The organism is Sphingobacterium kitahiroshimense, assembly GCF_025961315.1.
GTDB classification, from domain to species: domain Bacteria; phylum Bacteroidota; class Bacteroidia; order Sphingobacteriales; family Sphingobacteriaceae; genus Sphingobacterium; species Sphingobacterium anhuiense.
This window is the reverse complement of record NZ_JAOQNK010000001.1, coordinates 3,229,608-3,287,278: the sequence shown is the minus strand read 5'-3', so window position 1 is coordinate 3,287,278 and position 57,671 is coordinate 3,229,608. Positions and strand designations below refer to the sequence as shown.

62 protein-coding genes and 1 riboswitch (2 of these 63 cut by a window edge) are annotated in these 57,671 nt (G+C 35.8%); of the genes, 45 read left to right on the top strand and 17 right to left on the bottom strand.

Translation table 11 applies throughout. The annotated features are described in order from the left end of the window. The 5 genes in view from M2265_RS14615 to M2265_RS14595 are tightly spaced (at most 16 nt apart) and all read right to left on the bottom strand, a layout consistent with a single transcriptional unit that may run on beyond the window. Positions 1-617: the 5' end (the start) of a flotillin family protein gene (locus M2265_RS14615; protein ID WP_132771564.1), read on the bottom strand. The gene continues 1,501 nt to the left of window position 1, outside the view; only the first 617 of its 2,118 coding nucleotides appear in the window; its start codon is at positions 615-617; the stop codon falls past the left edge of the window. Positions 618-626: 9 nt separating this feature from the next. Further along, complete coding sequence (locus M2265_RS14610) at positions 627-1,331, bottom strand: OB-fold-containig protein (RefSeq protein WP_132771563.1); 705 nt, start codon at positions 1,329-1,331, stop codon at positions 627-629. A gap of 16 nt (positions 1,332-1,347) precedes the next feature. Continuing rightward, positions 1,348-1,542 (bottom strand): DUF4177 domain-containing protein, encoded by a 195-nt coding sequence (locus M2265_RS14605; protein WP_206368603.1) that lies wholly within the window; start codon positions 1,540-1,542, stop codon positions 1,348-1,350. Then, on the bottom strand, positions 1,526-2,233 hold the full coding sequence (locus M2265_RS14600) for a PspA/IM30 family protein (RefSeq protein WP_021192377.1): 708 nt from the start codon (positions 2,231-2,233) through the stop codon (positions 1,526-1,528). Before M2265_RS14600 ends, M2265_RS14605 begins: the two co-directional genes overlap by 17 nt. A 5-nt stretch (positions 2,234-2,238) precedes the next feature. Beyond that, positions 2,239-2,628 (bottom strand): YbjN domain-containing protein, encoded by a 390-nt coding sequence (locus tag M2265_RS14595; protein ID WP_021192378.1) that lies wholly within the window; start codon positions 2,626-2,628, stop codon positions 2,239-2,241. A gap of 93 nt (positions 2,629-2,721) precedes the next feature. On the opposite strand from M2265_RS14595, the gene M2265_RS14590 reads away from it, so the two are divergent. Continuing rightward, entirely contained in the window at positions 2,722-3,381 is a 660-nt protein-coding gene (locus M2265_RS14590; protein WP_132771562.1) for a helix-turn-helix domain-containing protein, read from the top strand. 78 nt (positions 3,382-3,459) lie between these two features. Here the strand turns inward: M2265_RS14590 and M2265_RS14585 are convergent, their stop codons facing one another. Continuing rightward, positions 3,460-3,639: a hypothetical protein gene (locus tag M2265_RS14585; protein WP_084825378.1), complete on the bottom strand. Its 180-nt coding sequence runs from the start codon at positions 3,637-3,639 to the stop codon at positions 3,460-3,462. Between the two features lie 65 nt (positions 3,640-3,704). Beyond that, positions 3,705-4,103 (bottom strand): single-stranded DNA-binding protein, encoded by a 399-nt coding sequence (locus M2265_RS14580; protein ID WP_132771561.1) that lies wholly within the window; start codon positions 4,101-4,103, stop codon positions 3,705-3,707. A gap of 175 nt (positions 4,104-4,278) precedes the next feature. Between M2265_RS14580 and M2265_RS14575 the strand changes: the two genes are divergently transcribed. Both M2265_RS14575 and M2265_RS14570 read left to right on the top strand, forming a co-directional pair. Further along, the gene (locus M2265_RS14575; RefSeq protein ID WP_021192382.1) at positions 4,279-4,650 is read left to right on the top strand and encodes a hypothetical protein; all 372 of its coding nucleotides are present in this window, start codon (positions 4,279-4,281) and stop codon (positions 4,648-4,650) included. A 346-nt stretch (positions 4,651-4,996) separates the two neighbouring features. Continuing rightward, a complete protein-coding gene (locus M2265_RS14570; protein ID WP_264599356.1) occupies positions 4,997-5,473 on the top strand; it encodes a hypothetical protein in 477 nt (158 codons plus the stop codon). Between the two features lie 249 nt (positions 5,474-5,722). Here M2265_RS14570 and M2265_RS14565 read toward each other — a convergent pair whose 3' ends face one another. The 5 genes from M2265_RS14565 to M2265_RS14545 all read right to left on the bottom strand — a co-directional run bounded on the left by M2265_RS14565 (position 5,723) and on the right by M2265_RS14545 (position 12,452). Then, on the bottom strand, positions 5,723-6,250 hold the full coding sequence (locus M2265_RS14565; RefSeq protein ID WP_021192384.1) for a DUF4833 domain-containing protein: 528 nt from the start codon (positions 6,248-6,250) through the stop codon (positions 5,723-5,725). A gap of 142 nt (positions 6,251-6,392) precedes the next feature. Further along, positions 6,393-8,705: a 5-methyltetrahydropteroyltriglutamate--homocysteine S-methyltransferase gene (gene metE / locus M2265_RS14560; RefSeq protein WP_132771560.1), complete on the bottom strand. Its 2,313-nt coding sequence runs from the start codon at positions 8,703-8,705 to the stop codon at positions 6,393-6,395. Between the two features lie 155 nt (positions 8,706-8,860). Then, a riboswitch (SAM riboswitch) is annotated at positions 8,861-8,965 on the bottom strand. A gap of 75 nt (positions 8,966-9,040) precedes the next feature. Continuing rightward, positions 9,041-9,844: a phosphatase PAP2 family protein gene (locus tag M2265_RS14555; RefSeq protein WP_243655457.1), complete on the bottom strand. Its 804-nt coding sequence runs from the start codon at positions 9,842-9,844 to the stop codon at positions 9,041-9,043. Between the two features lie 26 nt (positions 9,845-9,870). Further along, positions 9,871-10,560 carry a response regulator transcription factor gene (locus tag M2265_RS14550; protein WP_021192386.1) on the bottom strand — a complete coding sequence of 230 codons (690 nt, stop codon included), beginning with the start codon at positions 10,558-10,560 and terminating at the stop codon, positions 9,871-9,873. 59 nt (positions 10,561-10,619) lie between these two features. After that, on the bottom strand, positions 10,620-12,452 hold the full coding sequence (locus M2265_RS14545; RefSeq protein WP_132771559.1) for a sensor histidine kinase: 1,833 nt from the start codon (positions 12,450-12,452) through the stop codon (positions 10,620-10,622). A 123-nt stretch (positions 12,453-12,575) separates the two neighbouring features. On the opposite strand from M2265_RS14545, the gene M2265_RS14540 reads away from it, so the two are divergent. Beyond that, complete coding sequence (locus M2265_RS14540) at positions 12,576-13,067, top strand: hypothetical protein (RefSeq protein ID WP_132771558.1); 492 nt, start codon at positions 12,576-12,578, stop codon at positions 13,065-13,067. Positions 13,068-13,495: 428 nt separating this feature from the next. Here M2265_RS14540 and M2265_RS14535 read toward each other — a convergent pair whose 3' ends face one another. The 4 genes from M2265_RS14535 to M2265_RS14520 all read right to left on the bottom strand — a co-directional run bounded on the left by M2265_RS14535 (position 13,496) and on the right by M2265_RS14520 (position 18,581). Beyond that, the gene (locus tag M2265_RS14535) at positions 13,496-14,131 is read right to left on the bottom strand and encodes a TetR/AcrR family transcriptional regulator (protein ID WP_132771557.1); all 636 of its coding nucleotides are present in this window, start codon (positions 14,129-14,131) and stop codon (positions 13,496-13,498) included. A 98-nt stretch (positions 14,132-14,229) separates the two neighbouring features. Then, positions 14,230-15,510 carry an aminotransferase class I/II-fold pyridoxal phosphate-dependent enzyme gene (locus tag M2265_RS14530; protein ID WP_132771556.1) on the bottom strand — a complete coding sequence of 427 codons (1,281 nt, stop codon included), beginning with the start codon at positions 15,508-15,510 and terminating at the stop codon, positions 14,230-14,232. 1,016 nt (positions 15,511-16,526) lie between these two features. Then, a complete protein-coding gene (pyk, locus tag M2265_RS14525) occupies positions 16,527-17,954 on the bottom strand; it encodes a pyruvate kinase (protein ID WP_132771555.1) in 1,428 nt (475 codons plus the stop codon). A 132-nt stretch (positions 17,955-18,086) separates the two neighbouring features. Further along, on the bottom strand, positions 18,087-18,581 hold the full coding sequence (locus tag M2265_RS14520) for an IPExxxVDY family protein (protein ID WP_132771554.1): 495 nt from the start codon (positions 18,579-18,581) through the stop codon (positions 18,087-18,089). Between the two features lie 271 nt (positions 18,582-18,852). Between M2265_RS14520 and M2265_RS14515 the strand changes: the two genes are divergently transcribed. The 11 genes from M2265_RS14515 to M2265_RS14465 all read left to right on the top strand — a co-directional run bounded on the left by M2265_RS14515 (position 18,853) and on the right by M2265_RS14465 (position 32,755). Beyond that, on the top strand, positions 18,853-19,089 hold the full coding sequence (locus tag M2265_RS14515) for an acyl carrier protein (RefSeq protein WP_021192392.1): 237 nt from the start codon (positions 18,853-18,855) through the stop codon (positions 19,087-19,089). 27 nt (positions 19,090-19,116) lie between these two features. Then, positions 19,117-20,370, top strand: a complete 1,254-nt coding sequence (gene fabF / locus M2265_RS14510) for a beta-ketoacyl-ACP synthase II (protein ID WP_021192393.1) — start codon at positions 19,117-19,119, stop codon at positions 20,368-20,370. Positions 20,371-20,447: 77 nt separating this feature from the next. Further along, positions 20,448-21,188, top strand: coding sequence for a ribonuclease III (gene rnc, locus M2265_RS14505; protein ID WP_132771553.1), 741 nt, complete (start codon positions 20,448-20,450; stop codon positions 21,186-21,188). A gap of 52 nt (positions 21,189-21,240) precedes the next feature. Beyond that, positions 21,241-22,623 (top strand): histidine--tRNA ligase, encoded by a 1,383-nt coding sequence (gene hisS, locus M2265_RS14500; protein WP_132771552.1) that lies wholly within the window; start codon positions 21,241-21,243, stop codon positions 22,621-22,623. A 240-nt stretch (positions 22,624-22,863) separates the two neighbouring features. Then, entirely contained in the window at positions 22,864-23,859 is a 996-nt protein-coding gene (pdhA, locus tag M2265_RS14495) for a pyruvate dehydrogenase (acetyl-transferring) E1 component subunit alpha (protein ID WP_045753966.1), read from the top strand. Positions 23,860-23,892: 33 nt separating this feature from the next. Beyond that, on the top strand, positions 23,893-25,527 hold the full coding sequence (locus tag M2265_RS14490; RefSeq protein WP_132771551.1) for a pyruvate dehydrogenase complex dihydrolipoamide acetyltransferase: 1,635 nt from the start codon (positions 23,893-23,895) through the stop codon (positions 25,525-25,527). A gap of 135 nt (positions 25,528-25,662) precedes the next feature. Continuing rightward, on the top strand, positions 25,663-26,853 hold the full coding sequence (locus tag M2265_RS14485; RefSeq protein ID WP_132771550.1) for a serine hydrolase domain-containing protein: 1,191 nt from the start codon (positions 25,663-25,665) through the stop codon (positions 26,851-26,853). A gap of 14 nt (positions 26,854-26,867) precedes the next feature. Continuing rightward, entirely contained in the window at positions 26,868-27,227 is a 360-nt protein-coding gene (locus M2265_RS14480; RefSeq protein ID WP_132771549.1) for a CoA-binding protein, read from the top strand. Positions 27,228-27,415: 188 nt separating this feature from the next. Continuing rightward, a complete protein-coding gene (locus M2265_RS14475) occupies positions 27,416-29,566 on the top strand; it encodes a glycosyl hydrolase family 95 catalytic domain-containing protein (protein ID WP_132771548.1) in 2,151 nt (716 codons plus the stop codon). A 37-nt stretch (positions 29,567-29,603) separates the two neighbouring features. After that, a complete protein-coding gene (locus M2265_RS14470) occupies positions 29,604-31,490 on the top strand; it encodes a heparinase II/III family protein (RefSeq protein WP_165905947.1) in 1,887 nt (628 codons plus the stop codon). Positions 31,491-31,507: 17 nt separating this feature from the next. After that, positions 31,508-32,755 carry a glycoside hydrolase family 88 protein gene (locus M2265_RS14465; RefSeq protein ID WP_132771799.1) on the top strand — a complete coding sequence of 416 codons (1,248 nt, stop codon included), beginning with the start codon at positions 31,508-31,510 and terminating at the stop codon, positions 32,753-32,755. A gap of 112 nt (positions 32,756-32,867) precedes the next feature. Here the strand turns inward: M2265_RS14465 and M2265_RS14460 are convergent, their stop codons facing one another. Then, complete coding sequence (locus M2265_RS14460; protein ID WP_165905946.1) at positions 32,868-36,719, bottom strand: hybrid sensor histidine kinase/response regulator transcription factor; 3,852 nt, start codon at positions 36,717-36,719, stop codon at positions 32,868-32,870. A gap of 171 nt (positions 36,720-36,890) precedes the next feature. Between M2265_RS14460 and M2265_RS14455 the strand changes: the two genes are divergently transcribed. The 30 genes from M2265_RS14455 to rpsK all read left to right on the top strand — a co-directional run. Beyond that, positions 36,891-40,163, top strand: coding sequence for a SusC/RagA family TonB-linked outer membrane protein (locus M2265_RS14455; RefSeq protein ID WP_132771545.1), 3,273 nt, complete (start codon positions 36,891-36,893; stop codon positions 40,161-40,163). A gap of 11 nt (positions 40,164-40,174) precedes the next feature. Further along, positions 40,175-42,025 (top strand): RagB/SusD family nutrient uptake outer membrane protein, encoded by a 1,851-nt coding sequence (locus M2265_RS14450; RefSeq protein WP_132771544.1) that lies wholly within the window; start codon positions 40,175-40,177, stop codon positions 42,023-42,025. Positions 42,026-42,185: 160 nt separating this feature from the next. Then, entirely contained in the window at positions 42,186-43,454 is a 1,269-nt protein-coding gene (locus M2265_RS14445; protein WP_132771543.1) for a DUF2264 domain-containing protein, read from the top strand. A 24-nt stretch (positions 43,455-43,478) separates the two neighbouring features. After that, positions 43,479-44,753 carry a glycoside hydrolase family 88 protein gene (locus M2265_RS14440; protein WP_132771542.1) on the top strand — a complete coding sequence of 425 codons (1,275 nt, stop codon included), beginning with the start codon at positions 43,479-43,481 and terminating at the stop codon, positions 44,751-44,753. 374 nt (positions 44,754-45,127) lie between these two features. Further along, entirely contained in the window at positions 45,128-45,745 is a 618-nt protein-coding gene (rplC, locus tag M2265_RS14435) for a 50S ribosomal protein L3 (protein ID WP_132771541.1), read from the top strand. Positions 45,746-45,748: 3 nt separating this feature from the next. Next, complete coding sequence (gene rplD / locus M2265_RS14430) at positions 45,749-46,378, top strand: 50S ribosomal protein L4 (protein WP_021189656.1); 630 nt, start codon at positions 45,749-45,751, stop codon at positions 46,376-46,378. Between the two features lies 1 nt (position 46,379). Next, entirely contained in the window at positions 46,380-46,670 is a 291-nt protein-coding gene (rplW, locus tag M2265_RS14425; protein WP_021189655.1) for a 50S ribosomal protein L23, read from the top strand. Between the two features lie 6 nt (positions 46,671-46,676). Next, a complete protein-coding gene (rplB, locus tag M2265_RS14420; protein ID WP_021189654.1) occupies positions 46,677-47,504 on the top strand; it encodes a 50S ribosomal protein L2 in 828 nt (275 codons plus the stop codon). Beyond that, entirely contained in the window at positions 47,504-47,770 is a 267-nt protein-coding gene (rpsS, locus tag M2265_RS14415; protein ID WP_021189653.1) for a 30S ribosomal protein S19, read from the top strand. The genes rplB and rpsS overlap by 1 nt, the downstream gene beginning before the upstream one ends. Before the next feature lie 6 nt (positions 47,771-47,776). Then, on the top strand, positions 47,777-48,211 hold the full coding sequence (gene rplV / locus M2265_RS14410) for a 50S ribosomal protein L22 (protein ID WP_021189652.1): 435 nt from the start codon (positions 47,777-47,779) through the stop codon (positions 48,209-48,211). An 11-nt stretch (positions 48,212-48,222) separates the two neighbouring features. Next, the gene (gene rpsC, locus M2265_RS14405) at positions 48,223-49,014 is read left to right on the top strand and encodes a 30S ribosomal protein S3 (RefSeq protein WP_021189651.1); all 792 of its coding nucleotides are present in this window, start codon (positions 48,223-48,225) and stop codon (positions 49,012-49,014) included. A gap of 57 nt (positions 49,015-49,071) precedes the next feature. Then, positions 49,072-49,494, top strand: coding sequence for a 50S ribosomal protein L16 (rplP, locus tag M2265_RS14400; protein ID WP_021189650.1), 423 nt, complete (start codon positions 49,072-49,074; stop codon positions 49,492-49,494). Positions 49,495-49,586: 92 nt separating this feature from the next. Further along, entirely contained in the window at positions 49,587-49,805 is a 219-nt protein-coding gene (gene rpmC, locus M2265_RS14395) for a 50S ribosomal protein L29 (RefSeq protein WP_021189649.1), read from the top strand. A gap of 12 nt (positions 49,806-49,817) precedes the next feature. Then, positions 49,818-50,072 (top strand): 30S ribosomal protein S17, encoded by a 255-nt coding sequence (gene rpsQ / locus M2265_RS14390; RefSeq protein WP_021189648.1) that lies wholly within the window; start codon positions 49,818-49,820, stop codon positions 50,070-50,072. A gap of 1 nt (position 50,073) precedes the next feature. Continuing rightward, complete coding sequence (gene rplN, locus M2265_RS14385) at positions 50,074-50,442, top strand: 50S ribosomal protein L14 (RefSeq protein WP_021189647.1); 369 nt, start codon at positions 50,074-50,076, stop codon at positions 50,440-50,442. Positions 50,443-50,444: 2 nt separating this feature from the next. Beyond that, a complete protein-coding gene (gene rplX / locus M2265_RS14380; RefSeq protein WP_132771540.1) occupies positions 50,445-50,792 on the top strand; it encodes a 50S ribosomal protein L24 in 348 nt (115 codons plus the stop codon). After that, on the top strand, positions 50,792-51,361 hold the full coding sequence (gene rplE, locus M2265_RS14375; RefSeq protein ID WP_132771539.1) for a 50S ribosomal protein L5: 570 nt from the start codon (positions 50,792-50,794) through the stop codon (positions 51,359-51,361). The genes rplX and rplE overlap by 1 nt, the downstream gene beginning before the upstream one ends. Beyond that, positions 51,354-51,623 (top strand): 30S ribosomal protein S14, encoded by a 270-nt coding sequence (gene rpsN, locus M2265_RS14370; protein WP_021190937.1) that lies wholly within the window; start codon positions 51,354-51,356, stop codon positions 51,621-51,623. The genes rplE and rpsN overlap by 8 nt, the downstream gene beginning before the upstream one ends. 134 nt (positions 51,624-51,757) lie before the next feature. Further along, on the top strand, positions 51,758-52,159 hold the full coding sequence (rpsH, locus tag M2265_RS14365; protein ID WP_232789439.1) for a 30S ribosomal protein S8: 402 nt from the start codon (positions 51,758-51,760) through the stop codon (positions 52,157-52,159). A gap of 20 nt (positions 52,160-52,179) precedes the next feature. Continuing rightward, entirely contained in the window at positions 52,180-52,734 is a 555-nt protein-coding gene (rplF, locus tag M2265_RS14360; protein ID WP_021190939.1) for a 50S ribosomal protein L6, read from the top strand. Continuing rightward, the gene (gene rplR, locus M2265_RS14355; RefSeq protein ID WP_183916730.1) at positions 52,731-53,093 is read left to right on the top strand and encodes a 50S ribosomal protein L18; all 363 of its coding nucleotides are present in this window, start codon (positions 52,731-52,733) and stop codon (positions 53,091-53,093) included. Before rplF ends, rplR begins: the two co-directional genes overlap by 4 nt. An 11-nt stretch (positions 53,094-53,104) precedes the next feature. Then, the gene (gene rpsE, locus M2265_RS14350) at positions 53,105-53,623 is read left to right on the top strand and encodes a 30S ribosomal protein S5 (protein ID WP_132771537.1); all 519 of its coding nucleotides are present in this window, start codon (positions 53,105-53,107) and stop codon (positions 53,621-53,623) included. A gap of 5 nt (positions 53,624-53,628) precedes the next feature. Further along, complete coding sequence (gene rpmD, locus M2265_RS14345) at positions 53,629-53,808, top strand: 50S ribosomal protein L30 (protein ID WP_021190941.1); 180 nt, start codon at positions 53,629-53,631, stop codon at positions 53,806-53,808. A gap of 114 nt (positions 53,809-53,922) precedes the next feature. Continuing rightward, a complete protein-coding gene (gene rplO, locus M2265_RS14340) occupies positions 53,923-54,369 on the top strand; it encodes a 50S ribosomal protein L15 (protein ID WP_132771536.1) in 447 nt (148 codons plus the stop codon). 3 nt (positions 54,370-54,372) lie between these two features. Next, positions 54,373-55,710: a preprotein translocase subunit SecY gene (gene secY, locus M2265_RS14335; protein ID WP_038695510.1), complete on the top strand. Its 1,338-nt coding sequence runs from the start codon at positions 54,373-54,375 to the stop codon at positions 55,708-55,710. A 9-nt stretch (positions 55,711-55,719) separates the two neighbouring features. Continuing rightward, the gene (gene map / locus M2265_RS14330; protein WP_132771535.1) at positions 55,720-56,502 is read left to right on the top strand and encodes a type I methionyl aminopeptidase; all 783 of its coding nucleotides are present in this window, start codon (positions 55,720-55,722) and stop codon (positions 56,500-56,502) included. Between the two features lie 74 nt (positions 56,503-56,576). After that, positions 56,577-56,795, top strand: a complete 219-nt coding sequence (infA, locus tag M2265_RS14325; protein ID WP_002997456.1) for a translation initiation factor IF-1 — start codon at positions 56,577-56,579, stop codon at positions 56,793-56,795. A gap of 45 nt (positions 56,796-56,840) precedes the next feature. Next, positions 56,841-56,957 (top strand): 50S ribosomal protein L36, encoded by a 117-nt coding sequence (rpmJ, locus tag M2265_RS14320; protein WP_038702005.1) that lies wholly within the window; start codon positions 56,841-56,843, stop codon positions 56,955-56,957. A 27-nt stretch (positions 56,958-56,984) separates the two neighbouring features. After that, complete coding sequence (rpsM, locus tag M2265_RS14315; protein ID WP_132771534.1) at positions 56,985-57,362, top strand: 30S ribosomal protein S13; 378 nt, start codon at positions 56,985-56,987, stop codon at positions 57,360-57,362. 10 nt (positions 57,363-57,372) lie between these two features. After that, positions 57,373-57,671: the 5' portion of a 30S ribosomal protein S11 gene (rpsK, locus tag M2265_RS14310; protein WP_021190946.1), read on the top strand. The gene runs 91 nt beyond the window's last position; 299 of the gene's 390 nt are visible here — the first part of the coding sequence; its start codon is at positions 57,373-57,375; the stop codon falls past the right edge of the window.

Genomic DNA, 57,671 nt, shown 5'->3' with positions numbered 1-57,671 from the left:
TCTAAAATATTATCTGGACTTAAAAATTTCAATTCTGTTTGTTCTAAATAATCGATTGCACAGTCGTCTAATATATAGCCATTCAAATCTGTCCCAATAATATTTAGAATTTCATTTCTAAATTCCCGTCGAGCTTCGTACAATTCAATAAAGTCGAATTTTTTTCCTACAGTTTTTAGTGCTTCTGAAAATTTGGATTCAAAAATACTTTTTAACGTATCTGGATCACTCGCGCGCTCACATCCTAAATTTTGTGCTACACTGATTACATCATCAACAGACTTATTAACACGCACAAAAAATGCGACCTTAATATCAGCACGAATATTGTCCTTACATATTAATCCATCGTGCTGCATTCTGGATATTTCAATCTTTTTTACTGAAATATCCATTATCTCCATTTTGTGAAAAACTGGAATGACATACATCCCTTTGTTGAAAGCAACATTTGTCCCGCCAATCCCAGTTCTTACTATTGCTTTTCCTTGTGGAATTTTTTTGTAGAAAGCACTTAATACAATGAAAAATGCAAAAATTAGTAAAACTATAATTCCTACAATCAAGAGGATGAGACCTGTTATCCCATCTATAAATAAAAGAGTTTGTAACTGCATGGTTAATAATTAAATATTGTGAATGGTTATTTCTTTGGTTACGTAATATATTTTTTTGTCTTTTGATTCATCAACAATAATGACTTCATCTCCATATTCTATTTTTTCTCCATTTAGACTTTCTACATAAAGCCGTATAGGATCTCTTTCGATCAAAAATTCTGCTGATCCCAGTTTTTTTCCTTCTATTGTTGCTTTCATTTTTCCTATTCTCCCAAGGAAATCAATCGGTTCTTCCCCATGATATCCAATGTTTTTAAAAAGTTTTACAAGAGGTTTAGTGAAAAAATGCATTAATATAAAAGTGATGAAAAATATAGGAATTAAAATAAAAAGGGATTTCAGTCCCCAGGTGGCGGTATTTAAAAGTAATGAAGAAATGATCGTGATGATCCATCCAATAAATTTGAAAAGTGTAACGATGATCATAATAGGAACTTTGCCAACATTAATGAAATCCATTGCTTTTGCGAAAAATGATGGCTCTATATGTGTATCGGCGTCCGAATGGTGATGTAAATCTTGTGAACTGTCTACGTCTGTTACATCAGCAGTAGAGTGGAGGTGACCATCCAGGTCCACATCGCCATCAAAGAGATGTAATCCATCCCCCGCAAAGGACATAATTATCCAATATAACAGCGAAATTCCTGTCAGTACAGTCATGATACCGTTGGATACTGGATTGAAAAGGAGGTTGAATAATTCGCTCATAATGGGTTCGGTTTTGTTATAATTCTCTTTTGAATGTATAGTGAAATGACCAAGAACTTCCGCCGATCTCTAAATCTTGCATCGATACAAGTTCCCAGCCCTGAGCACCTAATTCGTTAAGTATTTCATCTATTCGATCTTCATCAAGTTTTGTCCCCCAAAAACCTTTAGGTTCGATTTTAATTGTTTTGTATTCAAATTTTCTCATCATTATTAAGTTTTAATTTTAAAGCTTCTAGTTCGGCATTGATGGAGTCCTTATTTGAAATTGTTTCATTGATTTCATCAATGATCGATTTATTCCCATGTGCAATTTCGCCATATGCTTTTGCTAACGCTTCATCTTCCTCTACTTTAACTTTCATTCGTTCCAGCATAGATATGGTACTATTTGAATCAATATTCGCCAATTGCTTATTGACCATCTTAGCGGCGTTAGACACTTTTACACGAGCTTTTAATGTGGTTAATTCGCTTTCCCATTTCGTAATGTTGAATTTGAGTACATCTACATTCTTATGTAATTCATCTGCTGACTGAAGATGAATTATACTTTGTTTTTCTAATTCTATCGCCTCTGCTATAAATTGCTTTTTTAATAAGAGAGCCTCTTTTGCTAAGTTTTCAGCTTTATCAACTTGAAGTTCTCCATTCTGTGCTTTCTTTAATAAGAGAATAGCTTTTCCTTCAAACAGGTTTGCTTCTTCTTGTTTTTTCTCAAAATTGCTTTTGGTACGAATTGCTAATGCTTTTACTTTAGCATATGCCTCAAGGGCTTGTTCTAAATCTTCTTTCATTTCCCGGATACCTTGTTCCGTCATTTTGATTGGATCTTCCATTTTTTCAACGACAGCGTGTATTTCCGCTTGACCAATCCTGAAAATTCTTTTAAAAATATTCATAATTACTATAATTTAGAGAAGTTAATTAGTTGATTGTAATACTCACTGATTAATAAGCTTAAAGAATTGATGGCTGCATCAAATTCATTTTGGTCAATATTGCTGATTTGTAGTGTGTATCTAAAAATTACTTTTTTACCGTCTTCTGTTAACGCGAAACCACCGTGGATCATGTCCCTATTTTTAATGAGTAGTGATTTAAACAATTCCATACTTTCATTGGAAATTGTAAATAAGTATTGTTCAAAAATTAAAATTGGATTAGCTATACCTACAATCAAATTGTGAATGCCATCTAATTCATTTTGAATGATGAAAACGCCTTCTTTCTCATCTTTATAAAAGATATCGTATCCGATATTGCTAATAAAATTTTCAATTTTTGAGAAGTACATAATTTAGTTTTTTATATATTGCATATATTCTTTGCATAAAGATAATATTTTTGCAAAAATATTTTGCAAAAAATTTTAATTTTTTTTTTAAAAATGACAAATATTGGTAATAATATAAAGAAATTAAGAAAGGTGAGAGGGTTAAGCCAACAAGCATTTGCTGATTTATTTAATCTAAGCAGAGGTAATATTTCGTCTTATGAAGAATTAAGAGCTGAGCCTAAAATAGAAACAGTAATGATAATTGCTAATTATTTTGGCATTCCTTTGCAGAGTTTAATTCAAGAAAATCTTTCTGTTAATCAAATTTTAAATTTCAGTGATTATTTTGAACCAGCTATTGTAACAAATAGCACAAAAAAATTAGCAGGTATTCCCTTATTGACCCGAGAAGTTATGATGAACAATACTGATTTGTTAAAGCAAATAGAGGGCGCACCACAACTTCAGCTTCCTATTCAAAGTAAGCATAAGTTTTTAGCCATTGAGTTTTCAGAATTGATTGCCGCTCCATTGGAATTGGAAGTTAAAGAGCAAAGTATACTAATTTTTGAAGGTATTGAAATGGAATATCTGCATCTTCTTCACAATAACTTGGGTTTGTTTTTGTCTGAAGAGGAAGTTTTTGTAGGGAAGTATGAGCAAAATGGGGAACAGATATCGCTGATTCTTAGCTCTTGGAAAAAAAGTTTATTTTCCTTGTCTGATATTCGATATTATTGGAAATTGTATGGAAAGTTTGAAAAAGTTTAGTAGTTCAATAGTAATGAAACATAGATATAATTAAAAAAATATGCCTAAAATATTTTTAGGCATATCTTGTAAGTTATGTTAGTTTTTACTACCTCCACCAAAAAGTTTAGCTAGTAGCCATATTACTAAAGCAACAACGACCACAACGATGATTATACCTGACCAAACTCCTGCTTTGAAAATACCTTCAATGACCGAACAGCTCGATAAAGAAAGGCAAGTTAACACGATTAATGATATTGGAAATATTCTTTTCATATGATATTGAGTTTAAATAAGAAACAATCATCTGGATTGAAATGTTTGTTTTTACTACTATTTAATTAAAATGGTAAGTCTTCTTCTGTAATTTCTTGACTAGAAATTTCTTCATTTCGTTTCCTTAATTTAGATTTATTCATAACAATTAAACTGTCGACTTTGATTTCTGTAATTGTCTTGTTATTTCCATTATTATCTTCGTATTCGCGGTAGGTAAGTTTTCCCTCTACTAGTAACTCTGAACCTCTTAGACAATATTTTTCTACAGTAGTATTAAGGTTGCCCCAGATCACTAAAGTATGCCACTGGGTTTCATCAACCCATTCACCAGCTTTGTTTTTAAATAGATCTTTGGTAGCTAAACGTAAGGTTGATACTTTAGTTCCGCTTGTGCTAATTTTTACCACGGGATCAGAACCTAAGTGTCCAATCAATTGAATTCTGTTTTTTAATCTGCTCATAACTTTGCTTTTAAATGTTTGTAAAATTGTTTAACTTCAATAAATGCATCCTTTCGAATTATGCTTAGGAAACAGAAACAAAAGTGAAAAGTAATTGAGATTTTAATCGGTTAATAAACGTTTGTAATCGACTATAACCGTTTGTAAGCGTTTGTTGTCGTTTATTTTATGATTTATGGAAGAAGAAATTAATTTAAAAAAATGTCTAGATTGTAAAAAGTCAATAAGGGGACGCTCTGATAAAAGATTTTGTGATGATGCCTGTCGCAATAGTTATAACTATAAACAGAATAGTGATCAAACGAACTTGATCAGAAAGATCAATCATACATTGCGTAAGAACAGGCGTATTCTACAAGAAGTTCTGGGAGATGAAGGGATACTCAAGATAAGCAAGGAAAAGATGTTGCTGCAAGGCTTTGATTTAAAATATCATACTCATAATTTCATCAATGCTAAAGGACAGACCTACTATTTTATTTATGAGTATGGCTATTTGGTTCTGGAAAATAATTTGCTGTTGATCGTGAAACGTATACCTAAATAGTTTTTGATAAATTTATTTTGAAATTTCAATTTTGTTTTAAATATTTGCAAAATCAATTAGGTATTCACAATTAATAATAGAAGAATATGTTTGCTATATTAAATAACCCTACTTCAATCCAAAAGAAGGATCTTGGGTATATTCTTCAGAATACTTTTTTCTCGTAGTTACTCCTCTTTTGACTTTATTTTGGTCTCGACAATGTTCGAGCAATTAATGATTTCTTTGGTATTTCGTGAGTCGAGGTATTTAAGATAATCTTTTATTTAATTATTGATCCTTAAATAGACATCGCTTATTTAAGGATCTTTTGAGAATTGATGCAATATATTTTATGAATAAATATGTGTTACAGGCATTGGATAGTTATCCATATTACCTAGAAAATACGTTAGAATCTTTGTCATACGCCTTGTCTTATGATGATTCAAATACGATGGCACTATGTCTGATGGGGAGACTTCATGCGGAACAGTTGTTTGATTTTGAACAAGCAAAGAAATATTTTCAAGAAGCGTTAGTACATAATTTATATGCTTTGGAAATTTATCAACCTTATATACAAACCTTGATTGATACCAATGCATATGAAGAGGCAGAAAAAACAATTGAGTTTGCTTTAACAATACCCGGAGTTTCATCTTCTTTATTTTTATTAAAAAGGGTACTTATATTGGAAAAACTTAAAAAATTTAAAAAAGCCTTAAAAGTATTAAATTTGGTTAGATTGGAAAATTTAGATAGTGAGATGTTGTCCACGATCAAAGACGTTGAAGATCGAATAAAAGGAAAACGGAAAATAGGACGTAAAAGCAAAAAATAACTAATTGACAGTTTATTCTTTCTAATTGAGGATAAACTCAATAGATTGTTTCTGAGATGAGATGAATAACACGTATATCCTTCCCCTGAATTAAAGAAGGGTATACGTTTAAATATTATGATGCAACAACGTCAAATAAACGCCTCATTTTCTTTTTCAATCAAATGATGTAAACTAATTAAATAAAAAATCTAATGCATTAAAGAGTTGAATATGACAGTAGGCAATGGGATTGGCGCCTAATGTCAACTATGGTATCAATTTCTCTCGTACTTTGGTACCCCTGTGGTCTGTGCCGTAAAATATGAGATATTCAACTTGCGTCCCTAAGCCTGAAGTTCCCTCTTTTTGTTTGATGAAAATACGATGGAGATTAAATTTGTGACCATTTAATGTGGTTTCCACATAAGGCTTTCCTGCTTTATCCATCTTGAGATATAAGGGTTGATTTTTGTAAGACACAATCTCAAACTCAAATGTATTATTGCCTAGTTCTTTTGTTATAATACCGTAGGCAAATTTTTGTTGGATACCAGTTAAAGGTTTAATTTCTCCTCCTTTATCATATAAAATCCGATAGTTATTGATAGGATTCTTGTTATTGAAATGCTGTTTATCACTCATATTTGCTTCATAAACATAGGTGTTATGACCTTCGCTATGTTGTATATAAAAAAGAGTGTTTGATTTGAATGGTGGAGTGGGATAGCCCTCTTGTGCAAAGGTATAGATTGATACAAAAAACAGAAAGTATAAAAGACAAGTGAAAGTTTTCATGATATACACTTTTTTGATTAGGGTAAATTTAAACTTTCTATATTAAAGTATTAAATAGAAACTATTATTTTTTTACAAAAAAAAGATCCTGAAGTGATTTAACTTCAGGATCTTTTATATTTATAATTCTAAAAATCTAAACTTATTCAGCTCGCAAGATTTTAGCAGCTTCAACCATAGCTTCTAAGGCAGCTTTAGTCTCTGGCCAAGCACGTGTTTTTAAACCACAGTCAGGATTTACCCAAAGTTGTTCAGCTGGAACTACCGCTTTTGCTTTACGTAATAATTCAACCATCTCTTCTGTACTCGGAACACGAGGAGAGTGAATGTCATATACACCTGGTCCAATATCGTTTGGATATTTAAAATCTGCAGCAAATGCATCTAATAATTCCATTTGCGAACGTGAAGTCTCGATAGTAATTACATCAGCATCCATTGCAGCAATATCTTCAATGATATCGTTGAACTCAGAGTAACACATATGGGTGTGAATCTGTGTATCGTCATCTACATTCGAAGATGAAACTCGGAATGAACGTACAGCCCAATCTAAATATTGTTGGTGATCAGCTTTACGTAATGGCAGACCTTCACGAATTGCAGGTTCATCGATTTGGATAATTTTAATACCTGCTTTTTCTAAAGCTTGTACTTCATCTAAAATCGCTAATGCAATTTGGTAAGTTGTTGTAGAGCGTGGTTGATCGTTACGTACGAATGACCATTGTAAGATCGTAACCGGCCCCGTTAACATTCCTTTTACTGGACGGTTTGTCAGGGTTTGAGCGTATGAAGACCAACGTACGGTCATATCAGCAGGACGGTAAACATCACCATAAATAACTGGAGGTTTTACACAACGTGAACCATATGACTGAACCCATCCGTTTTTAGTGAAGGCATAACCTGCTAATTGCTCTCCGAAGTACTCAACCATGTCATTACGTTCGAATTCACCATGAACTAATACATCGATATCCAATTGCTCCTGAAGACGGATTGTTCTTTCTGTCTCTTCTGCGATTTCTTTATCGTATTGTTCTTGAGAAATTGCGCCTTTTTTCAAATCAGCTCTCCATTTACGAACATCTTTAGTTTGTGGGAATGAACCAATTGTCGTTGTTGGAAATGCTGGAAGATTAAATTTCGCTTGTTGTGCTTCTTTACGAGCTAAGAAAGTAGATGTACGTTTAGCATCATCATCAGTGATATTTGCTGTACGTTCTTTAACTTCAGGCTTGTGGATTAACGAAGATGTACGACGGTCTTCCGCAGCAGCCTTATTGGCTTCGAAACGCTCAGCGGTTTTTGCATCTACTTCGCCTTCAGCTAAGATCGCTAAATCTTTTACCTCTGCTAATTTTTGCTTAGCAAATGCCAACCAATTTTTAACTTCTTTAGGCAATGACTCTTCATTATCTTCATTGTCTAAATCGAAAGGTACGTGTAATAATGAACTCGAAGGTCCTACTAATACACGGTCTTTGCCTAAAGCATCAACAGCTTTTTTGATTTGTGCTAAAGATTTTACGTAATCATTTTTCCAAATGTTGCGACCTTCAACTACACCCAAAGAAAGTGTTAATGAAGCCGGAACTTTGGCTAATATAGTGTCGAGTTGGTTTTCACCTCTTACTAAATCAACATGAACTGCGTAAACTGGTAAGTTTAGAGCTGTTTCTTCGTTGTCACGTAAAGCCTCGAAATAAGTCGTTACAATAATTTTGATGTCTTTAGCAGCAGCAGCTAATTTAGTAAATACACGAGTGTATAGAGCACGTGTTGCATCATCAATATCTAAAGCTAAAAATGGCTCATCAATTTGTACATATTTTGCACCAGCGGTAGCCAATTTAGTTAAGATTTCTTCATATACAGGAACCAACTTATCGATTAAATCGATACGGTTGAAACCAGATTCTTTTTCTTTACCTAATAATAAGTATGAGATCGGGCCAATTAACACAGGCTTCGTTTCAATACCTAAAGATTTTGCTTCATTATATTCATTTAAGAATTTCTCTGAAGTCAATTTGAATTCTTGATTTTTCACGAATTCAGGTACGATGTAATGGTAGTTGGTATCAAACCATTTTGTCATTTCCATTGCCGTTACGTCAACGCCATCTTGCTGGAAACCACGCGCCATTGCAAAGTAAAGGTCCAAATTGTATCCTTTATCTTCGTTATTTAAAAGTGATTGATATTGTGCAGGGATTGCACCTACAGTTAATGTCAAGTCTAAAACTTGGTCATAAAATGAAAAATCATTGGAAGGAATCAAATCGATGCCAGCATCTTTTTGAGTTTTCCAGTTGCCTTCACGGATTTTCAGTCCAGCCTGCAATAATTCTTGCGCGCTGATTTTTTTAGCCCAATATGCTTCATTGGCCTTTTTCAACTCGCGGAAGGCACCTACACGTGGGTAACCTAAGTTGTTCGTTAGTAACATAAATATAAAATTATTTTATTTGTTCAACCTTAACGAAGCAAGAAATTAGAAGGATTTTTTTATTCGAAATAAAAAACGATCAAAAATTCTTGAATCTATTTACTAAATTTTTTGATTGCTTTTAGAGAGGAGGGCACAAGATATATTTTGTGTCTAGCTTATCATTCCCACTTTTTGATGGGGTAGAATGTAGCACCTTGTCAATCGACAGGTTGCTAAGGCTTCATTGGGTCTATTCCCTCTGCCTTTCTCTATAAGCGCTGTAAATATCGGAATTAGTTTTATAAAAACAAATATTTTGTAACTTTTATATAAAAATGATAATAAACCAAGGTTTAAAATTGGAAATTAGCAGACAAACCAATTTGTTTTCCATTGTAAAATGGTATTGCCATCGTTAGGTAACTTGTTTTTTTTGATTGCAAGTGTTTATCAAATAATGGTAAGAGCCAGTATGCAATTTTTGTTCCCATAATACCAATACCAGCTCCCATGGCGACGTCAGAAAACCAATGTTTATGATTATACATTCTCAGGTAACCTGTTCCCGCCGCAATTGTATAGCCTGCAATACCATACCAAATGGATTGATCTTTATATTCTTGCCATAGAATTTCTGCACCGGTAAAAGGTACAGCAGTATGTCCTGAAGGAAAAGATTCTTGATCTGCGCGATCGGGTCTCCAAGTAGGTGTCGTTTTTTTTATGGTATATACTGCTGATAAGGTGATTGCATGGGCAATCGAACTTACCACTAAGCGTTGTTTTAAATTGTGCTTACTTGGTATTCCGAGTAAGTCAAGCCCAAAGACCGCTGCAGAAGGAATGAAAACACTAACATTATCAAGTTTAAAGGTTTTGGACGGATCATTATTAATTGAATTGTTTATTTGTTGATCCTTATGTTTGAGGTATGGGCTATTTAATGAGATTACTCCGTAAGTCATTAAAGCCGCAGGAACTATTAATTGCTTATAATTTATTGGCTTAGCATTGGTTTCAAAATCTTGATTATCATTTTGTAAAGTATCTTTTTGCGCATAAAGCGATGTAGAAGAGCAAAAGATTGAAAGGATTAAAAAAAATGGAATCGATAGTTTCATTGTTGCAAGATAAACAAAAAGAGATGTTTTTAACATCTCTTTATTATTCTAGTAATTGTGTATTAGCTAACCAATAATTTATAGCCTTTTCCATGTACATTGACAATTTCAACTTTGGGATCATCTCGTAGGTATTTTCTCAATTTGCTTAAGAAAACGTCCATACTCCGGCCTGTAAAGTAATTGTCATCATGCCAAATTTTTAAAAGGGCTTCTTCTCGAGTCAGTACATCATTCTTTTTTAGACAAAGTAGACGTAATAATTCCGCTTCTTTCGTTGATAGTTTTTGTTGCACACCTTTATGCGCAATTTGTTGACTTGTATAATCGAAGAAGTACTCTCCAATCTCAAATTTATCGCTTACAACCTGATCATCTTTCTCTCTTACAACACGCTTAAGCAATGCATTTATGCGAAGGAGTAATTCTTCCACTCGAAATGGTTTTGTGATATAATCATCGCCACCAAGTTCAAATGCTTCTGTTTTATCTTCCATCATACCTTTTGCAGTAGCAAATATGATGGGGGTTGTTGTATTTATTTTCCTGATTTCTCGGCCTACTGTAAAGCCATCTTTCTTGGGCATCATGACGTCTAAAATGCAAAGATCATAACTGCTCTTGCGAAATTGATTGACAGCTTCTTCACCATCTGTACATAAGGTGACATCAAATTTCCCTTTAAGCTCTAAATAATCTTTTAATAAATCTCCTAAGTTTGGATCGTCTTCTGCTAATAGTATCTTCTGCATATTCTTATGGTTTTGTTCGAATATTGATGATAATATACGAAATTAATATCGTTTTAAATTTAATTTTTTATGGGTAATAGAATGTCAAACTGCGTTCCCTTATCTTTATCGCTTTTTACTTGAATTTTACCATTCATTCTTTTAATAATATCATAAACATATGATAGTCCCAATCCAAAACCTTTTACGTTGTGGACATTTCCTGTAGGAATGCGATAAAATTGATCAAATATTTTTAATAAATGATCTTTTGCCATTCCAATCCCATTATCAATAATTGTAATTTGAATACTTTCTTTTGTATTTTTGGTTTTCACAATTATGTGTGGATTATCTTTACTGTATTTTATAGCATTATCTACCAAGTTGAAAAATACATTTGACAAATGAAGTTCATCTCCTACTACAATATCATTTTGTGCATCAAAGTGATGTTCAAATTTGCCACCTACTTTTTGTATTTGAAGTTGCATGCTGTCTAATACTGCTGAAAGCAGATCATTAATGTGAATAGGTGTTTTTTCTAACTTTAATGTTTCTTTTTCCAGACGGGCAATATCTAATACTCGTTCGATATGGTTACCTAATCTCACATTTTCATCATATATAATATTTGCAAGACGCTTTACTCTACGCTCATCAGATATGATCTCTGGATCTCGCAAGGATTCACTAGCTATCATAATTGTAGCAACAGGTGTTTTAAATTCGTGCGTCATATTGTTGATAAAATCAGTTTTCATCTCTGAAACTTTTTTCTGTTTGAATATGATTAATAGGGTATATGCAAAACAGCCAATTAATAGGAAAAGCAAAGCTATTGTAGGGAGCAATAGATAACTCATATTATCAACAATGATAGTACTTTTTCTAGGAAAATAAACGCTTAATCTTCCTGGAGGAGAACCAATATCTCCTTTAAATAGAGCTGTTGAATAACGAGTTATTTTATTTGGTTTAATAATATTATCGATGGTTTGTACACTGAAAACGATATTACTGCTATCGCGAACTTCAATATTAAAAGGATAATTGATATCTCTTTCTGCAAGTTCCTCTTTTAATAAGTTTTGAATGAGATTAATATTTAAGCGCTCTCTAAATGGGCGTTTGGATAGCTCCATTCCAATAGCAACATCTTCAATAAGACCGCTTCTTTTCCCGCCAATAGCTGCGATAGTATCAAATACATTTTTACCAGTTCCAATCAAATTCTGACCGCTCATATTTTCCAACTTATTTTCAAGATCTACTATTTTCTTAGCAATCTGTTTATTGAATCTTGGAGGTAAAGTCGCAATTTTATACTCAATTGCTTGCTTTAAGATAGGATCTATTGTTGGTATAACGAATCTTGCACTATCATCTTTTGCATTTTCTTTTGGTAGAAATTTGGTTGCTCCAATTTCTACATATTCTTTTATGACATGATCAGGACTGTTGTATTTGATGACGTCAATGCTTAATACATTTTCTTTACTTTTTCTATTGATGTAAGTCTCATAAAATGAATTTTCAATAGATACAACACTAGGAAATGTTTCTTTTAGTTGATCTTCAGCTTCTTTAAATTTTTCTTTTATGGCATATTGATCAGCTCTTAAGTTTTCCAGATCTCTTTGCATTTTCAATTGTTCAGCAAGATGCCTTTGCTTCTCCTGCTCAAATTGATATTTTTTGATATTGGTTTGCTGTTGCACTTTTGCAAAATCAATTACCTCCCGACGTTCTATTTTACCTGCGACTGCCGTTAAGGAAGCATTGACCGATTCGTCAAACAATTGTGATTTTTGACGATAGGATTCTCTGATAAAATAAAATTGCATAGCTGCCACTCCCAGTAATGCTAGGGTCATCAAGCTAATAATTAAAACTATGCTACTTTTCTTCATTTGTTACAAATATAGGGATGCTTTATTTGATTTAATTGCTTTTAACAATGTTTAACAAGCTTAATGTTTCATTATGAAGGATTAAGCTTTATTTTAGATAAATATTTTATAAAAATACTCGATATGAAAAAGATATTAAGTTTAGTTTGTTTCTGTATTTCATTTTTTGCAACACATGCATATAGTGTATCCAGAGATACATCAAGTGCTAAGTTTGGTACAGAGGGTAATAAATACGGATCGAAAAATTTTGATTTAAAATTGGAGCCCAATTCGGATGAACGTTTTAATGTAGTAAAATCGAATAGTCTGCCAATAGATAGGGAGGGTGCAGATTTGAATATGAGAGGAAGTCGCTACAAGTCTAATACTCCGGTGTTAAAGATTCCGACAGATCCAAATGTTCATTATCATATGCAACACAAAAAAACTGACATTGACGATGCAGCTCCGATACCAAATTCTTTTAAGAATGCTATCCCTTTAGGAGACAGTGGCAATTCTAAACTTGAGAATAAGCCTGTTCAACCTTTATATAAATTAGAGTTTTTACCCGATAGCCTGATGCATCGTCATGACTCTCCACTCAAACGTAATGGATATAAAGCTAAATGAAGATAATTAAACCATATTTTATGGGTGTTGCTTAAATTTTGACGGAGCTTTATTTTACTTGGTTTTTAGTTAAAAATATAGGTTCATACAAGGCAATGGGCAAATAACAACAATTAATTAGTCGCTAATTGCTATATATTGGCTATTGCCTAGATTTTGAAGTAAAGGAATTTCAGTAAATCTTGAGAATCAGCATCTAAAATTTAATAGTGCTCAGTAATTGTACTTATCATATTTTGCTGTACAAGAGGTTTATTTATTATACAACCTTTTAAATGCTATTGTTCTTTGCAAGCCATAATATTTATCATCGTTATGGTGGCAAATTGAATCCTAAGTTTTACGATATTCCTTATTAGATGTAAAAACTGTGTTTTAATTAACATTTAGAAAATAAAAATAGGTCAATTACAACTAAGCTATTGACGTTACTTTACCCCGTAAGTCTGTTTTAAAATGAATTTAACAGCATCTTTAATTCGATTTATTCCTTCTTCTGTTGTTAAGTTTATCTCACAAAAGGTACTATCTGTTGTTTTTGTATGCAACACAAGATAATATATACCAGCTACTAGTAAACTAGAGACGGCTCTAAGATCAACATCTTTTCCAGCGAGTTCTTTATCCGAATATGGGAAAAATAGGGCACTCATCTTCTCTCTAGTCTGCGTAACATGGGACATAATATCAGATTTTTCACTGATTTGCCAAAGTACTACTTTTTGCATTTCTTCATTCAATGTGAATTGATCAATTTGCTCCAGTAATAAGTTTTCAAGGAAAAGGCGAGAGCTAGTACCTGAGGCTTTTGCAAGTGTTTCCTCAGCAGCAATGGTTGCTTCTACCCAGTAGTCCTTACCTTTTATATATGTTTCGATAAGATTATCAACACTTCCAAAGTATACTGAGATTAATTTTCTGTCTACTCCAGCAGTACTGGCAATATTCGCGATTGAAAGTCCTGTATATCCTTTTTTTTCCAAAACTGCACCCACTGCTTGGATAAGTTTGGTCATCGTTCTACTTTTATCGTTCTTTTCTCCTTGATACGTTTTTCTGGCCATTGAAGTAATATATTTAGTTAGACACTGCCGTAATATATTTAGTTAAACTTTAGGATCAAAGTTAATTAAATATATTGCTTTCTTTCAATTAGATGCTTTTATCTTGTCTTAGTAAGATCAATTTTTTTGCCAATATGTTCAAAAGCATTTAAAACATGGTCTAAATGCTCCTTGCTATGTGTAGCCATTAAGCTGGTTCTGATGCGTGCATCTTTTTTAGAAACACCAGGATAAACAATGCAATTTGCATATACACCGGCCTCTAGTAGCATTCGTGCTACTTGCGCAGTTTTGTGTGGATCCCCAATCTTCACAGGAATTATTGGAGACTGTGTTCTGCCTATATTTAAGTTCAGTGAAAGAAGTCCGTTTTTAAAATAAGCAATATTTTCTGCTAATTTGGTTCTCCATTGTGGTTCTTCATCAATGAGTGCGATCGCTTTAATTAAGCCATTGGCGGCGGGTGATGATGTTGAAGAAAATACTTGTTGCCTAGCTTGATAGCGTAAATAATTTATAATTTCTGGAGTTGACACAATAAAACCGCCAATATGTCCAAATGCTTTGCTTAAAGTGCCAGAAATGATGTGAACTTTATTTAATAAATTATAAACTTCAATGCATCCTCGTCCTTTTTCACCTATTACACCGATGCCATGTGCATCATCTACCATTAAATAAGCACCATATTTTTCACAGAGATCATATATTTCATCCATTTTCGCAAGATCTCCATTTTGTGAGTAAACACCATCAATGATGACCAGTTTTGTCCTGAATTTTTTTTGAGCATCAACCAAAGCTCTTTCCAAATGAATCATACTATTATGAGGAAAACGTTTTGTGTTTGTGCTATTTAAACCTTCGTAAACACTAGCGTGTACTTCCATATCAACAATAGCACAATCTTCTTCTTTTAGTAATGATTGTAGCGTTGCTGTATTTGCTGTATATCCTGTTGTATAGACAATTGAGGAGCCTGTTGGTCTATTGAAAAAATCAGATAGTTTATCTTCAAGTTGAACATGATATTCATGATGGCCTCCAATAAGAGGAGATGCACCTGCCCCTGTTCCATATTTCATTATACCTTCAATTGCTGCTTGCTTCACTTTCGGATGCTGGGTGAAATTTAGGTAGTCATTTGAGACTAAACTGATACATTCCTTTGAATTTTTCATGAAGGAGGTTTTCACTTGAACGACTGGTCCACACCCTTTGGTAACGAACCGAAAATTCATATGATCATTTTCGCTCATGTAATCAGTAAATTCCTGAAAAGCAGTAGCTGATTGGACCATGTCATGGTTTGGAATATTTTCAAATTCCTTAAAGCTAGCCTTTGTAAAATCAATGTTGTGGTTAAGAGTTGGTAGCATTTTTTTCTATATTATTTAATTGGCTGTAAATATTATGAAATATAATGATTTATTTTTTAAAATTCCTTGCCTTGGTATTTTTTATTATAAATTTTATCTAATGATTTTGAGCATTTATTTTGTACTTGTTTTGGCATTCTAATTTATACCTAACTGTAGGTTAGGTATAAATTAGAAAATGGTGGATTTATAGATGATTTAGATTTTCTTTTGGCTCATTCTAGAGTTAAATAATACTTGGTGGCCAATCCGGAATGAAGAAGGTTGTTTAATTGCCAAAATTATCAATAAGTGTCTAGTTCAAGTAGGTGTCCATCATTCCCGATATCAACCCTGTTTTCATTAATTTCGATTTGCTGGGTAAGAACATAGCTACCTTGATAGGCATCATTTAAGGTTAAAAAAACCTACTGGAATAATAGTATTGTTAAAAAGGTACCTCTAAATCTTTACCGATTTTCATAGCTTAAAGCTGAACTTTACTTTATTTTTAAAATCCTTGACAGTAATCTCACTTGTTGTTGTGGTCCATCAACAAGCTCCTTTTCAGCGGTAGTTGAAAAGGTTGCTATTAATTTGGGTATGCTGTATTTGGGTAAGGTTGCTTAGTAGGTTTCGCCATCTTTTAATGGTGTTAGTTCTTTTATCAATGACGGATTGTTTGAGACGCGAAAGTAAAATGTGCTAATTTCTATATTCTCTTCAGGGGTATGCTCTTTGTCCTGCTGTGTAACATCTTTACTACTCTAATAAAAAATAATATGTACAAGAATAAACGATTGCGAAGGTACATATTTACTAATTTAGGAATATGGTAGAGACAATTTAGCTAATTGATTCTGTAGTAAATATCGGCTTAAATCAGGTTATTTTTTTTTATTAAATGCTTTAAATGTTTTGTATATGGGAACTATGTCATTTTTAACAATAACTTCTAAATATATATTGCAACAAAAAAAGCGCTCTCCAATTTATTCTTGGAAAAGCGCTTTTCTATTTTTTTAATATTATGCTGATTACAATTGGGAAACACGAATTGTGTTCGTTTTTCCTTTTTCGATTAACGGTGTCGATGCAGTGTTAATCACAATCGAACCCGGAGCGATATAGTTATTCTTAACAATAAATTTATTGACATCATGAATAGAACCGTCTGTACTGTCAAATTTGTCATAAATAAAGGTTTTAACACCCCATAATAAACTTAATTGACGTAACAATTTTTTAGTTCCTGTAAAAACCATGATATCAGCGTTCGGTCTGTAACTTGCGATTTCAAATGCAGTAGCACCAGAAGATGTTAAAACAGCAATTGCGGCAGCATCTGTTTTCTTTGCTAAATATACCGAAGACGCACAAATTGCATCTGGAATTTTAGTTCCATCGCTAATCTCACTAACTTTCTCATTATAATATGGATATGATGTTTGTTCCACGTGGATAATGATTTTACTCATTGTTTCGATAACGATTTCAGGAAATTCACCTACAGATGTTTCTCCGCTTAACATCACTGCATCAGCTCCATCAATAACCGAGTTAGCAACATCATTAACTTCCGCACGTGTAGCACGTGGAGTTGTGATCATACTTTCTAACATTTGAGTTGCAATGATAACCGGTTTTGATAAATCACGACATTTTTGAACGATGATTTTTTGTAAACCTGGTACTTCTTCCATTGGCATTTCAACACCTAGATCACCACGTGCAACCATAATTGCATCAGTTGCTTCGATGATAGCATCAATATTTTCGATAGCCTCGGGTTTTTCGATTTTTGCGATTACTTGTGCGTGGCTTCCTTTTTCAGCAATGATTTTTTTACATTGGTAAATATCTTCTGCTGAACGTACAAATGACATTGCAATCCAATCTGCACCATGGTCAAGTGCAAAATTTAAATTATCTAGATCTTCTTCTGTTAAAGAAGGAATTGAAACTTTTGTGTTTGGTAAATTAACACCTTTACGAGAAGTTAATACACCTCCATGTACAACCTCACAAGTAACAGTATCTTTATAGTTGGTGTTTAAAACACGCAATTGCAATTTGCCATCATCTAATAAGATGATTTCATTAGCAGCAACATCATTTGGGAAATTTTCATAAGTGATGTAAATTCTCTCTTCATCACCGATTAATTCATGTGTAGTAATTTCAACTTGTGAGCCATTTACTAATATAGCGCCACCTTCTTTCATTTTTCCGATACGGATCTTAGGACCTTGTAGATCGGCTAAAATAGCGACATTAAAATTAGTTTCTTCATTGATCGCATTGATGGTTTCAATTACTTTCAAATGATCTTCTTGACTACCGTGTGAAAAGTTTAAACGACATACGTCTACACCTTTAGCAATCATATTTGTTAGCACTTGTTTATCAGCAGATGCAGGACCTAGTGTTGCAACAATTTTAGTCCTTTTTTGAACTTTTTCCATTCTAATTTTTTTATTACTATGTATTTTTATTTTTATATAACTTCATTTTTTTTGTGAAATTATAAAACTCGTTTTACTAACGAGGATAATTTAGATTTAAGGGGTGTATCTTGTACACTATTAAATAGTTTGCTAAAATATCAGATTTTCTTTGGATTTCAATATTTTTGGTGATATTTCTTTTACAAACACGACTTCGGGTATTTTGTTTATATTTTTTACTATACGATCCAGGTCATCATCATCAATATAATTTTTGATTATTATAAAATAATCGAAATTAGGATGCTCAGGTATTAATAAATTACCTTCGATACTTTTATTGTTAATTAAATAATATTCTGTTTGAAATTTGGTATTTATATACCAGAAGGTAGTAAAGTGCTGCTTCGATTTTTTAGCATTGTCAAAAACAATATGATACTCTAATTCTTCAGAAGTTTTTTGCTTTAACTTTTGATTATGGTCAAATTTATCTTCTTTTCCTCTGACAAAATTTAGGAGCGTTAGCTTATTAATAAAATGGCAGAGACGGTAATCTTTTAAAGGAGATGAAATGGCAATAAGGACGAAGTCTAATTCGGCATCAAATTCTAGGTCCCATTTTAGTATCGTTTTGTTATTCAAAGTGAAAATTTAAGCTTGTGTTCTTGACGAAAATACAAAAAAATGATGCAAATGCTGTGAATTTAATGTAAAATTTCAATTAATTGCCTCTATGTTTGTACATATTAGGAATTATTGTTATACTTGAATACGGTTAGTTTATAGCGAGTTAAGGGTGTAGCTGTACCGGGTTGGGAAATAATTTGACAATCTAAAAATCAAATGGATTTTTATATTTGATGAAATTTATTTTTCTTTGCACAGATTTATTAAACAATTAAACTATAAAATCATGTCAGATATCGCTTCAAGAGTAAAGGCAATTATCGTTGAAAAATTAGGTGTAGACGAAAACGAGGTAACACCAGAAGCTTCTTTCACTAATGATTTAGGTGCAGATTCACTTGATACTGTAGAGTTAATCATGGAATTTGAGAAAGAATTCAACGTTGCAATACCTGATGACCAAGCTGAAACTATTGGTACAGTGGGACAAGCAATCACTTATTTAGAAAAAAACGTTAACTAACTAATTTAATTGGGCCAAATCGTATAAATGGAGCTTAAAAGAGTAGTAGTAACAGGATTAGGCGCACTTACACCAATTGGTAATACCGTTTCAGAATATTGGAATAGTTTACTAGATGGTGTAAGCGGTGCTGCTCCCATTACGCATTTTGATGCGTCAAAATTTAAAACCCAATTCGCTTGTGAAGTGAAGGGGTTTGATCCACATGAATTTATGGATCGCAAGGAAGCTCGCAAAGTAGATCCTTTTGTACAGTATGCTATTGCATCATCTGATGAAGCAATTAAGGATGCTGGTTTAATTTTTGAAAATTTAGATACAAATCGTATCGGAGTTATTTGGGGATCAGGAATTGGGGGATTGACAACTTTCACAGATGAAGTTGTAAATTTCGCAAAAGGGGATGGAACACCACGTTTCAATCCTTTCTTCATTCCAAAAATGCTTGTCGATATTGCTCCGGGACATATTTCTATGCGTCACGGACTTCGTGGACCTAACTTTTCGGCTGTCTCCGCATGTGCTTCGGCAACCAATGCGATGATTGATGCTTTTAACTATATCCGTATGGGTAAAGCTGATGTAATCGTAACTGGTGGATCTGAGGCAACTATTAATGAAGCTGGAATCGGTGGATTTAATGCAATGCATGCATTGTCAACTAGAAATGATGATCCTAAAACAGCTTCACGTCCTTTTGATAAGGATCGTGATGGTTTTGTTTCTGGTGAAGGGTCTGGTGCGATCATATTAGAAAGTTTAGAACACGCATTAGCGCGTGGTGCTAAAATTTATGCTGAAATTGGAGGTGGGGGTATGAGTGCTGATGCACATCACATCACAGCTTCTCATCCAGAGGGCTTAGGTGCTAAACTTGCGATGACAATGGCGGTTAATGATGCGGAACTAGATTTCACAGATATTGACTATATCAATGTGCATGGCACTTCTACTCCGGTAGGGGATATTAGTGAAACTAAAGCTATTGTAGATTTATTTGGTGAGCACGCTTATAAATTGAACATTAGTTCGACAAAATCAATGACAGGACACCTTTTAGGTGCTGCTGGTGCGATTGAAACTATTGCTTCTATTTTAGCTGTTCAAAATGATATAGTACCACCTACTATTAATCATTTTACAGATGATCCGGAATTGGATAACAGATTAAATTTCACATTTAATAAAGCTCAAAAGCGTATTGTAAATGCTGCAATGAGTAATACTTTTGGTTTTGGTGGTCATAACGCAACTATTGTTGTGAAGAAATACAAAGCTTAATATTACTTTATTTAAGTTATTAAAATAATTGGGATACAACAGGTGCTTTATACCTGTTGTCCCTTTTTTAGACTAAGATGCCTTTTTCAAGGATTTATAAATTATATTTTTCTGCTGACAAAGCTTATGTTAGAAAGCTCAAGAACCTGTTAGGTTTTGTCCCTGGAAACATACGACTTTATCAAATGGCTTTTAGGCATAAGTCTGTAGCTGTTGTGATCAAGGAAGGTTCCAAAAATAGCAACGAAAGATTGGAATTTTTGGGAGATGCTATTTTAGGTTCAGTGGTTGCTGAACTACTATTTAAAAAATACCCTTATAAAGACGAAGGCTTTTTGACTGAAATGAGATCTAAAATTGTCAGTCGTGTACATCTTAATCAACTTTCTCGGAAGCTCGGATTAAATGAGCTTATTCAGTTTGACGCGAGAATGATTAGCTTTCCCAATAAACAAGGCTCTTTGCTAGGTGATGCTTTTGAAGCACTTATCGGTGCCGTATATTTGGACAAAGGGTATGTGTTTACTAAAAATTTTCTATTAAACCGTATTATTAAACCACATGTAGATATTCACTTATTGGAACAAACGGAAACTAATTTTAAAAGTCGTTTGATCGAATGGTGCCAGCATAATGGTAAAGAGGTTGTATTCAATCAAATTGATAATCCTCCTGGTGAATCGAATAAAATGTTTTCTATTGAAGCAGTTGTACAAGGTGAAGTTTGTGGCCTAGGACAAGATTTCAATAAAAAAAGCGCTGAAAAAACAGCTGCAGAAAAAGCTTGTGAGTATTTGAAAATTTTAGAGCTTGACTAAGCTTTTTTCTTCTAAGTTCCAATAAATCCTTCTTAAATATTAACTTTGCCAAATGGCAACAGTAAAACCTTCTTTAGCAAAAGGCACACGTGATTTTTCACCTGCCGAAATGCTTAAACGTAATTATATTTTCAATACACTTAAGCGTGTTTTTAAAAAGTATGGTTACAGTGAAATTCAAACTCCTTCTTTTGAAAATTTGCAGACACTTACGGGAAAGTATGGTGATGAAGGGGATCAGTTAATTTTCAAGATTTTGAATTCTGGAGATTATTTGAGTAAAGCGCCCAATGATTTACTTGAATCCAAGTCTTCAACTAAATTAATCTCTCTTATTTCTGAAAAGGCACTTCGTTATGATCTCACTGTACCGTTTGCTCGTTATGTTGTCATGCATCAAAATGATATTTCTTTACCTTTTAAACGTTTTCAAATTCAACCTGTATGGCGCGCTGATCGTCCTCAAAGAGGTCGTTATCGCGAATTCTATCAGTGTGATGTAGATGTAGTGGGTTCTGAAAGCCTATTGAATGAAGCTGAGTTTATTTTAATCTATCATGAAGCATTGAAAAATTTGGGACTGCAAGATTTTACGATTAAAATTAACAACCGTAAGATTCTTTCAGGTATTGCTGAGATTATTGGCAAGCCGGAACTTATTGTCGATATGACAGTTGCGATCGATAAATTGGATAAGATCGGTTTAGAAGGTGTAAATAAAGAACTATTAGAACGAGGTTTTACAGCAGCGGATTTAGAAATTTTACGTCCAATTATTTTATTAGAGGGATCAAATCTAAAGAAATTGTCTGCCTTAAAGCACGTATTATCAAATTCGGAAATAGGATTAAAGGGAATAGCAGAAATAGAAGAATCGTTTGATTATATTTCTAAGTTGGATTCTTCAAATGAAGTTTTAAACCAATTTGTAGAGGTTGATATTACCCTAGCGCGTGGGTTGAATTATTATACGGGCTGCATTTTCGAGGTAAAAACGAATGAAGTCGCTATGGGGAGCATCGGTGGTGGTGGACGCTACGATGATTTGACAGGTATGTTTGGTTTGAAAGGATTGACCGGTGTAGGTGTGTCTTTCGGTGCCGATCGTATCTATGACGTTCTAGAAGAATTAAATCTTTATCCTGAGGCTAAGGGAGATTACACTAAGCTTTTGATTGTGAACTTTGATAAAGAAACCGAGTCCTTTACATTACCTCTTCTAAATCGCCTACGTAAGGCGAACATTGCAGTCGAGCTTTATCCAACAGCTGCGAAATTGAAAAAACAGATGAGTTATGCCGACAGTAAAGGCATTCCATTTGTTTTATTAATTGGTGAAGAGGAAGTTTCTTCAGGCCAGCTTTCATTGAAAGATATGCAAACAGGTGATCAAAGAAAAATAGATGAATCAAGTTTGATTGTTGAATTGAGCTAAAATCATATTTGTTACAAAACAAAAAAGCCAAAAGAATAATATGTCTTTTGGCTTTTTTGTTTGTTCTTTTTTTAATTTACTAAATTAAGCCAGTCATTTATTTGGGTATCTTCTTATGTCGTTTAAATCAAATGTCTTAGAACTGTCTAAAACAAGAAGAAAATTTGATTTTCTGACCAAAATATCACCCAAATTGATTAGATTTGTAGTCAAGATTAGTAAGAAATTCAAAACTTTGAAATGAGTTCAACACCTATAACAAAAGAGACATATTTAGAGTGGTATAGATCTATGCTACTTATGCGTAAGTTTGAAGAGAAGACAGGTCAACTTTATGGACAACAAAAAATCCGTGGTTTCTGTCACTTGTACATTGGACAAGAGGCAGTAGTAGCAGGTACAATGTCTGTTATCAAACCTGAAGATTCTTTAATTACAGCCTACCGTGATCACGCACATGCTTTAGCAAAAGGTGTGTCAGCGAATGAATGTATGGCTGAGATGTTTGGAAAAGCAACAGGTTGTTCAAAAGGAAAAGGTGGATCTATGCACTTTTTCTCGAAAGAACATAAGATGATGGGTGGCCATGGTATTGTTGGTGGTCAGATTCCATTAGGAGCTGGTATCGCTTTTGCTGAAAAATATTTGGGTACAAATAATGTTAACGTATGTTACATGGGTGATGGCGCAGTTCGTCAAGGTGCTTTTAATGAAACTTTGAACATGGCCATGTTGTGGAAATTGCCTGTAATTTTTGTTTGTGAAAACAATGGTTATGCAATGGGTACTTCCGTACAACGTACAACCAATATGCAAGATATTTATAAAATGGGCCTAGGTTTTGATATGCCTTGTGCACCAGTAGATGGTATGGATGTCGTAGCTGTACACAATGCGATGGATGAAGCTGTTCAACGTGCTCGTGCTGGGGAAGGACCTACTTTCTTGGAAATACGTACCTACCGTTACAAAGGTCACTCGATGTCCGATCCTGCGAAATATCGTACGAAAGAAGAATTAGAAGAATATAAAGGACGTGATCCATTATTGGCGACAAAGCATGCTATTGTTGAAAACAATTATGCTGATGAAGCTTGGTTTGCTGAAGTGGATGCTGAAGTGAAAAGTATTGTAGATGAATCTGTGAAATTTGCTGAAGAATCTCCTTTCCCTACAGCTGATGAATTGTACAAAGATGTGTACGTTCAAGAGGATTATCCATTTATATTAGATTAATATAAGTTACTTTAACTAGATAAATAAAATACAATGGCTGAAGTAGTTAGAATGCCGAAAATGAGCGATACCATGACCGAAGGGGTTATCGCAAAATGGCACAAACAAGTTGGTGATAAAGTTAATTCTGGTGATTTAGTTGCTGAAATCGAAACTGATAAAGCGACGATGGATTTTGAATCATACCAAGAAGGAACACTTTTATATATTGGTCCTAAAGAAGGTGAAGCAGTTGCTATTGATGCTGTTATTGCCATTCTTGGAGAACCTGGAGAAGATTTTCAAGCATTATTAAATGACGCTCCTCAGGCTGAAGAAGTGACGGAGAAAAAGGAAGTAGAAGGTTCTAATTCATCTGGGACTGAAGCAGCTCCTCAGTCTAATGTAACACCGGAGTCTTTAGGTGTTACAGTTATCACTATGCCTTTGTTAAGTGATACGATGACAGAAGGTGTAATTGCGCAATGGAATTTTAAAGTTGGTGATACAATCAAATCTGATGATTCTATTGCGGATGTAGAGACGGATAAAGCGACGATGGAGGTTACAGCTTATGCTGATGGAACATTGTTATATGTAGGTCTTGAGGCAGGTGAAGCTGCTAAAGTAAATGATATTATTGCTATTGTAGGTCCTGCAGGAACAGATGTAACACCATTGTTAAATCAAAAAGCTGCTCCTACATCTCAAGCTGCTCCTGCCGAAGTAAAAAATGAATCAAAGGTAGAGGCTAATGTAACTACGGAAAATAAAGCTACTGATGTAGCCGATGATTCTCGAGTGAAAGCATCTCCATTAGCACGTAAAATTGCTAAAGATAAAGGAATCAACCTGAATGAGATTAAAGGATCTGCTGATGGTGGCCGTATTGTAAAAAAAGATGTTGAATCTTACGTTCCAGCTACTAAAGTTGCTCCTGCTTCAACAACTGTTGCGCCAGTTGCTACTGAAACAAAAGCGATCACTTTACCTACTTTTGTAGGTGAAGAGAGATATACAGAAGTTGCTGTTTCTCAAATGCGTAAAACAATTGCACGTCGATTAGGTGAAAGTTTGTTTACTGCTCCACATTTTTACCTAACGGTAAGTATCGACATGGAAAATGCAATGCTTGCTCGTACGCAAATCAATGAAGTGGCTCCAGTAAAAGTTTCTTTCAATGATATCGTTGTAAAAGCAGTTGCAGTTGCATTGAAAAAGCATCCTGCCGTAAACTCTTCATGGAAAGGTGATAAGATTCGTTTTAATGAGCATACAAATATTGGTGTTGCAATGGCTGTTGAAGATGGCTTATTAGTTCCTGTTGTACGTTTTGCTGACGGAAAATCATTATCTCACATTTCTGCAGAAGTTAAAGATTTCGCTCAAAAAGCGAAAACTAAAAAATTAACTCCAGCTGACTGGGAAGGTTCAACATTTACAGTTTCTAATTTAGGTATGTTTGGTATTGATGAATTCACATCAATTATCAACTCTCCGGATGGTGCAATTCTATCTGTTGGTGCAATTCAACAAGTTCCTGTTGTTAAGAATGGTACTGTTGTTCCTGGTAATGTGATGAAGTTGACTTTAGGTTGTGACCACCGTGTAGTGGACGGTGCTACTGGTGCTCAATTCTTGCAAACATTAAAAGCATTATTAGAAAATCCAGTGAGATTATTAGCGTAATCTTACTTCGAATAAGTATATTCAAAAGGTCACTTTATATAAAGTGACCTTTTTTTATTGTTTTTTTCTTTTTTTAGTACTAAAATCAGCATTTTAGCATTAATACATTAGAAAAGAAATAGAATCCGTTAAATAGTGAAATTATATATACTAAAAAGCATAGTTGCTGTTCTTATCATAGCAACCGTATCGTGTAGTTCGAAAGAAGAAAAGCAAAAAAAAGCATTAGTTGAACAGGCTAAGACTGACAGTTTAAAACTCATATACAATCCATCTGAAGCAGATCCTAAAATTGAAGCTTTTATGCAAAATTTGCATAAAAGAGTAGGATTTAATGGTAATGTACTGATTGCAAAAAATGGAAAGATTTTATATCAGAATTCATTTGGTTGGGCAAATTATCTTTTAAAAGATAGTTTGAAGATTGATTCGAAATTTGAATTAGCGTCTGTTTCCAAACCACTTACAGGTATTGGTATTTTGAAATTGGTTGAAGAGGGCAAATTGAAATTGGATCAAACTATTAATGATTTTTATCCTAATTTTCCCTATCCAGATATTACAATAAAGCAATTATTGTCTCATCGTTCTGGATTGCCAAATTATGTTTATTTTTCGGAAGAGCATTGGAAGGAAAAAAAGAAGGGTATGACCAATCAAGATGTCATGAATATGCTGATTGAGTTTAAACCGAATCGCTATGGTAAACCTGACGGTAAATTCTTTTATAACAATTCGAATTTCATGGTTTTAGGCGCTATTATTGAAAAGGTAACTAATCAAAGTTATGCGGAATGGATGAAAGAAAATGTCTTTAATCCAGCAGGAATGACTAATACAGCTGCATTGTCAAAAGCTATTTATGAAAAAATTCCGACAGATGTTATCGGTCACGATAAGGTTTGGAGAAGATCTGTTGTTCAGAATTTTCAAGATGGCCCTCTGGGCGATAAGGGAATTTATAGTACAGTTCGGGATCTGTATAAATTAGATTTAGCGTTAAATGAAGGTAGGTTATTAAAGAAAGAAACGTTAGATTCTGCTTATGTGGATCGTGCGAAATCTAAAAATGGAATATTTGGATACGGATTAGGTTGGCGCACTTTTCACAGAAATAATGATCTAATAATCTATCATACTGGATGGTGGCACGGATTTCGCAATTTGTATGTTAGGGATCTAAAAAATAACGTTACGATTGTACTTTTATCGAATATGACTAATGGTAGCTTAGTTAAATTGGATGAATTGTATAAAATTTTAGGGATGCCTATCTTAAGAAAGGGAATATATAATGATGCTGGTAATGTGGCTGATGATGTTTAATAAAATAAGTAGTTATGAAAAAAACGCTAATAATAGGAGCGAGTACTAATCCAGAAAGGTATTCGTATAAAGCAGCCCATAAATTGAAGCAATATGGACATGATATTGTGAACGTTGGGCTTAAGAAGGGTGAAGTTGCTGGTGTCGAAATAGAACCTATGGGGCTTATTCACACGGATATTGATACCATTACTATGTATGTTGGCGCAGCAAATCAAAAAAGCTATTTTGATTATATTTTGGAAACAAAGCCAAAGCGGATTATTTTTAATCCTGGAGCTGAAAATGCGGAATTAGTAGCACTTGCAGGTGCAATAGGTATTGATACTGAAAATGCTTGTACATTGGTTCTTTTAAGTACAGGACAGTATTAAGTGGATTGATCTAGTTGTTTTATCATTGGATCTATCATCTTTATTAAATTTTCATAAAAAAAGGGTAATAATGGTTTCTGAAACCATTATTACCCTTTTTTCATGATTTTCTTCTCAAACGATTTCGTAAGTTTCTCTTGTGTGTCTACTAAAAAAAGTACATTTTAGAGCCCAATTGAACCCTATTTATGCGGAATTTATATATTTTTTTTATTTCAATCTTATGTGTTATTTGTCGTGCTCAGGGTCAAGACAAACCAATATTTCATATTCCTCAATTGGGTAAAAGTATTTACGAAGGGGTATTCACGGGGAATGGTTTACTAGGAACGATGACCTATTTGAAATCTTCACAAGCTGTACGTATAGATATTGGTAGAACGGATATTTATGATCATCGTGAAAAAAATCGTGAAAAGCTTTTTGATAAAGCTCGTCTGTCACTAGGGCATTTTTCTATAAACCTTAATGTGGACATTGATAGTATAGGTGGTGATATTTTTATTCAGCAAGCTTATTCTCAAACGAATATTAAGACTTCGGATGGTATGTTGCATATTAAAACGACAACACTGTCTGATGATAATATTATACTCATTGAAGTCATTAAAAAGGACTACCATGGGAACTACTCTTTTGACTGGTGTCCGGATTCTGCTATCAGTCCCCGTATGAAATTTGATTATACACAAAAACCTACTTATTATACTCGCAATCCTGAGGGAAAATCAGGCACTAGTAAGGGATTTTCTTTTTATAAGCAAGAGTTATTAGCTGGCGGTGGCTATGCAACTGTATATAAGAAAATGCTCGGTATGGACAATGATGTTTATGTTGTCTCGGTTGGATATAATCAGGTTAACAAGAGCTATCTAAAAGAAACAATTGATTATGTTGATCATTTTGATTCTAAAGATATTACTATAGCTTTGGAAAAACACCAAAATTGGTGGCGTAATTATTATAGTGCTTCTTCTTTGTCATTACCAGATAAAATTTATCAGCGTTTTTATGATATGCAGTTGTATAAATTAGCAAGTGCCACCAGAACAAATAAGCCAGCAATAGATTTGCAGGGACCATGGACGAGCGTTACTCCTTGGCCAGCTTACTGGATGAACTTAAATATGCAATTGACATATTCTCCTGTTTTCACGTCAAACCATCTTGATATCGCGAATTCTTTAATTCAAATGATTGATCAGAATGTCTCCAATTTGAGAGAAAATGTTCCTGTGGCTTATCGTTATAATAGCATTGCTATTGGGCGCTCATCTGCGAGCGATCTCTGGAGTCCTGTTCTCTTAGAGAAGGGAGTCTCAATTTCCGATGCTTCTGATGGTGAAAAAGAACTTGGCAACTTGCTTTGGTTATTGCATAGCTACTATTCTTACTATCGCTATGGCATGCAGGAAGAGGTATATGACCGCTTATTTCCCTTACTTAAAGAGGCGGTTAATTATTATTTGCATCTATTAGAAAAAAATGAATCAGGAAAATATCATATCGCTGTTAAAACTTATTCGCCAGAATATAAATATGGTTATGCTTATGATACGAATTATGATCTAGCTATTCTGAGATGGGGGCTTAGATCACTTATCGAGCTAGATGATGAAAAGAATAGGAAAGATCCTCTATATGATCGATGGCTCGATGTACTCGAAAATTTGATCGATTTTCCACAAGGTGTAAACGGTTATTTGATAGCTAAGGATGTTCCTTATGGTGAGTCACATAGACATTATTCGCATTTAATGATGATCTATCCTTTTTATGAAATTAATTGGGATCAAAAAGAAAATAGAGTTTTGATTGAGCGTTCAATTAAGTACTGGCAGAGTAAAAATCAGTTCTTGCAAGGTTATTCATTTACTGGTGCCGCATCGATGTATGCCATGATGGGAAGGGGAGATGATGCCTTAGCATCTCTTGATAATTTATTAAAATCTTATATTAAAAAGAATACGCTTTATGCCGAGTCGGGACCAGTAATTGAAACCCCGTTAGCAGCAATGACAAGCATCCAAGAACTGTGCTTACAATATTGGAATGGAAAATTAAGAATTTTTCCCGCTGTACCTACTTCCTGGAAAGATATTTCTTTTAAAAGGTTTTTGACTGATGGAGCTTTTCTGGTTTCTGCAAAGAGGAAAAATGGTATAACGCAAACTGTGGAGATCGAAAGTCAACATACGGGTACAATCAGAGTTGAATCGGGGATATCGGCTCCAATGATTGTGATTAAAGGAAAGGGTAAGTATGAAATAGATCTTGATGGAATAATTGTTTTTACACTTAATAAGGGCTCTCGAGCATTAGTTTATGAGAAGAAGTAGAAAATGCTATAAAATTTTAATGTTTCTCTTTTTTGTTATGTTGCAAATTAATGCACTTGGACAACACACCTTAGAGCGGCATCTTTCAGGTGCAGTTTTGACAAATACCGTTAATCGTATTGATGACTGGCGGTTGGAAAAGAAAAATGAATGGAAAAAAGCTATTCAAGCGCTATCAATATTGGAAAAGTCCCACATAATGAAAGTTGCGGAGGATGCGAATTTATTTACTTGGCCATCATTGTTAGCTACAAAATATCTTGAATATAAGACTGATGGAAACAGAACTCGCTACGAGGATGATATTAATACACGCAGGAGTATCGTATCGCATTTGGTTATAGGAGAATTGGTTGAGGGAAAGGGACGTTTTATTCCGCAGATTATTAATGGCCTCTGGTTAATGATGGAAGAAAGTACTTGGGTAAGTCCTGCACATATTGTAGTGCAAAAATCTGGAATTGGTTTGCCTGATCCACTGGACGATTATATTGATCTAGGAGCAGGTCGGGTAGCAGCTGATCTGGCGATGGTTTATTTATTGTTGGGCGATGAATTAAACCAAATTTCTCCTATGATTACTAAAAAATTGAAAGATGTCTTACAGAGCCGTATTTTAAATCCTTATTTAGTCCGAGATGATTTTTGGTGGATGGCGCTTCAGTCAAACAATATGGTTAATAACTGGAATATTTGGATCAACACCAATGTTCTTAAAGTAGCATTGTTAGTGGAAGAAGATGCTTCTAGATTGAAGATGATTATTCAGAAATTGGCTCATAGTGCGGATAAATTTATTGACTCTTACGCTGAAGATGGTGCGTGTGAAGAGGGGCCCTCTTATTGGCTACATGCTGGTGGTGAACTTGGACAGATGTTGTTGTGGTTAGAGGATGTGTCGGATGGAGAGGTGACATTTAAGGAGGAACATAAATTATTTAATATTGGCAACTATATCTTGAATTCTCACATTTACAGAAATAGATACATCAATTTCGCAGATGCAGAGGCGATACAAGTACCCTATCCTGCTAAAATATGGGCTTATGGTACTTTATATAATGATGATAATCTAAAAGCATACGCAAGCTATTTGACAACTCTAAAATCACCAAGTATGTCATTAGGAACAGTACAGGATTTTTTAATGCATGCGTCTATTTATAATGAATTAAGTAATCATCGAAAAGACTTTATAGCCCCCCAATTTCATTTTTATGAGAGTTTGGGACAGGCAACTATGCGGAGTTTAAATAAAAAGGGTAATTTATTCTTGGCTACGATAGGAAGTAATAATGGGGTAAGCCATAATCATAATGATGTTGGAAGCTATATGCTCTATTTGGATTCGACGCCAGTTTTAATTGATGTAGGTGTGGGAACTTATACCAAAGAAACTTTTAGTAGGAATCGCTATACATTGTGGAATATGCAATCGCAATGGCATAATCTTCCTATTATAAATGGAATACAGCAAAAGGATGGAAGGTCTTATCATGCGGAGGATGTCGAGTATATAACTAATAATGAAACTGCTCAATACCGTGTCAATGTTGCTAAGGCTTATCCTAAAGAAGCCGCAGTACAATCTTGGATGCGAACTATCAAGATGCATGCAGGAAATAATGAAATCAGGGTAGAAGAACAGTATCAATTGGAGGAATTTAAAAAACCACAATCGATTAGTTTCATATCTAAAATAAAACCTCAGTTAGTAAAGGATGGCTTTTTCTTACAATTGGATAATGGGAAAAAAGTCTTTATAAATTTCGAAAGGGAAACTGTTACTTTTTCTTTAGAAAATAAGGAAATCGAGGATCCACGATTGATTAAAGTGTGGGGTGGAATGCTTTATAAAATGAATGTTTTAATTAAAAGTATGGAATTAAGGAATCAAGTGATATATAAAATAATAGCGAATTAAGATTATTGTAAATTATGATGAAATTGAAAAGACAGATTATCATGGTATTATGTTCTGTTTTAGGAATATGTACTGTTCAAGGTCAATCCCGGGATCTGAAATTATCGAAAGAGTTTATTCAGCAGAATTTGAATGACGCAGCTCTCCAAATTAAAGTCTTGGCAAATGCAACACCCAATGGAAAATTTCCTAAAACTTTTGAAAATAATAAAGAGATCTTTTCATCATCCAGTTGGTGGTGTTCTGGATTTTATCCTGGTACACTTTGGTATTTATATGAAGGGACTCAAGATCAGGAATTATTAAAAAATGTAAAAGAGAAATTACCTAATTTGGAGAAAGAAAAGTATAATAAAGGTACACATGATCTAGGTTTTATGCTGTTTTGTAGTTTCGGCAATGGTTTACGTCTGACCGGCGATTCTGCGAAATATAAAGATGTATTAGTTACAGGTGCTGCTTCTCTTGCTTCTCGTTTTAATGAGAGAACAAAAACAATTCGGTCTTGGGATCACAAACCTTGGCATTATCCCGTTATCATTGATAATATGATGAATTTAGAGTTTTTGACGCAGGTTTCAAAAATGACTGGTAATAAGAAATATTATGACTTGGCTATAAAGCATGCGGAAACAACATTGAAAAATCATTTTAGGAAAGATTATAGCTCATATCATGTTATTGACTATGATGTGAATAGCGGCAAAGTTATTGGAAAAAAAACGCACCAAGGTGCTTATGATGAATCCGCATGGTCTAGAGGCCAAGGTTGGGCGCTTTATGGGTATACGATGATGTATCGAGAAACAAATAAAAAGGAATTTCTAAATCAAGCTAGACATATTGCGAAATATATTTTGAATCATCCGAATATGCCTCAAGATTTAATTCCTTATTGGGATTTTGATAAAGATAAGATTGATCAATCTAGTAAGATGTATGCTAAAAAAGATCTTCGGGATGTTTCGGCAGCCACATTGTATGCATCTGCTTTACTTGAATTGGCTCAATATACAAAAGGTAAAGAATCTGCCCTTTATCTTTCTAATGCAGAGACAATGCTTACTAATTTATCCAAAGAACCTTATAAAGCAGTTTATGGGACAAATGGCGGTTATTTATTAAAACATAGTGTGGGGGCACTTCCTTTAAATTCGGAGATTGATGTACCACTGACATATGCTGATTACTATTATGTAGAAGCATTAGTGCGCTATAAAAGGCTCTTGGATGGTGAACCAATGATTAAGGAAATCGCGAAGTAAATACAGTAAAGATAAAAGTAACAAAGGCCCCCATTTAGGCGCCTTTGTTACTTTTAAATCTATTCGTACCCTGCCCACAATCTTTTTTCAAATATTTAATCCCTTTTGTGTTTTAATTATCTTCATAGGAGTCTGCTATTTGCTGTGATGGATTATACCCAAATTGTTTCTTAAATTCCCTGCTAAAGTACTTTCTTTCAGAAAATCCGACTGCATAGGCTACCTCACTGACATTCATCGAAGATTTTAGCAACTCCTTCGCTCTGTTAAGCCGGTACATCTTCACATAATTATTGATAGAAAGGTTGGATATCGCCCGGAGCTTTCGATAAATAATAGGTGTGCTCATACCCATCTTTCGGGAGATAAAATTAACATCAAAGTCATCCGACTGCATATTATCTTCGATCAGTTGATCTAATGTAGCAATAAATTTAGCATCCAGTTCATTGTCGAAATCTGTTTTTTTGACCTGAAATTCCTTGCTCTTTTTATGACTGATTGCTATGAGATTCTGCACAGATAGAAACAACAGCCTATTGTCAAAAGGTTTTGTTAGATAGATGTTTGCTCCATATTGTAGGGCCTGTGTCTGTGATTCACTGTCTGTCACTGCAGTCAACAGGATAACAGGAATATGACTGGTTGCGATATTTGTTTTTACTGCCCGGCATAACTGGGCTCCATTCATATAAGGCATCATCAGATCAGATAAGATCAAGTCGGGAATATACTCTTGCGCTTTCGATAAGGCATCTTCTCCATTGACAGCCGTGATGACGGTATAGCTATCCTGAAATAAATGAACAATGGTATCCAAAAGCTCTCTATTGTCTTCGACAATCAGAATGGTCTGTTGCAAGGATCTGCCCAATACGGTTGGAGTTGTTGAATTTGATTCATCTATAATGGTCATCAGGGAGTCTGTAGGAGGGGACATGTTGACTTTTGATAGCTTCGGTAAACGTAGGTTGAAAATCGTCCATTCTCCTTTTTCATCTTTCATGGTAAAGCAACGGATCTCTCCTTGATGCTGTAGAACAATCTGCTTGGTTAAGGCTAGTCCGATACCAGTACCTATACTGTCATTTGCTTGTTCCTCCCGATAATATTCTTCAAAAATCTTGAATTGATTGTCCGTTGCGATGCCAATCCCGTTGTCAACGATGTTAATAATGATGTTGTCTTCGCTTTCAAGAAGCTCAAGATAAACTGTGCCATTCTCGGGAGTATACTTAATGGCGTTTGACAATAGATTGAACATGACCTTGTCAAATTGAACAGCGTCTATGGATTGTAACCCTACGGCATCCAATTGTCGGATATAATAATTGATATGTTTATTCTGGGCAAGATCATTGAGGAGATAGAATGTGTCTTCAATATATTCCCTAAAGGGGATATCGCTCTGTTTCAAGATGAAGTGCTTGTCATCAAATTTTTTGAAATCAAGTAGCTCGTTAACTACCCCCAATAATTTAGCTGTATTCTTTTTAATCCGTTTTATCTTAGATTGGGTAGTCGATAAGTTGGCTGTTTCGGTAATGATTTCATCCAGAGGTGACATGATCAGGGTAAGCGGAGTCCGGATCTCATGCGAAATTTGTGTAAAGAATTTTATTTTCTTTTCCTGTTCTCTTTCGGAATTGATCAACATCTCGCGTTCCACAACAAACTTAATGACAAAGTGTACCCCGAGTGTAAATAGTCCGGCGTATAAGAGGTAGGCCCACCATGTTCTCCAGAGCGGAGGTTTTATATCAATGTGTATTTGTAGTGGGGTACTGCTCCAGATGCCATCATTATTGCTGGCATATACACTGAGTGTATGCTGTCCTTCGGGAATATTGGTATATCTGACACTTGGTGTATTGGTTTCTATCCAACCTTTATCAAAACCTTCGAGCTTATACCGATATCTATTTTTCTGTGGTTTGATAAAATTGGAACTCGAAAAATTGACCGTTATAAAATTCTCGTCATAAAGTAATTGCAACGTATAGTTATTGGGTTGATCACTTTGCTGGATGCGACCATAGTTTAAGGGTGTATCTTGAAGGAATATATTTCTAAAAAGCACATTCGGTTTTTTCTGATTGAAAGTGATTTTTCGGGTGTCGATCGAAACTAAACCATTCAATGTAGTCACGAATAAAAATCCGGCTTCGCTGCTATAGACCTTAGACCCTTGCATATTCTTAACAGGGAGACCATCATACTGATTAAGGACAGTATGATACTTTGTGCTTGGATCGAAGAAAATCAGTCCATTTTTGCTGCTGATCCAGAAATGTTTGTCGATCATGACAGGCCAACCTAGGGTGTTATTGGGAAAATGGGCTTTAAGGGCCACATTATCCTTAATATCGAAATGATATAAATCCCCTTTCGAGGTAAGCCAGATATTGCCATCGGGCGCGACATAAAATCCATTGATGTACAGTGAGTCAATTTGCTTTATGGATCGGACAGTAGCGCTAAAAGTCTTTTTTCGAAATAGCTTTCCTGATTGCAGGAAATAAATCTGTTGTTTATCATCTGCCTGTATCTCATCTATTGTGTTTGCTGCTAGTGAGGAATCAAACTGTGGTGGTTTTTCCTGTTCCGCAATGTAAAGCCCCTTATTTGTGCCTAGATAGATTCGTTGTGCTGGATCTACGTAAATGCTATAAATATTGTTTTTCAGGTTTAAGAGATCCTTTTCGAGGAGATAATTTTTGGTGTTGCCCGATTTTAGGTCAATGATGGAGTAGCCTCCACCATATTGTGCGGCATATAATTTTTCATCCCGGACATAGAGGTCTTTTATCAGGTTTGATCGGGTAAATTGGGGTTGTGGACTAGTATTCCTCGTAATTTTATCAATTTTATTGATTCCTTCTTCTTCAGTGCCTATCCAAGCAGCATTCTTGGAAACGGCAAAACTACCCACGATATCACTATTCAACTGTTGACTTAATAGCGAACGTGTAGAGTAGGTTTGTATAGGGATAAAATCAGGATAAACTGCGTTGATACCCCCAAAATATGTTCCTAACCAGACTACTTTTTGATTATCGACAAAGATATCATAAATCGAGTTCTGGCTGAGGGAGTTTTTGATGGATGTATTATGTTTGTAATTTGTGAAAACAGGGGATCCATTGAAAACGGAAAGACCTTTCAATGTGCCAATTAATAGTTCTCCATTTGTATTTTTAATGATTTTACGAACATTATTGCTTAAGAGATTACTATTTCCTTCCGTTAGATTTTTCCAATTTTGACTGGAAAAATTAAACAGAAATAGACCATGTAGTTTTGTCCCTACCCAAAGCGTGTTATCTTTCACATACATCGTACTAAAGATTCGTTCCTTTAGTGGTAACTGTGGTAAGCCCAGGTTGCGGGTTTCAGATAGCCGCTTGTTTTTATAGGTAAATGATTCGATACCGTTAGCGCTAGCTATTGTATAGGAGTCTGCTCCTGTTTGAACAATAGTTTGTGTATGAGGACGGTCTAAAATTAATTTAAAATCATAAGAGCCTGAGGCGGGAATAGCTATATATAGACCCCTATTTGTACATAAGAAAATATGGGAGGATAGAATTTGTATGTCTGAGATAAGGACTTTCTCGATAAAGGGCTTTCCTCTTTTTAGGAGAGGCTTTCGTTTGTCTATATTGAAAATAAATACCTGAGTAGAGGTAGCTATAAAAAGATCATTATTGTCGTTTATACAAATCTTGTTGATATAATCTAATTTGTTGAATACGCTATCCTGAACTCGAAGGTTTATAATATTCTGTGAGTCATAAATAAACAGATTTGGACCTCCTCCAAACCAAAGTTTTCCATTTTTATCCTGAGCGATACTCAATACCGCCTGTTTATCTAATACATTGTCCTGTGTTAGTGTTTCAAAACTGAAATTCTGGGCCAAACAAGACATAAATGGGCAAAGTAGCCATGCGATAATGATCATGTTTTGGATCTGTTTTACAAGGAAATTCATAGATGAATAGAGGTTATACCATCAAATTTAAGATTTTACCCCTTAATATTTATAAAAATCACCCTAATAAATGACCGCACTTAATCAATTTTGAGCTTGTTAAATAACCAATTTTTAATTATAAAACCAATTTCCTAAAGTATGGCTAAGTTTTACGCAATAGGATTGTCCGCGATGACACTATTTTCTGTAGGTACAGTTCACGCCCAGCAGAAAGTAAATGTAACGGGACAAATCAAAGACAGTCAAGGAACACCATTATCAGGTGTAACAATTCGTGAGATGGGGGGGACGCTCGCTACTTCCACAAATGGATCGGGAACATATTCCTTATCTGTGAACCCTAACGCAACGCTAGTAATTTCTTATGTAGGATACCAAAATCAAGAGATTGTACTAAATGGCCGCAATGCCATTAATGTAACGTTGGAAAGTGCCAGCTCGGCGATTGATGAGGTTGTTGTTGTGGGGTATGGTAAGCAAAAGAAAGAAAAATTGCTTGGATCAGTGAGTACCGTTGATACAAAACAGATTGAAAACAGACCCGTCACAAACGTTTCAACGGCGCTTAGCGGTGTAGCAGCAGGGGTACAAGTCAAGCAAAGCACAGGTAAACCGGGAGCTGACGGCGCTACAATCCGGGTTCGTGGTATAGGGACACTCAATAATTCGGATGCCTTAGTTGTTATCGATGGTATACCTGGTTCAATGGATGCGGTGAATCCCAATGATATTGAAAGCATTTCAGTATTAAAGGATGCATCATCGGCTTCAATCTATGGAACGCGTGCAGGTAATGGAGTTATTTTGATCACAACGAAAAAGGGAAAGGCAAATCAAAAAACGCAACTTAACTACTCCGGTATCTTGTCCCGAACCAAGCCGATGGGAACTCCTGAGTTTGTGTCAGATTATGTGCGTCACATGGAGCTTATGAATGAGGGTACATTCAATTTGGGAAAACCTGCAAAATTTGCTGAATCTACACTTGATCTTTGGCGAAAAGCCAATGACGATCCCAATGGTGTACTAGCTGCATCTGGCTTGCCTAATTATATCGCTTACCCAAATACCGATTGGACAGATTGGATTTATAATTCGAGCTGGATTCAAAGCCATAATATTTCGGCAACAGGAGGTTCTGAATCGACCAGTTATATGCTTTCGGGCCGGATCTTCGATAATCCCGGTATTATGGAAAATACCGGCGCAAAGAAATACGAACTGAGAACAAACATAAGTACTAAAATCGGAGATCGCTTGACAATTGGAACCAATATGTTTGCATCAACTGAAGACCGGAAAAAGGCGAATGTTGACAATTTGTATAACTTTTTGCGACAATCTACTCCAGGGGTTTATCCGATGTATGATGGTCGATTTGGTGGTGCTGTGGCCGCCGAAGAATCCACCCAGTTGAACAATTTGATGCAATATCTCTATGAACCGCAGGGGATGGATAAAGTGTCGAATTTTAACTCGACTATTTTCGCAAATGTAAAGATCATTAATGGATTGACATTCGAAACCAAATTTAATTACCAAACGCGATTCCGTGAACAAACGGGCAGCTCAATCCCAGTTGATAAATATAGCTTTGAGACAAATAAAATCGTCTTTCCCAAAGGCGTTCCTGCTACGCAAGTACTATCGCAGGGGTACGAAAACCTTCGTACACTTACTTTCGATAACGTCCTTCGTTATGAAACCAGCATCGGTAGACATAATATCGGAGCGCTATTAGGGCATAATGAATTCAAGACAAAATGGTATAATTTCTCGGCTTCGAAAAGGGGTGTCATAGATCCGACGATTTCCAACATTGGTACAGCGAATGAAATGAATGCTATTGATGGCAACGAATACGAAACAAGTATGCGCTCCTTTTTTGGCCGTGTAAATTATGACTTTGACAGCAAATATCTTGTCGAATTTAGTTTACGAAGAGATGCATCTTCCAAATTTGGAAAGGATCTTCAAGCGGGCTATTTCCCATCCGTGGGTTTGGGGTGGTTGCTTTCAAGAGAGTCTTTTATGAAAGGTCTTGAACCATATGTCCAAAATGTAAAGCTTCGTGGGTCTTGGGGTAAATTGGGGAATGATATGAATAATAGCGATCCGGCTAGAGAAAATTATTTACCTGCATTTGCTTTCTACGGCAATGCAGGATACTCCTTTGGTGGATCACAAGTCGGTGGTTTGGAGTTGAGCAAATTTGGGAATAGATTATTGGCCTGGGAAGAGAGTGAAAATAGAGAAGTGGGATTGGAGTTTGCGACTTTTCGAAATAAAGCCTATGTCGAGTTGAATTATTACAACAAATTAACATCAGGCATATTGGTACCGGAGCAATTGCCACTGACCACAGGCACTACGGGTGCGCCGATTGTTAATTCGGCTGCGATGCGCAACAGTGGTATTGAACTTAATTTGACGTGGAAAGACAAGATCGGAGAATTCAGCTATAATATCGGAGGTAACTTTGCTTACAATAAAAACCAAGTAACAAAGCTCAAAGGTCAGTTAGTCAGAGGCTGGAATGACGTCAATGGTACAAATGTTTACAGCACAAATATCGGACAGGTTTCAAATGCGGTAGGTACCAATCAGCGGAATCTCGAAGGGCACATGTTTCAGGAATATTTTTTGAGACAGCGTTACAAAGGTGATGGTAGCTATTATGCTAATGGCGGGGCTGTAAATCCTAATGGCGGACCTCGGGATGGTATGATCCGCACGGAAGCTGATTACAAATGGGTGCAGGATATGCAAACAGCGGGATACAGCTTCTCACCTGTAAATAAACTGGGGGTTGAACAATTGTATTATGGCGATTTTTTGTATGCTGATCTCAACGGAGATAAGGTCTATGGAAATGAGAATGATCAAGATTTTACAGGGACATCTAACATTCCCAAATATATTTATGGTATCAATTTAGGATTTTCTTACAAAGGTTTTGATCTACAGATGCTCTGGTCAGGGGAAGGAAAATTACAATATTATTGGAACGATGAAGGTTATAGTAACAACATTGTCCGTGATGGTAACGGTATTTCTAAACGAGTTGCAGATGACCATTATTTTTATGATCCAGCTAATCCTAGCGATTCGCGAACCAATATAAGTGGATCTTATGCGCGTCTTAAATACAATGGAGAGACAATTAACAATGTTGCCAATAATTTCTACCTCTATGATGCAGATTTTATAAAACTGAGAAATTTGCAGATAGGCTACACCTTTAACAGTAAACTTACTGAAAGATTACATGTGCGCAATTTACGGGTATATTTCTCTGGTGAGAATTTGCTGATGTTTACGAAATTCCCTGGTGCAGATCCTGAAATTGGAGCTGGAGCAAAATATCCTACAATGAAGCAATATGCTTTTGGGTTGAATTTTGGATTTTAATACGAAGATACATGAAGAAGATACTAAATATCGAAAAACAAAGATTGTCTGCATACTGTAAACAATATAATAAATATATGTGGCGTATATCTGCGCTTGCAATTTTACTGGGAACTATGGGGTCTTGTAAAAAAGATCTATTGGATATTAGTTCGAATACCCAAGTTCCAGAGGATAAAATGTGGACAACGGACAACTATACTGATCTTGGTGTAAACGGTGTGTATCAAGCATTACGTTTTGGATATGCAACTGGTGGCACAAATAATCGGGAGCTCTATCAGTATGACCGTTTATCCAACACGTTGATTCCAAGAGGTGGAGATCCTCTATTAAATGCCTCCACGAATACTTCAAATTCACTTTTTGCGGATGTTTGGAGAGAACTATATGAGAGTGTTCACCGCGCGAATGATGCTATCTATGGATTAACAAATATTTCACCATCGGCCCCTGAGAAGAAAGCGCGTTTGCTTGCGGAGGTTAAATTCCTAAGAGCATTCTATTATTATCGGTTGAATCAGTTGTATAGAGGGGTGCCATTATATGATACACCGATTAACTACAATGAAGCAACCAAACCCAGAAATACAGAAAAGGAAGTTTGGGATTTTATCTTGAAAGATCTGACGGAATCTATCGCTGAGACGAATTTACCAGCAAAGTTGCCCGCAGGAAGTAAAGATTTTGGTCGTATTACGAGATCAGCAGCATACGCACTACGAGGTAAAGTTTATATGTATCTACAAGATTGGGATAAAGCAATCGCAGATTTTCAGTCAGTTAAAGATGCCGGACACCAGTTGTTCCCAGATTATAAGACATTATTTACTGCCGCCAATGAAAAGTCAGATGAGATGATTTTCTCAATTCAGAATATCGCTTTGGACAACTTTGGATCGACAACACAATTCAGTTTCGGAAGCCGCTCCGCTTTTGGCTCCAATTGGAATACCTACATGGTCAGTCCGGATTTTGTAGATTTATACGAGAACAAAGATGGTAGCAAATTTAGTTGGGATGACGTAATCCCTGGTTATAATGCGATGGCACCTGACAAAAGAGAGATATACTTTATTCGTAATAATGTACAACAGGTAGCTGAAGCAAATAAAAAGCCGTCGAAATACACTGACCTTATTGACCCGAAACGAGGATTGGATTTTAAACTTTATTTGCCTAATGGCAATGAGGAAAGATTAAAAAAGGCCTACGACAATCGTGATCCACGCTTAAGTGCAAATGTTATTCTCCCTTATTCAACTTTTGTTGGGACAAATCTCGGAGCTGATCAGACATTTACATCGAGATGGCCACATATTGAAGAATTTAATAATGTGTTTGATCTGCGCACTGACGATCAACCGAGATTTTTTTATATCCCGCGTAAATTTGTGTACGAAGGTGGAAAACCATCTATTCCGAGTCGTGTAGCTGGTGATATAGATTATCCAGTGATCCGTTATGCAGATGTGCTGTTATTGTGGGCAGAGGCACTTAATGAAAAAGGACAGGAAGCAGCAGCGGTGGCCAAAGTAAATGAAGTACGAACGCGGGCCGGGGTAGGACTTTTAAATAGTTCGGCTGTTACCACGGTTAAAGATAAAGCAGATCTTACCAGTCGTATCCGTAATGAACGTAGAAGAGAGCTGTTTGGGGAAGGGGTTATTTACTTTGACGAATTGCGGTGGAAATCCCTCAAAGATCAAGTTTTTAGCGGTAATGCGGGGAACAAACAACCATGGGGCGGAATCGTAGATAGGTATACCTATTTGGGAGACCAACTACTGGTATGGCCTATCCCAGAGTTAGAAAGGCAACGAAATCCTAGTCTAACACAGAATACAGGCTGGAATAATTAATGGAAATAAATTCATTCTGTAAAGAAACTGTTATCAATCGCTTGTGTAATCGTTTGCTAGAGCGATTGATTCTTTTTAGTTTGTTTTTCTATATTAAAATAAAGATTTTTAGTGTTTTATGTGAGCTTGTTGAGCATACATTATTTATAAACCATTATCGATGAAGAGAAGATCTGTATTAAAATTGTTAGGCGGTGCTGGCGTTGGTGCATTGACGGCATCGTTGCCAATGGGGGCGAAGGCAAGTGTTTTATCTGATGAAGGCATAAGTTATGCAGGGAATGACCGTGCTTATTGGGTTTCAATACTAAGCAAGATGGCTACACCTATATTAGATAATATCAGTAAACAGCAATGGCGCAAAAAGATGCCGATGGAGGTAAGTCCTACTTTTGACAGTAGAGATCCGGGCGTTGGATACCTCGAGGCTTTCGGTCGACTGCTGGCAGGTATGGCCCCTTGGCTGGCTTTACCTGATGACAGCTCCGAAGAAGGAAAGCTACGTAAAAAATTACGTGATCAGGCCTTATTGGGGATTCAATATGGTGTAGATCCTCAATCCCCGGATTATTTTACATGGCGAGGTCCTTCATCGCAAACACTGGTAGATGCAGCACATCTCGCCCTTGCGTTTCTAAGGGCACCCAAGGTACTGTGGGAACCATTGGATCAGGTAACAAAGAAAAGGGTTGTCGAAGAATTTAAACTACTACGTAAAATTAAACCTAATGAAAGTAATTGGTTGCTTTTTGCGGCCATGACTGAGACGTTTTTACATTATACCGGTGAGGAGTGCGCACGAGAAAAAATAGATTATGCTGTAAATAAATTTGATACAGAATGGTATGTGGGCGATGGGTGGTATAGTGATGGTGCTCACTTTAGTTTCGATCATTACAATGGTTACGTTATTCACAATATGCAGGTTGAAGCACTGCGCCATAATATAAACGTAGATAAGAAATACAAAGAAATGTTTGATCGTGCTTATAAAAGGATGCAACGATATGCACATCACTTGGAACGCATGATTTCCCCAGAAGGTTATTATATGGTAGTTGGTCGCTCTTCAACATATAAGAATGCTGCTTTTCAACCCTTGGCTGCAGTGGCTCTTGAAAATAGGCTGCCAGAGGATATTTCTAAGGGTCAGGTGCGAGCTGCCTTAACTGCAATACTGAGACATATTTATATTGATAAGACTTTTTCACCTTCTGGATGGCTTAGTATGGGAGTAGTTGGTGACCAGCAGCAGAATTTGGCAGATTACTATACGAATGCTGGCTCTATGTATGTAGCTTCTTTATCCTTCCTTCCTCTCGGATTGCCGGCTAATGATGAATTTTGGACTTGTAGTCCAGAAAAGTGGACTTCGCAAAAGTGCTGGAATGCGGAACAGTTTCCGAAAGATTATTATGTAAATTATTAAAAACTCAAAAAAATAACGTTTTAAATGAACATTCGAAATTATTTAATCCTATTTGGAATAGTAGGATTTGCTCTTCAAGGGGTTTCGTGCCAGACTAAAAGAGGGCTTGCCAAGAATAAGTTAAACCTTGATTCAGCTTTTGTGAATGAAAATCTGGAAGATGCAAAAAAACAAATTAGTTACCTCGCTGCTTCTGTTAAAGAAGCCGATATTCCTACGACTTTCCAAAATGGTAAATATGTGAATTGGGGGTCTAGTTGGTGGTGTTCTGGTTTTTATCCAGGTACTGTATTGTATCTTTACGAATATTCGAATGATACGAAATTGTTAGATGAGGCTAAACGAAAGTTGAAATATTTAGAAAAAGAAAAGAATAATAAAGGTACGCATGACCTGGGTTTTATGCTTTACTGCAGTTTTGGAAATGCATTAAGATTGACAAATGATTCTAGTGCTTATAAGAATGTGCTGAGTACAGGTGCTGCTTCTTTGGCTACACGTTATAAGGATGCGACAAAAACTATTCGATCATGGGATGGTGGTAAGAATTGGGATGGGCAATCTTGGACTTATCCGGTTATTATAGATAATATGATGAATTTAGAGTTTTTAATTGAGGTATCCAAGATGACAGGTAATTCAAGTTATGCTGACATCGCAATTAAACATGCGGATGCAACAATGATCAATCATTATAGAAAAGACTATAGTTCTTATCATGTTGTTGATTATAACAGTAAGGATGGAAGTATAATCTCGAAGAAGACTGCGCAAGGGGCTTTTGATGAATCAGCTTGGTCTAGAGGCCAAGCCTGGGGTTTGTATGGATATACCATGATGTTTAGAGAAACTAAGGATCAAAAATATCTACGACAGGCACGAAATATTGCAAATTTTTATTTGAATCATCCAAATTTGCCCCAAGATTTAATTCCGTACTGGGACATGGATCAAAATAAATTAAGTGCTTCAAGTAAATATTACAAACAGAAAGATCTGCGTGATGTATCAACTGCTGCTGTAATGGCTTCTGCTTTATTGGAACTTGCTCAATATACTGATGGGGCTGAAAGTCAATTATATATTGTCAAAGCAGAACAAATGTTGCGGTCATTATCTTCTAAACCTTATAAGGCGGAGTATAAGGAAGCTGGTGGTTATATACTGAAACATAGTGTGGGATCTATTCCACATGAGACAGAAGTTGACGTTCCATTGACTTATGCGGACTATTATTATGTAGAAGCTTTAGTCCGATATAAAAGACTGTTGGATGGGCAGTCTGTCATTAAAATGTAGATTATTGTTAATTTAAAAAGGCACATGAACTATCCGCAGATTATATGCTATGGATAGTTTTTTTGAGTTTTTTATGTTTGTATTGGTTGTATAATATCTTATTATTTCCCATTAAGCTCTGATAATTTATCTTCTTATTATATATTATTGAATTAGGATGCTCACTTACTGTTCTTGTTATTTCTCAATTTATTTTAATATCTCGATTAGTTAGTTTTTTAAATATTCGATCTAGACAAAAAAATAAAAAAATAATGTGCTAATAATTTGGTAGTTAGAAATTTCTTCGTACTTTTGCAATCCCTTATTGGGGGAAATACGTCTTGAGCGAAGCCCTACTGCTTCGATGGACTTTTAATTAATTAATTTACAACATGTCAGGTATTATTGGAAAAAAAGTAGGAATGACAAGCCTGTTTGATGCAGAGGGAAAAAACATTCCGTGTACTGTTATTCAAGCTGGTCCGTGCGTGGTTACGCAGATACGTACGGAAGAGAAAGATGGCTACGCTGCTGTTCAACTTGGCTTCGATGAAGCTAAAGAAAAGAACACAACGAATTCTTTAAAAGGGCACTTTGCGAAAGCAAATACAACGCCTAAGCGTAAGCTGGTAGAGTTTAAAACTTTCCCAGATGCAAAACAACTTGGTGACGTAGTTGACGTTACACTATTTGAAGAAGGGGAGTATGTTGACGTAGTCGGTACTTCTAAAGGTAAAGGTTTTCAAGGTGTAATGAAACGTCATGGATTTGGTGGTGTAGGTGGTGCGACTCACGGTCAGCACAACAGATTACGTGCTCCAGGTTCAATTGGTGCGGCTTCTTGGCCTTCACGTGTATTTAAAGGTATGCGTATGGCAGGTCGTATGGGTGGTGACAGAATTAAAGTTCAAAACTTACAAGTTTTGAAAATTTATGCTGATCAAAACCTAATCGTTGTTAGTGGTTCCATCCCAGGAGCTAAAGGTTCTTATGTAGTTGTAGACAAATAGGAAATGGAAGTTAAAGTTTTAAATTTATCAGGTAAAGAAACAGGTGCCAAGGTGCAACTTCCTGAGTCGGTATTTGGGTTAGAGCCTAACGATCATGCGATCTATTTGGACGTGAAACAATACTTAGCGAATCAACGCCAAGGAACTCACAAATCTAAACAACGTAATGAAATCGCGGGTTCAACTCGTAAATTACACAAACAAAAAGGTACTGGTGGTGCTCGTGCGGGTTCTATCAAATCTCCATTGTTTAATGGTGGTGGTCGTGTATTCGGTCCTCAACCACGTGATTACAGTTTCAAATTGAATAAAAAATTGAAACAAGTAGCACGTAAATCAGCGTTAAGCTACAAAGCAATTGATAACAATGTTGTAGTATTGGATGAAGTTAAATTTGACTCAATCAAAACTAAAAATTATGTTGCTTTTGTAAATGCTTTGAATGTAGCAGATGAGAAAACTTTATTGGTTTTATCAGCGCAAGATAATAACGTTTATTTATCAAGCAGAAACTTGAAGAAAGTAAAAGTAACAACTGTAGATCAATTAAATACATATGATGTATTAAATGCGGCTAAGTTATTATTTACTACAGGTTCGCTTAAAACTTTGGAGGAGGCATTAGCTAAGTAATATGGACATTATTAAAAAACCTATCTTAACTGAGAAAGCTTCATTTTTAACGGAAAAATTAAACCGTTATGCTTTCAAAGTAGATCACAGAGCTAACAAAATTCAGATCAAAACAGCTATTGAGGCTATGTTTGGTGTTACTGTTCTTGCGGTTAATACTGCAGTAGTAGCAGGTAAAGCAAAAAGCCGTTACACAAAAGCAGGTTTCGTATCTGGTAGAGCTCCTAAGTATAAAAAAGCTGTCATTACAATTAAAGATGGCGAAACTATTGACTTTTACAGTACTATATAATTAGAGATGGCAGTTAAAAGATTCAAACCGGTAACCCCTGGTACTCGTTTCAGAGTAGGCGCTGACTATTCTGACGTAACAACTAATGTTCCTGAAAAATCATTAGTAGTTGGAAGCAACAAAAGATCGGGCGGTCGTAATAAATCCGGTAAAATGACTATGCGTTACATCGGTGGGGGACACAAGAAAGTATACCGATTAATAGATTTCAAACGCGATAAAAAAGATATCCCTGCAACAGTAGCTACAATTGAGTACGATCCAAACCGTACAGCACGTATTGCATTATTGCATTATGCTGATGGTGAGAAACGTTACATCATCGCTCCAGCTGGTTTAAAAGTTGGAATGACTGTAGTAGCAGGTGAAAAAGTTGCCCCAGAAGTAGGTAATACTATTCCATTAGCAAATATTCCATTGGGTTCTATCATCCATAACATTGAGTTGAACCCTGGTCAAGGTGGTTCAATCGCTCGTTCGGCTGGTACTTATGCGCAATTGTCTGCTCGTGATGGTAAATACGCTATTATTAAATTACCTTCAAGTGAAACACGTATGATCTTATTGACTTGCGTGGCTACAATCGGTTCGGTATCTAATCACGATAGAAGAATTGAAGTGTTAGGTAAGGCTGGTCGTAACCGTTGGTTAGGACGTCGTCCAAGAGTTCGTGGTGTAGCTATGAACCCTGTCGATCACCCTATGGGTGGTGGTGAGGGTCGTACCTCAGGAGGTCAGCCTCGTTCACGCACAGGTGTTTTAGCTAAAGGCTTTAAAACACGCGACAAGAAGAAAACATCGAATCGTTACATCATTGAGAGAAGGAAAAAATAATGGCTCGTTCAATTAAAAAAGGTCCTTATATCGATCACAACTTAGAAGGAAAAGTTCTTTCTATGAATGAAACTAACAAAAAGTCAGTTATCAAAACATGGTCTCGCAGATCAATGATTTCTCCTGATTTTGTTGGTCATACCTTTGCAGTGCACAACGGGAATAAATTTATCCCTGTTTATGTAACGGAAAACATGGTAGGTCACAAATTAGGCGAATTCGCTCCTACGCGTACATTCAGAGGCCACGCAGAAAAGAAAAAATAATAGGTAATGGAAGCAACAAAAAAACTTAAAAAGTCTGTTTTAATAAAACAGCGCAAAGAGCAAGAGAAAGCTCAAATAGGAGGAGCTTCTACTGCCAAATTATTAAATTGCCCTACTTCACCTCGTAAGATGCGTTTAGTAGTGGACTTAATTCGTGGCGAGAAAGTAGAGAATGCTTTATATATTTTGAAGCATACAAGCAAGGAAGCAGCAATCCGTGTAGAGAAATTATTATTATCTGCAATTAAAAACTGGGAAGCTAAAAACGAAGGTAAATCAGTTGAAGATAGTCAATTATACGTTAAAGAAGTATCAGTAGCAGGTGGTCGTCAATTGAAAAGATTACGTCCAGCTCCTCAAGGTCGCGGTTACAGAATTCGTAAACGTTCAAACCATGTTACTTTGATCGTTGACAGTAAATCTAACGTTGAACAAAACTAATTTATTGAGAAATGGGACAAAAAGCAAATCCAATAGGTAGCAGATTAGGAATCATCAGAGGTTGGGATTCTAATTGGTTCGGAGGAAAAAACTATGCCGATAAATTAGTAGAAGACGAAAAGATTAGAAAATATCTTTCTGTTCGTATAGCAAAAGGTGGTGTAGCAAAAGTTGTTATTGAAAGAACTTTAAAACGTATCACAGTAACTATTCATACAGCAAGACCTGGTATCGTTATCGGTAAAGGTGGTCAGGAAGTTGATAAGATTAAAGAAGAGTTAAAGAAAATCACTAAGAAAGATGTTCAAATTAACATTTTCGAGATCAAACGTCCTGAGTTAGATGCAAAATTAGTAGCTGAAGGTATCGCTAAGCAATTAGAGGCTCGTATTTCATTCCGTCGTGCAATGAAAACTACAATTGCTTCGACAATGCGTATGGGTGCTGAAGGTATCAAAGTAATGTGTTCTGGTCGTTTAGGTGGTGCTGAAATGGCACGTTCTGAGCAGTACAAAGAAGGAAGAACTCCTTTACACACATTACGTGCTGATATCGACTATGCATTAGCTGAAGCATTAACTACTTACGGTAAAATCGGTATCAAAGTTTGGATCTGTAAAGGTGAGGTTTACGGTAAACGTGACTTATCTCCAAACATTGGTCAAGCTTCTGGTGTGAAAACGCGTGGTGGAAACGAAGGTGGTGCTGATCGCCGTGACAACCGTAAAGGTGGTCGTGGTGGTGACCGTCGTGGTGGAAACAATAATCGTGGTGGAAACAACCGTGGTGCAAAAAGAGATTAATTAATAATAAGATTTTAATATATCCCGTCTCTGGCGGGATTAAAATAGATAACGAACATGTTACAGCCAAAAAGAACAAAGTTCAGAAAGATGCAGAAAGGACGTATGAAAGGTAACGCTTCTCGTGGAGCAGAGTTAGCTTTCGGTTCATTCGGTATCAAATCATTGGAGGAAGCATGGATCACAAGCCGTCAAATCGAGGCAGCTCGTATTGCAGTGACACGTTACATGAAACGTGAAGGTCAAGTTTGGATCCGTATCTTCCCTGATAAACCTGTTACTAAAAAACCTGCAGAGGTACGTATGGGTAAAGGTAAGGGAGCTCCAGAATACTGGGTTGCCGTAGTCCGCCCAGGCCGTATGTTATTTGAAGCAGAAGGAGTATCTTTAGAAATTGCTAAAGAAGCTTTACGCCTTGCTGCTCAGAAACTTCCGGTTCAAACTAAGTTTGTTATACGTAGAGATTACGTAGAAGCATAAATCGTTGGTAATATCATTTTTTTAGCCTTAGGACCGTTACTCCTAAGGCTATATATAAACTAATGATAACCCAATATAACAACTGAAATAAAATGAAAAATTCAGAAATTTTAGAATTATCAACAGAGGATCTAGCTGCTCGTTTAGTACAAGAGAAAGCTGCCCTTAGCAAATTGAAATTTGCACATGCTGTTTCTGCAATTGAGAACCCTAATGTAATCAAAACGGCTCGTAGAGAAATCGCTCGTCTTAGTACAGAGTTGACTGCTCGTAAAGCTGCTGCTAAAAAAGAAACAGCCTCTGAGGCATAAATTAAAGTCGAAATGGAAAGACAATTAAGAAAAACAAGAATCGGCTTAGTAGTTAGCAATAAAATGGAGAAATCTATCGTAGTAAAGGTTGAGCGTAAAGTGAAACACCCTATCTATGGTAAATTCGTTAAAAAAACTACTAAATTTACTGCTCATGACGAAACTAATACCTGTGGTATCGGCGATACGGTATTAATTATGGAAACTCGTCCGCTGAGTAAGACTAAGAATTGGAGATTAGTAGAAATATTAGAAAGAGCTAAATAACATGGTACAACAGGAATCAAGACTAAATGTTGCTGATAACAGCGGAGCTAAAGAAGTTTTAGTAATCCGTGTGTTAGGTGGCACAGGTAAGCGTTATGCTTCGATAGGTGATAAAATTGTTGTTACCATCAAAAGCGCTTTACCTTCAGGAAACGTAAAAAAAGGTACTGTTTCTAAAGCTGTAGTTGTTAGAACTAAAAAAGAAATTCGTCGTAAAGATGGTTCTTATATTCGTTTTGATGACAATGCTGCAGTATTATTAAATAATAATGATGAACCACGTGGTACACGTATCTTTGGCCCAGTTGCTAGAGAATTACGTGAGAAACAGTTCATGAAAATTGTATCACTAGCACCGGAGGTTTTATAATTATGGCATACAAAAAAACAACAACAACTACACACAAAATCAAGATCAAAAAAGGTGATTTAGTGAAAGTTATCGCTGGTAACTCTAAAGGTGTTCAAGGAAAAGTATTGCAAGTTTTAGTGGATGCTAATAGAGCTGTTGTAGAAGGCGCTAATATCATCAAAAAACACACTAAACCAAGTGCGGCTAATCCTAATGGTGGTATTATTGAAAAAGAAGCAGCTATCCATATTTCTAACTTAGCTTTCATTGATCCTAAAACAGGAGCTCCTACACGTGTAGGTCGTAAAGTTAACGAAGATGGTAAAATTGTTCGTGTAGCAAAAAAATCAGGGGAGGAAATTAAATAATGACTTACGTACCAAGATTAAAAGTGAAATATGCGGAGGAAATCCGTACTGCACTTAAAGAAAAATTCCAGTATAAAAGTGTTATGCAGGTTCCTAAGCTTGAGAAAATCGTTGTTTCACAAGGTGTAGGTGCTGCTACTTCAGATAAGAAATTAATTGATAATGCTCTTTCAGAGTTAACATTAATTACTGGTCAACAAGCTGTTGCAACTAAATCGAAAAAAGATATCTCAAACTTTAAATTACGTAAAGGTATGCCTGTTGGTGCACGTGTTACTTTGCGTGATAACAACATGTATGAGTTCTTAGATCGTTTAATCGCTGTATCACTTCCACGTATTCGTGACTTCCGTGGTATCAATGATAAAGGTTTCGACGGTAGAGGTAACTACAACTTAGGTATTACTGAGCAAATCATTTTCCCTGAGATCAACATTGATAAAATCAACAAAATTCAAGGTATGGACATCACTTTCGTGACTAGCGCAGGAAACGATGTTGAGGCTTTAGAATTGTTGAAACAATTCGGTTTACCATTTAAAAATCAAAATACTAATAACAATGGCTAAGGAAGGATTAAAAGCTCGCGAAGTAAAACGCGCTAAATTAGTAGCTAAATTTGCTGACAAACGTGCTGCGTTAAAAGCTGCTGGTGATTATGCTGCATTAGATAAATTACCTAAGAATGCTTCTCCAGTTCGTTTACACAACCGTTGTAAATTAACAGGACGTCCTAAAGGATATATGCGTCAATTCGGTATCTCTCGTGTTACATTCCGTGAGATGGCGTTAGACGGTAAGATCCCGGGGGTTAAAAAAGCTTCTTGGTAATATCAAAAAAATAAGTAATTTTGCCCCAGCAAATCTTATATAAGATTTGCTAGGGTTTTTTACGTTAAAATTTATTAATCGATAAAAGGTCTGTCCCAAAGGTTGGGAAGGAAACCGTTGTCACAATTTTATATATAATGAATACAGATCCAATAGCGGATTACCTTACACGAGTAAGGAATGCCATTAAGGCCAACCACAGGGTTGTTGAAATTCCTGCATCGAACCTTAAAAAAGAAATCACTAAAGTTCTTTTTGATAAAGGTTACATTGCTAATTACAAATTTGAAGAGACTGGAGTTCAAGGCACAATTAAAATTGCTTTGAAATACAATCCTATTAGCAAGATCTCGGCTATTCGTACGTTGACACGTGTGAGTAAACCTGGTTTAAGAAAGTATGCAAGTGTTGAGACTATGCCTCGTGTTTTGAATGGTTTGGGTATCGCTGTTTTGTCAACTTCTAAAGGAGTTATGACAGACAAAGAAGCTCGCTTACAAAATGTTGGCGGTGAAGTTTTATGTTACGTTTATTAATCTAGGAAAATCACAAAGAAATGTCAAGAATTGGAAAAGCGCCTATCGCTATACCTGCTGGTGTAACGGTGACTGTATCTGACAAGAATTTAGTTACGGTAAAGGGCCCTAAAGGTGAATTAACACAACAAGTTGATCGTGACATTACAGTTGCTCAAGAAGATGGTAACATCGTTGTAACTCGTGCTACAGATCAAAAAAGACACAAAGCATTACACGGATTATACCGCTCTCTATTGAGCAACATGGTTGTCGGTGTAACTGAAGGATACAAAACTACTCAAGAATTAGTCGGTGTAGGTTACCGTGCAGCATGTACTGGTAATGTATTAGAGTTAACTTTAGGTTTCTCTCACCAGATTGTATTTATGTTGCCAAAGGAAATTACAGCAACAACTACTGCAGATAAAGGTAAAAATCCTACTATCACTTTGGAATCTATCGACAAACAATTAATCGGTCAAATTGCAGCGAAAATCCGCGGTTTCCGTAAACCAGAGCCATACAAAGGTAAAGGTATTAAGTTTGTAGGTGAAGTATTAAGAAGAAAAGCAGGTAAATCAGCTAAAAAATAATAACCATGGCAGGACATAAAGCATCTCGTAGAGAGAGAATCAAAAAAGGAATCAGAAAACACCTGGCTGGATCAACAGAGCGTCCACGCTTGTCAGTTTTTAGAAGTAATAAAGGTATCTACGCTCAGATTATTGATGATGTTGCAGGAAAGACATTAGTGTCAGCTTCTAGCACTTCAAAAGATTTTGCTGCTTCAGGCAACAAAGTTGAGCAGTCAAAAGCAGTAGGTAAATTGGTTGCAGAAAAAGCAGTTGCAGCTGGAATTAGTAAAGTAGTTTTTGACCGTAATGGGTACTTATACCATGGCCGTATCAAATCTTTGGCTGAAGGTGCTCGCGAAGGCGGTTTAGACTTTTAATCATAGAAGAAATGGCATTAAGCAATATAAAAAGAGTAAAATCAAGCGAGATTGAATTAAAAGATCGCTTAGTAAGTATCCAACGTGTAGCTAAAGTTACTAAAGGTGGTCGTACTTTCAGTTTCTCTGCAATCGTGGTTGTAGGTGATGAAAACGGCATCGTTGGTTTCGGTTTAGGTAAAGCGAAAGAGGTTACTGAAGCAATTACGAAAGGAATTGATGACGCTAAGAAAAACTTAGTTAAAGTTCCTATTATCAAAGGTACTGTTCCTCACGCTCAATATGGTAAATATTCAGGTGGTTCAGTTTTGATTAAACCAGCAATCGCAGGTACAGGAGTTTTAGCAGGTGGTGCAATGCGTGCCGTATTAGAATCTGCAGGTATTAAAGACGTATTAGCAAAATCATTAGGTTCATCTAACCCACACAACGTGGTAAAGGCAACTATTGACGCTTTAGCTAATATGCGTGATGCGTACACAGTAGCACAGCACCGCGGTGTCGATTTAAACAAAGTATTTAACGGTTAATTATCATGGCAAAAATTAAAATCACCCAGATAAAGAGCGTTATCGACAGAAGCGAGCGCCAAAAGAAAACTATTGAGGCATTAGGGTTGAAAAGAATCAATCACTCAGTAGAAGTTGAAGCTACACCTGCTATCATTGGTATGGTGAGAAAAGTGAATCACTTAGTAGCTATCAGCACTATTTAATATTAGCATATGGAAAGGGCTTTAGGGTCTTTTCCATTACTTGCTATCAATCAATTTTTTAATAGTTAGGACCTGTTTAGTGAAAGCGAAGGCCTAACACAATTTAGTTTTAAAATGAACTTAAGTAATTTAAGACCTGCAAAAGGTTCCGTAAAAAATCGTAAACGTATTGGTCGTGGTACAGGTTCTGGTCGCGGTGGTACTTCTACACGTGGTCACAAAGGAGCAGGTTCTCGTTCAGGTCATAGTACAAAGATCGGTTTTGAAGGTGGTCAAATGCCTTTGCAACGTCGTGTGCCTAAATTTGGTTTCAAAAACTTAAACCGCGTAGAGTATAATGGTGTAAACTTAGATGCTTTGCAAGAATTAGTTGAGAAGCATAATTTGACTATTGTAACTTTGGAAGAATTAGTTGCTCATGGATTAGTAGCTAAGAAAGATAAAGTTAAGATCTTGGGTCGTGGTGAGTTGAAAGCAAAAGTTGAAGTTACAGCACATGCGTTCTCGGCTTCTGCTCAAGCAGCTATTGAAGCAGCAGGCGGTTCTATTGTTAAACTTTAATAAATGAAGAAACTAATCACAACCTTAACCAATATTTGGAAAATAGACGATTTACGTACACGTATTTTGAATACGTTGCTATTTCTTCTGATTTACCGTATTGGATGTCATATTGTATTACCTGGAGTTAATCCTCAAGCTTTGGCTTCCGGTCAAAAAGAAGGATTACTTGGGTTGCTAGATATGTTTGCAGGGGGGTCATTCTCTCGCTCAGCTATCTTTGCATTGGGTGTAATGCCTTATATCTCGGCATCCATTGTTGTTCAGTTACTGGGCATCGCGGTTCCTTATTTCCAAAAAATGCAGAAAGAGGGTGAAAGTGGTCGTACTAAAATGAATCAAATTACGCGCTATCTAACGTTAGCGATTACTTTGCTTCAAGCGTTTGCGTATGTTAGAACTCAAATTGAGCCTGCTGCGAAAACATTAGCAGATCCTATGTTCACTATTCTTACTGCAATAGTTTTGACAGCGGGTACTTTGTTTGTAATGTGGCTAGGAGAAAAGATTACTGATAAAGGTATTGGTAATGGTATTTCCTTGATCATTATGACTGGTATTATCGCACAATTGCCAAGTGGTATTACTGCGGAGTGGGTATCACGTATGAGTAAAGGTGGTGGTGGACCAATTCCATTATTATTGGAGTTTTTAGCTTTGTTCTTTGTCGTTGTATTTACAATTTTAATTGTACAAGGAGTTCGTAAGATTCCTGTTCAATATGCAAAGAAGATTGTTGGAAACAAACAAGTGGGTGGAGTAAGACAGTATATACCATTAAAGGTTAATGCTGCTGGTGTAATGCCAATCATTTTCGCGCAAGCGATTATGTTTGTGCCAATGAGTTTGGGTCAATTTTTCCCTAATCTTCAGTCTGATTTCTTAACATCGTTGAGTAACTATACATCTGTTGCTTATAATGTAACTTTTGCTGTTTTGATTATAGCATTTACATTTTTCTATACAGCAATTATGGTTAATCCTCAGCAGATGTCTGATGATATGAAGAAAAATGGTGGATTTGTTCCAGGTATCAAACCAGGTCTAGAAACAAGTAACTTTATTGATCGTGTGATTTCAAATATCACATTCCCGGGAGCAATTTTCCTTGCGATTATTGCTATATTACCTGCTATTGCAAGTTTATTCGGTATTAATAATCAATTTGCGCATTTCTACGGAGGTACGTCCTTATTGATTTTGGTAGGTGTTGTGTTGGATACTTTGCAACAAATTGAAAGCCACTTATTGATGCGTCACTATGACGGATTAATGAAAACTGGACGTATAAAAGGAAGAACTCCTGCGTCAGTTGAGGGTGTAGATCAGTCGGCAATTTAAATTCTTTAGATGTCTAAAGTATATTATAAATCAGAGGAAGAAATAGAGCAAGTGCGTTTGTCTGCAAATGTACTTTCGCAATTGCTTGGTGAAGTTGCTAAGGTTATTAAACCTGGCATCACCACCTTATCTCTTGATAAGTTAGCTTACGAGTTTATCCATGATAATGGTGGTACGCCTGCGTTCCTTAATTATCATGGATTTCCATACTCACTTTGTATTTCTGTTAACGATCAGATCGTTCATGGATTTCCAAGTGATTATATAATCAAAGATGGAGATCTTGTTTCTGTTGACGGTGGCGTAAATCTAAACGGTTTTATTAGTGATTCAGCCTACACTTTTGGTGTGGGTAATGTTACTGAAGAGGCCCAGCTGTTACTTGATGTAACAAAAGAATCTATGTACAAAGGCATAGAGCAAGCTGTAGCTGGAAAACGTGTTGGAGATATCGGTGCAGCTATACAGGAACATGTTTCTAAATATGGTTTTGGTATTGTACGAGAATTAGTTGGACATGGTGTCGGTTTTCATTTACATGAAAAACCTGAGGTGCCAAACTACGGTAAACGTGGTGCTGGTGCTAAGCTAGAGTCTGGTTTAGTTATTTGTATTGAACCAATGATCAACGCAGGAAAGGCAGGCGTGAAGTTTTGGGATGACGGATGGACAGTAAGTACTGTTGATGGTAAACTGTCGGCGCACTTCGAGCAAATGGTCGCTATTCGAAAAGGTGAACCCGATGTGCTGTTGACATTTGAACATGTAGAGAAAGTTTTAGGTGAAAAATAGTTGATTTTCAATTATTTTATATATCTTTGCACTCCTGTTTGCAGGCTATTTAACAAAATAATAATCAAGAATATATGGCTAAACAAGCCTCAATTGAACAAGATGGAATAATTAGAGAGGCACTTTCTAATGCTATGTTTAGGGTGGAATTGGAAAATGGGCATGAAATCATTGCTCATATTTCTGGTAAAATGCGTATGCACTATATCAAAATTTTGCCTGGGGATAAAGTTAAATTAGAAATGTCTCCTTATGATTTGACTAAAGGACGTATCACATACCGTTATAAATAACGGATTGGTAGTCTGATAGTGCAAGCTTTTGAAAATATTAAAATCATGAAAGTAAGAGCATCAATAAAAAAACGTAGCGCTGATTGTAAGATCATTCGTCGCAAAGGAAAAGTTTTTGTAATCAACAAAAAGAACCCTAAGTACAAACAACGTCAGGGTTAATTATTTAAAAATAATCGCTAAACATATATGGCAAGGATAGCAGGTATTGACTTACCTAAAAACAAAAGGGGTGTTATCGGCCTTACCTACATTTTTGGTATCGGTCGTACAACAGCAGAGCTTATCTTAGATAAGGCGGAAATCAGTCATGACATTAAAGTTCAAGATTGGAATGATGATCAGTTAGCAGCAATTCGTACTTTGATTTCTGATGAGATTAAAGTGGAAGGTGCTTTACGTTCTGAAATTCAATTAAACATTAAACGTTTAATGGATATCGGTTGTTACCGTGGATTACGTCACCGTAAGCATTTACCAGTTCGTGGTCAACGCACTAAAAACAACTCTCGTACTCGTAAGGGTAAACGTAAGACAGTTGCAAACAAGAAAAAGGCTACTAAATAAAAATTAAGAAATGGCTAAAACTAAAAAAGCTGCAAAAAAACGTATTGTTGTAATTGAGCCTGTTGGTCAAGCACACATCAATGCTACGTTTAATAATATCATTGTAACTTTGACTAATAATCAAGGTCAAACTATTTCTTGGTCAAGTGCTGGGAAAATGGGTTTTAGAGGGTCTAAAAAGAATACACCGTACGCGGCAGGACAAGCAGCAAATGACTGTGGAAAAGTTGCATACGATTTAGGTCTACGCAAAGTAGAAGTATTCGTAAAAGGACCTGGTGCTGGACGTGAGTCGGCTATCAGAACATT

Excerpts from the sequence above, each read along its gene's own strand:
- M2265_RS14610 (WP_132771563.1), bottom strand. The coding sequence starts at position 1,331 with ATGAGCGAATTATTCAACCTCCTTTTCAATCCAGTATCCAACGGTATC.
- M2265_RS14605 (WP_206368603.1), bottom strand. The coding sequence starts at position 1,542 with ATGATGAGAAAATTTGAATACAAAACAATTAAAATCGAACCTAAAGGT.
- M2265_RS14600 (WP_021192377.1), bottom strand. The coding sequence starts at position 2,233 with ATGAATATTTTTAAAAGAATTTTCAGGATTGGTCAAGCGGAAATACAC.
- M2265_RS14595 (WP_021192378.1), bottom strand. The coding sequence starts at position 2,628 with ATGTACTTCTCAAAAATTGAAAATTTTATTAGCAATATCGGATACGAT.
- M2265_RS14590 (WP_132771562.1), top strand. The coding sequence starts at position 2,722 with ATGACAAATATTGGTAATAATATAAAGAAATTAAGAAAGGTGAGAGGG.
- M2265_RS14585 (WP_084825378.1), bottom strand. The coding sequence starts at position 3,639 with ATGAAAAGAATATTTCCAATATCATTAATCGTGTTAACTTGCCTTTCT.
- M2265_RS14580 (WP_132771561.1), bottom strand. The coding sequence starts at position 4,103 with ATGAGCAGATTAAAAAACAGAATTCAATTGATTGGACACTTAGGTTCT.
- M2265_RS14575 (WP_021192382.1), top strand. The coding sequence starts at position 4,279 with ATGGAAGAAGAAATTAATTTAAAAAAATGTCTAGATTGTAAAAAGTCA.
- M2265_RS14565 (WP_021192384.1), bottom strand. The coding sequence starts at position 6,250 with ATGAAAACTTTCACTTGTCTTTTATACTTTCTGTTTTTTGTATCAATC.
- metE (WP_132771560.1), bottom strand. The coding sequence starts at position 8,705 with ATGTTACTAACGAACAACTTAGGTTACCCACGTGTAGGTGCCTTCCGC.
- M2265_RS14555 (WP_243655457.1), bottom strand. The coding sequence starts at position 9,844 with ATGTTAAAAACATCTCTTTTTGTTTATCTTGCAACAATGAAACTATCG.
- M2265_RS14550 (WP_021192386.1), bottom strand. The coding sequence starts at position 10,560 with ATGCAGAAGATACTATTAGCAGAAGACGATCCAAACTTAGGAGATTTA.
- M2265_RS14545 (WP_132771559.1), bottom strand. The coding sequence starts at position 12,452 with ATGAAGAAAAGTAGCATAGTTTTAATTATTAGCTTGATGACCCTAGCA.
- M2265_RS14540 (WP_132771558.1), top strand. The coding sequence starts at position 12,576 with ATGAAAAAGATATTAAGTTTAGTTTGTTTCTGTATTTCATTTTTTGCA.
- M2265_RS14535 (WP_132771557.1), bottom strand. The coding sequence starts at position 14,131 with ATGGCCAGAAAAACGTATCAAGGAGAAAAGAACGATAAAAGTAGAACG.
- M2265_RS14530 (WP_132771556.1), bottom strand. The coding sequence starts at position 15,510 with ATGCTACCAACTCTTAACCACAACATTGATTTTACAAAGGCTAGCTTT.
- pyk (WP_132771555.1), bottom strand. The coding sequence starts at position 17,954 with ATGGAAAAAGTTCAAAAAAGGACTAAAATTGTTGCAACACTAGGTCCT.
- M2265_RS14515 (WP_021192392.1), top strand. The coding sequence starts at position 18,853 with ATGTCAGATATCGCTTCAAGAGTAAAGGCAATTATCGTTGAAAAATTA.
- fabF (WP_021192393.1), top strand. The coding sequence starts at position 19,117 with ATGGAGCTTAAAAGAGTAGTAGTAACAGGATTAGGCGCACTTACACCA.
- rnc (WP_132771553.1), top strand. The coding sequence starts at position 20,448 with ATGCCTTTTTCAAGGATTTATAAATTATATTTTTCTGCTGACAAAGCT.
- hisS (WP_132771552.1), top strand. The coding sequence starts at position 21,241 with ATGGCAACAGTAAAACCTTCTTTAGCAAAAGGCACACGTGATTTTTCA.
- pdhA (WP_045753966.1), top strand. The coding sequence starts at position 22,864 with ATGAGTTCAACACCTATAACAAAAGAGACATATTTAGAGTGGTATAGA.
- M2265_RS14490 (WP_132771551.1), top strand. The coding sequence starts at position 23,893 with ATGGCTGAAGTAGTTAGAATGCCGAAAATGAGCGATACCATGACCGAA.
- M2265_RS14480 (WP_132771549.1), top strand. The coding sequence starts at position 26,868 with ATGAAAAAAACGCTAATAATAGGAGCGAGTACTAATCCAGAAAGGTAT.
- M2265_RS14475 (WP_132771548.1), top strand. The coding sequence starts at position 27,416 with ATGCGGAATTTATATATTTTTTTTATTTCAATCTTATGTGTTATTTGT.
- M2265_RS14470 (WP_165905947.1), top strand. The coding sequence starts at position 29,604 with ATGTTGCAAATTAATGCACTTGGACAACACACCTTAGAGCGGCATCTT.
- M2265_RS14465 (WP_132771799.1), top strand. The coding sequence starts at position 31,508 with ATGAAATTGAAAAGACAGATTATCATGGTATTATGTTCTGTTTTAGGA.
- M2265_RS14460 (WP_165905946.1), bottom strand. The coding sequence starts at position 36,719 with ATGATCATTATCGCATGGCTACTTTGCCCATTTATGTCTTGTTTGGCC.
- M2265_RS14455 (WP_132771545.1), top strand. The coding sequence starts at position 36,891 with ATGGCTAAGTTTTACGCAATAGGATTGTCCGCGATGACACTATTTTCT.
- M2265_RS14450 (WP_132771544.1), top strand. The coding sequence starts at position 40,175 with ATGAAGAAGATACTAAATATCGAAAAACAAAGATTGTCTGCATACTGT.
- M2265_RS14445 (WP_132771543.1), top strand. The coding sequence starts at position 42,186 with ATGAAGAGAAGATCTGTATTAAAATTGTTAGGCGGTGCTGGCGTTGGT.
- M2265_RS14440 (WP_132771542.1), top strand. The coding sequence starts at position 43,479 with ATGAACATTCGAAATTATTTAATCCTATTTGGAATAGTAGGATTTGCT.
- rplC (WP_132771541.1), top strand. The coding sequence starts at position 45,128 with ATGTCAGGTATTATTGGAAAAAAAGTAGGAATGACAAGCCTGTTTGAT.
- rplD (WP_021189656.1), top strand. The coding sequence starts at position 45,749 with ATGGAAGTTAAAGTTTTAAATTTATCAGGTAAAGAAACAGGTGCCAAG.
- rplW (WP_021189655.1), top strand. The coding sequence starts at position 46,380 with ATGGACATTATTAAAAAACCTATCTTAACTGAGAAAGCTTCATTTTTA.
- rplB (WP_021189654.1), top strand. The coding sequence starts at position 46,677 with ATGGCAGTTAAAAGATTCAAACCGGTAACCCCTGGTACTCGTTTCAGA.
- rpsS (WP_021189653.1), top strand. The coding sequence starts at position 47,504 with ATGGCTCGTTCAATTAAAAAAGGTCCTTATATCGATCACAACTTAGAA.
- rplV (WP_021189652.1), top strand. The coding sequence starts at position 47,777 with ATGGAAGCAACAAAAAAACTTAAAAAGTCTGTTTTAATAAAACAGCGC.
- rpsC (WP_021189651.1), top strand. The coding sequence starts at position 48,223 with ATGGGACAAAAAGCAAATCCAATAGGTAGCAGATTAGGAATCATCAGA.
- rplP (WP_021189650.1), top strand. The coding sequence starts at position 49,072 with ATGTTACAGCCAAAAAGAACAAAGTTCAGAAAGATGCAGAAAGGACGT.
- rpmC (WP_021189649.1), top strand. The coding sequence starts at position 49,587 with ATGAAAAATTCAGAAATTTTAGAATTATCAACAGAGGATCTAGCTGCT.
- rpsQ (WP_021189648.1), top strand. The coding sequence starts at position 49,818 with ATGGAAAGACAATTAAGAAAAACAAGAATCGGCTTAGTAGTTAGCAAT.
- rplN (WP_021189647.1), top strand. The coding sequence starts at position 50,074 with ATGGTACAACAGGAATCAAGACTAAATGTTGCTGATAACAGCGGAGCT.
- rplX (WP_132771540.1), top strand. The coding sequence starts at position 50,445 with ATGGCATACAAAAAAACAACAACAACTACACACAAAATCAAGATCAAA.
- rplE (WP_132771539.1), top strand. The coding sequence starts at position 50,792 with ATGACTTACGTACCAAGATTAAAAGTGAAATATGCGGAGGAAATCCGT.
- rpsN (WP_021190937.1), top strand. The coding sequence starts at position 51,354 with ATGGCTAAGGAAGGATTAAAAGCTCGCGAAGTAAAACGCGCTAAATTA.
- rplF (WP_021190939.1), top strand. The coding sequence starts at position 52,180 with ATGTCAAGAATTGGAAAAGCGCCTATCGCTATACCTGCTGGTGTAACG.
- rpsE (WP_132771537.1), top strand. The coding sequence starts at position 53,105 with ATGGCATTAAGCAATATAAAAAGAGTAAAATCAAGCGAGATTGAATTA.
- rpmD (WP_021190941.1), top strand. The coding sequence starts at position 53,629 with ATGGCAAAAATTAAAATCACCCAGATAAAGAGCGTTATCGACAGAAGC.
- rplO (WP_132771536.1), top strand. The coding sequence starts at position 53,923 with ATGAACTTAAGTAATTTAAGACCTGCAAAAGGTTCCGTAAAAAATCGT.
- secY (WP_038695510.1), top strand. The coding sequence starts at position 54,373 with ATGAAGAAACTAATCACAACCTTAACCAATATTTGGAAAATAGACGAT.
- map (WP_132771535.1), top strand. The coding sequence starts at position 55,720 with ATGTCTAAAGTATATTATAAATCAGAGGAAGAAATAGAGCAAGTGCGT.
- infA (WP_002997456.1), top strand. The coding sequence starts at position 56,577 with ATGGCTAAACAAGCCTCAATTGAACAAGATGGAATAATTAGAGAGGCA.
- rpmJ (WP_038702005.1), top strand. The coding sequence starts at position 56,841 with ATGAAAGTAAGAGCATCAATAAAAAAACGTAGCGCTGATTGTAAGATC.
- rpsM (WP_132771534.1), top strand. The coding sequence starts at position 56,985 with ATGGCAAGGATAGCAGGTATTGACTTACCTAAAAACAAAAGGGGTGTT.